The organism is Micromonospora rosaria (assembly GCF_001567585.1).
GTDB lineage: Bacteria > Actinomycetota > Actinomycetes > Mycobacteriales > Micromonosporaceae > Micromonospora > Micromonospora rosaria.
The window spans coordinates 1-52,705 of the sequence record NZ_LRQV01000037.1; the positions used below are offsets into that span (position 1 = coordinate 1).

Consider the following 52,705-nt stretch of genomic DNA (forward strand, 5'->3'; position numbering starts at 1 on the left):
CCGCCGTGGTCGGCCCGGCGGTCGCCGCCCTGGTCGACCGCCGGCCGGTCGACCCCCGCCGGTACGTGGAACCACCCCAGGTCGACTCGCTCGACGAGAACCCGCTGATCCGGATCTCCGGCTGGGCGCTCAACCCCGACCAACGACTGCTGGAGGTCGACACCACCCGCCCCGGCGGCCCCGCCGGCGGCAGCACACCACCTCGCATCCGGCTCGCCGTGCTCAGCGACTACGACGGGGTCACCTGGCGGGTCGGGGCGACCTACCGCAACGCCGGACGGATCCTGCCCGCCACCGAACCCGCGCCGCACAGCACCGTCGACGAGATCCGGCAGGAGATCACCGTCGCCGACCTCAGCGGGCGGCTGCTGCCCGCCGTCCCCACCCCCCGCGAGGTCACCGGCGCGCGGGTGGCGTACGACCCGCAGACCGGCACGCTGATCCGGCCCGAGGGGCTGACCCCGGGGCTGCGGTACACGGTGACCTCGGCCCGGGAAAATCCGGACGTGAACCTGCTCGCCACCGCCGACGTACCGGCCGGCGACGCGGTGGCCCGGGTGCTGCGGGTCGCCGACGGGGTACCCGACCCGCTGGGCCGCCTCGCCACCCAACTCGCCGAGGAGAACAGCGCCCCGTACGCGCGGGCCAGCGCGATCGAGCAGTTCCTCGCCGAGCACTACCGGGTGGTGGCGGACGCCCCCAGCGGGCACGCGTACCCGAACCTGGAGTTCTTCCTCGTCGGGCCGCGCAACGGCGGCGGGCAGCAGGGCACCTCCGAGCAGTTCGCGGCGGCGTTCGCCGTGCTGGGCCGGCTCTGCGGGCTGCCCACCCGCGTGGTCGTGGGCTTCCGGCCCCGCCAGGACGGCCCGGTCCGGGCGGCCGACGCGATGGCCTGGCCGGAGGTGCTCTTCGACGGGCTGGGCTGGGTGCCGTTCGACCCGATGCCCCGGCCGGACGAGGAACCGCGCCCGGTGGAGGAGGACTTCCGGCCCCGCCCGGAGCAGACCCCGCCCCCGGACGTCCCGGAGCCGACCCTGGAGCCCTCCCCCACCCCGCCGCCGGCCGCCGGCCCCGACCGGGGTGCCGACCCTCGGGGGCTACCGGCTGGGGTGGTGGTCGCCGGGCTCACCGGAGGGCTGCTGCTGGTGGCGGTGGGCGTGCTGCTGGTCCTGGCCGGGCTCCGCCGGTCGACCAGCCGGACCCGGCTGGCGGGGGGTGACCCCGGGCAGCGGATCGCCGGCGCCTGGCGGGAGGTGACCGACGCCCTACGCCTGGCCGGTCACCCGGTCGGCGGGGACCTGGCCGCCACCGAGGTCGCGGAACACGCCGCCCGGGTCCTGGCCGAGGCCCGGGACGGTGTCCGGCCGGACCCGGCGGGACAGACGTCCACGGCCGGGGCGGGGGTGGTGGAGCTGGCCGGGTTGCTGAACCAGGTGGGGTTCGCCCCCGGCACGGCCACCCCGGAGCAGGCAGACCGGGCGGTGCGCACGGCCCGGGAGTACGCGGCCTCCCTGCGGGCCGCCCGGCCCCGGTGGCGTCGGCTGCTCTGGTCGGTGCACCCCGGCCCGCTGCGCTGGCCCAGGTAGCCATCGCGGCCCGGTCGTCGGGCTCCGCGGACGGGGTGGGCGCAGGCGGGTACCGGAGCCCTGGCCTGTCTCACCCCCGCCGCCCTGCGGCCCTCGGGGTCCCGACCACCCCACCGGTTCCCGGGTCGGGTGACGGGCGCTTCTCGTCCTTCCCGGCGGGCTACCGGTCCTCGGCGAACCGGGTGGCGGTCTCGGCGAACCAGTGGGTGACCTGGTCCAGGGGGAGGTCCTGGTAGGCGAGGGTCACCACGGTCCGCTCGAAGGTGTCGAGGAAGGCCCGGATGTCCCCGGGGGGCAGCAGGGCGGTGTCGGCGAAGAGGGAGAGGTGGACCCGGTCGGCGGTGCCCCGGATCCCCATGAAGAGGTCCTTGTTCTTCTCGGGGACCTGCTCCACCCAGGAGAAGGTGCTGGTGGCGGTGACCCCCTCCAGCTCCCGAAGGGTCGCGGGGGGCCGGGGCCGGCCGGGCAGGTGGGACCAGATGTCGTTGAACTGGCAGCCCCGCCGGGCCCCGGCCGTGCTGAGCAGCTCCAGGGTGCTGCGCTGCCGGTGCCGGCCGTGGCCCCGGGCCTCGGCCAGGACGGCCGTGCAGTGCCGGACCAGGTCGGCGACGGTGTCGGCGGTCAGGTCGACCACGGTCAGGATGCCCTGGCTGAGACTGCACACCATGCCCGCCAGCTCCGGGGTCATCCGGTTGCTCTGGAGGATGTCGACGGGGTAGGCCGGTCCCGGGCAGATGCCCCGCATCAGCGCCGAGGTGACGGCCAGCAGCAGGGTGGAGGGGGTGGCGCGGTAGCGGCGGGCCGCCGGCCCCACCGCCATCGCCACCGCCTCGGACTCCAGCACCCCCCGGTGGAACCGGGGGGTGGCCGGGGCGGCCCGGGCGGGAAGCATCCCGGGGTGGGTGCGGTCGAGCTGCCGCCGGAGGTACCGGGCCGCCTCGACGTCCTGGAGCTGCCCCTCGGGTCGGTGCTCCCAGGCGGCCAGCTCCGCCGGTTGCAGGCCGGGACGGGCCGGGGGCAGGGGGTGGCCCGCCACCCTAGCCTGGAGCATGGCGGTGAAATCGGCGACGATCAGGTCGGCGCCGATGAAGTCGGCGGAGAGGTGGGAGACGGCGAGGGTGAGCAGGATCGGGATGCCCTCCTCGAGGATCACCGTCACCCGGATCGGCAGGTCCCGCTCGTGGTCGAAGCCCGCCTCGACGGCCCCGACCAGGCAGTCGGTGACGATGCTGGTCCAGTCCGTCGGGTCCTGGGCGGGGCGGTCGACCAGCTCGACCGGGAGGACCCCGGAGCCCAGCACCTGCTGGGTGGCGTCGCCGCTGCTGGTGGGGTGGTACCGGGTCCGCAGGGACTCGTGGCGGCGCAGCAACTCCCCGAGGACCTCCAGCACCTCCCCGACGCTGAGCAGCAGGGGGATCGGCATCCACCGGGTGAGCACGGCGAAGCTCCGGGCGTCCGGCCAGTCCCGCAGCAGGTCCCAGATGACCTCCTGCCCCCAGGTCAGGGGGGCGGTCCGGGTCCGGCCGCCGTGGAACTCCACCTCGGTCGCAGAAACAGTGATCATGGTGAGCTGGGTACCTCCAGGGCGGGGGTGCGGGGGGCGCGGGCCGGGGCCCGGGGTGGCCGCAGCACGTGCCGCAGGCAGAACAGGGAGTACGCCAGGCCGGTGGTCCAGCTCGCGACCACCGCCCACATCACCGCCCGGACCCCGAAGACCCCGCTGAGCAGGTACGCGAAGGGAAGCTGCACCATGCCGAAGGCTAGGACGGTGCAGAGCAGGGGGGCCGTGGTCCGGCGGGCCCCGTTGAGGTACCCGTGCAGCACCACCATCACGGTGTAGAGGGCCAGGAACGGAAAGATGATCATCAGGTACTGCGCGGTGATCCGGCGGGTGGTCTCGTCTGAGGTGAAGAGGGCGGCGATGGGCCGGTGGGCCAGCAGCACCACCACCGAGGCCAGCGCCGTCAGCCCCACCGTCAGGCCGAGGGTGTGCAGCAGGGCCGCCCGGGCCCGGGCGGTCTGCCCGGCCCCCAGGTTCTGGGCGGCGAAGGTGACCATCGCCCCGGAGAGGGAGAGGAAGGGGATGGCGGTGAGGGCCTCGACCCGGCTGACGATGGTGAAGGCCGCCATCACCGCCTCGCCGTACCCCTCGATGATCCAGACCAGCACCATGATCCCGGCGGCGAGGATGATGTGCTGGGTGGCCAGGGGGAAGCCGAGCCGGGTGGCGTCCACCAGCTCCCCCTGGACGGCCCGGGGGTCGGGACGTCCGCGCGGCAGGGGGTAGATCCGGCCCGAGGCGAGGACCCCCACCACCATCGCCACCGTACTGGCCAGGGCGGTGGCCGCGGCGGCCCCGGCGATGCCGAACCCCAGCCCCCCGACGAGGAGCAGAGCCAGCCCGATGTTGAGCAGGTTCCCGGCGGCCTGCACCCACATCGCCGCCCGGGAGTTGCCCAGCCCCCGCAGGTAGGCGCTGACGGCGGCGGACCCGAAGATGCCGGGGAAGCCGAGGGAGAGCACCCCGATGAAGTGGGCGCACTGCTCGGCCAGGGCCCCGGTGATCCCCATCAGGGCCAGCACCGGTTCGGCCAGCACGGTGACCAGCAGCATGCAGCCCACCGTCCAGCAGACCGTGACGGCGGCCAGGGCCACCACCACGTCCCGGCGCTGCCCGTCGGCCCCGGCCCCACGCAGGTGGGCCAAGCGGATGGTGAAGGCGGTACCCAGCCCGATGAACATCGCGTTCAGCAGGTAGAACAGGGGTCCGGCGGCCCCGACCGCGGCCAGCCCCGCCACCCCGACGTACCGGCCGACGACGATACCGTCGACGAGCAGGTACACCTGCTGGAAGAGGCTGGCCACGGTCAGCGGCACGGCGAAGCCGAGGATCTGCCGCAGGGCGGGCCCGCTGGTCATGTCGGTCACGAGGTCCCCGATCCCGTCTCAGCCACTGCTGACGTCGTACTCGGCCAGTTCCTCGACGTGGTAGGCGATCTCGGCGACGGTCCGGTCGGCGAGCAGGTCCGCCACGTCGTAGGGCACCCCGTGGCAGACGGCGATGTTGTTGGCCACGGTCGCCGCCATCAGGGAGTCGCCCCCCAGGTCGAAGAAGTCGGCCTCCACGTCGAGCCGGTCGTAGCCGAAGGCCAGGGCCAGGCACCGGGCGACCGAGGCTTCGGTGTCGGTGTACTCCCCCTCACCCCGGCCCTCGAGCCGCACCACCACCGCCGCCACGGTGGACCGGATCTTCTCGGTGGCCCGGGCCAGCCGGGCCTGGTGGGCCTCCAGGTGCTCCGCCACGGTGGCCTCGATCTCGGGTGAGAGCCCCACGTCGTAGGAGCGGAGCAGGTGCAGCAGGTCCCCCCCGTAGTTCAGCTCCCCACCGAAGAGCCGGGACCGGCCGGACCGCAGGCCGGCGTCGAGGACGGCCAGCCCCACGGCGGTCGGGAGGGCCTTGAACATGGTGTCGCCGTTGGTGCCGAAGTCGACGGCCATGCCGATCTCCTTCCAGGCCACCCAGTCCAGGGCGATCACGTGGCAGTCCCCGCCGGCCCGGGCCCGGGCCAGGTTGTCCAGGTAGTAGTTGGCGGCGGCGTAGTCGGCCTGCCCGGGGGCGGGGAAGACCGAGGCGACCGAGGAGAAGTGGGCGACGAAGTCCGGTGGGTCCTCCCGGGTCGCGGCCTCCAGGACGAAGGCGGCGTGCAGCTTGGCCCGGACCACCGCGTCGAAGTCGTCGAGTTGCCGGAACATGAGGGTGCTGCCCCCGGGCAGCCCGGCGGCGTGCACCACCCCGTCGATCCGGCCGTGCTCCTGGCGGATCCGGGTGACCGCCTCGCCGAAGGCCTTGGGGTCCCCGGCGTCCACCGCCAGGGCCCGGACGGTGACCCCCGCCTCCGTCAACTCCCGTACCGCCCGGAGCCGGCCCGCCAGGGGGCCCTCCGGGGCGGCGGCCAGCAGCTCCGCCCACTCCTCGGCCGGGGGCAGCCCGGAGCGGCTGAGCAGCACCAGGGTGATGTCGGGTCGGGCGGTGGCGAAGTCCCGGGCCACGGCGAGGCCGAGGGCCCCGGTCCCGCCGGTGATCAGGTAGGTGCCGCCGGACCGGAGGTAGGGGCGGGGGCCCTCCGCTACGACCGTCGGCTCGATCTCGGGTACCTCGACGAAGACCTCCCGCAGCCGCTGGTCGCCCCGCAGGACGGTCAGGCCGTACTCGGCGGCGAGCAGGTCGGCCCGCAGCGCCGGGACGGGTACGGCCGGGTCCACGTCGAGGTGCTTCACCCGCAGGTAGGGGTACTCCCGGACGAGGACCTTGCCGAGGCCGACCAGGGCGGCGTTCTCGGTGACCACCCCCGGCTCCCCCTCCCGGGCGGCGACCGCGGTCCGGGTCAGCACCACCAGGTCGAGCTTCGCCCCGGCCGCCATCAACGCCTTGGCCAGGTGGAAGAGGCCGTGCAGGTTCTTCGCCGTGCGGCGTTCCAGCTCCTCGACGTCGGGGGCGGGGGTGTCCTCGAAGGCCAGGGCGTACACCAGGTGGGTGACGCCCTGCTCCTCCACGAGCTGGGCCAGGGGGTCGAGGGCGGCGACCCCGTCGGTGTCGAACACCTCCCCGCCTGGGGTGACCGGCTCGCCGAGGCGCACCAGCAGGCTCCCCGGCGGCAGGGCGGGGGCCAGCAGGGCCTCCGCCCCGGTGGCCGGGTCGACCAGGGCGAGGACCCGGGCCTGCGTCGTCGGGTCGACCAGGGGGGCCGGGGCGGGCCGCAGCTCCACGTCGTGGGTCACCGGGTGCCGCTCGGCGGCCCGCTCCAGGGACATGGTCTGCCGCCAGGTCTGCGGGAAGTCCAGCCAGGCGGTGCTCTCGTCGAAGACGTACCGGGGCAGCCGGACGATCCGGTGGTCCCGGCCGGCGGCCAGGGCCCGCCAGTCCACCGGCTCCCCGCGCAGGTAGCGGGCCGCCTCGGCGGCGAGGGGGCCCTCGACGGGGGGTTGCCGGCCGTCGGCGAGCAGCCCCTCGATCCCCCGGCGCAGGTCCTCGGTACCGGTGACGGCCAGGGCGATCCGGTACCGGTGGGCGGAGCGGGAGACCCGAGTGGTGTGGCAGACGTCGGCGATGTCGACCCCCGCCAGCCCGTCCTCGTCGAGGAAACGCAGGTAGCTGCGGAGCAGCCCGGTCAGGGAGCGGGGGGTGGCCGCGCTCAGGGTGAACAGGTGCTCCCCGGGTGCCGAGGGCGGGGGCGGGGTCGCCTGGTACTCCTCCACCACCAGGTGGGCGTTGGTGCCGCCGAGGCCGAAGGCGCTGACCCCGGCGCGGCGCGGCCCCTGCGGGGAGTCCCAGGGGCGCAGGGCGGTCGGGACGAAGAGGGGGCCGGAGGCGAAGTCGAGCTTCGGGTTGGGGGTGACGTAGTTGGCCTGGGGTGGCAGCATCCGGTGCCGCAGCACCGTCACGGCCTTGAGCAGCCCGATCACCCCGGAGCCCTCGAAGAGGTGCCCCACGTTGGCCTTCACGGTGCCGACGGCGCAGAAGCTGCGGTCCGAGGTGTGCCGGGCGAAGGCCTGCTTCATGCCCTCGTGCTCGATGGGGTCCCCGACCCGGGTGGCGGTGCCGTGGGCCTCGAAGTAGCCGAGGGTACGGGGGTCGATCCCGGCGTTGCGCCAGGCCGCGAGCAGCAGCTCCGCCTGGGACTCGGAGCTGGGGCTGGTGATCCCGTCGGTGTGGCCGTCGTGGTTGACGGCGCTGCCCCGGATCACCGCGTAGATCTGGTCCCCGTCGGCCAGGGCCTGCTCGGTCCGTTTCAGCACCACCGCCCCGGAGCCCTCTCCGAAGCCGGTACCGTCGGCGGCCTCGTCGAAGGTCCGGGTCACCCCGTCGGAGGACTCGATGCCGATCGCCGTGTGGGGGTGCTTGACGGGGGCGAAGACGATCCGGGCCCCGCCGACGACCGCCATGTCGCAGTCCCCGGCCAGCAGGGCGTTGCGGGCCTGGTGGACGGCGACGAGGGTGGCGGAGCAGGCGGTGTCCACCACCAGGCTGGGGCCCCGCAGGTCGAGCAGGTGGGAGAGCCGGTTGGCCAGCATCGCCGGGATGTTGCCGGTGATCGCCTGCTGGCTGGCCGAGGGCTCCACCCGGGACAGGTAGTCCATGTAGGTCGACCCGGGGTTGGTGGCGAAGCCGACGAAGACCCCGGTCCGGCTGCCCCGCAGCCGGTCGGCGGAGTACCCGGCGTCCTCCAGGGCGAGGAACATCGCGCGCAGGACCATCCGGTGGTGGGGGTCGGTGAGGACGGCCTGGCGGGGGGTCATCCCGAAGACCGCGTAGTCGAAGCTGTCCACCGTGTCGAGGTAGCACCCGTGGTGGAAGTCCAGTCCGGTGTCCTCGATTGGCTCGACGGTGGTGGCCCGCAGGTAGTGCACGTACTCGCTGAGGGCCTCCCGGCGGCGCTGGGGGAAGGGCCGGGTGAGGCTGGTGCCGGTGCTGACGACCCGCCAGAGGTCGTCGAGCCCGTCCACCCCCGGCAGCTCCACGGAGGTACCGACGATCGCGACGCTCATTGCTGCGTCCATCCCTTCACTGGATCCTGGCCACGAGGGCGCTCAGGGTGCTGCCGTTGACCTCGTCGAAGTCGGTGACCCCGGCGGCCCGCAGGGTGGCGACGGCCCGCACCCACTGCACCGGGGCGCAGACCTGCCGGGCCAGCAGCTCCGGCCCCTCGGCGGGTTCGAGGGCCTCCCCGGTCACGCTGGACACGACGGTGCCGGCCCCGGCGGCGAAGGCGCAGGTGTCCAGCACCGCCCGCAGCTCCGGCACGACCGGGGCCATCAGGGGGGTGTGGAAGGGGCCGCTGACGTTGATCGGGACCACTCGGGCCCCGGGCAGGGCGTTGATCGCCTTCGCCGCCACGGCGACCTCGACCCGGTCCCCGGCGATGGTGGTCTGGGTGTCGGCGTTGACGTTGGCGAGGTGGACCCGGGCCAGGCCGGTCTCCCGCAGGGCCCGCTGGACGAAGGCCGCCGGCACCCCCTGCACGGCGGACATGCCCCCGCCGGTGATGCTGGCCATCAGCTCCCCGCGCCGCCGCACCACCCGCAGGGCGGTACCGAAGTCGAGCACCCCGGCGGCGACCAGGGCGTTGTACTCCCCCAGGCTGTGCCCGGCGAAGAAGGGGTACTCCTCGGGCTGCTCCTCGATCCGCTGCCGGCCCAGCAGCGCGTTGACCACGAAGACGGCCGGTTGGGCGTACCGGGTGTCCCGCAGCTTCCGGTCCGGGTCCCGGGTACACAGTTCCTCGATGGAGTAGCCGAGGATCTCATCCGCCAGGGCGGTGGTTTCCGGGAACCGCCCGAACAGGCCCGCTCCCATTCCCCTGCGTTGTACGCCCTGGCCCGGAAAGAGCAGACATCGCACGCTGGCCTCCTCGTACCCCTGCTGCCGAAAATTGTGGTACCGACTCGAATCGGATGCGCCGGGAATGGTCCCGCAGGCATTCCTTGGCGTACCGGCGCGCCGCCGCGCCGGGGCCGTGGTCCAGGATCCGGTCGGCCGCCGAGTCGGTGACGGCGTACCGGATGACGGCCTCCCAGCCGATCGGACGGACCAGGACCTGGTCGAGGAACTCCGTCACCAGGTCCGGTGCCTCCCGCAGGTCGCGGGGGGCGTCGGTGGCGTAGACCGGCAGGCGCAGCCGGTCCCCGCCCGGCAGCTCACCGATGAGGGCCCGGTCCCGGGTGACCCGCCGCGCCGCCGGGGCGAGCGCGGGGCTGTGGAAGGGGATGGTGTTGTGCAGGAAGACCCAGGTCACCCCGGTCCGCGCGAACCCGTCGGCGTGGGCGCGGTGGAAGTCGAGTAGCGCCGCCGTCGGCCCGCTGAGCACGTGGGCCCGCGCCGCGTTGGCCAGGCCCACCACCAGGGGCCCGCCCGCCCCCTGGTGTCCCGTCAGGAGTGCACGCAACTCCGGGTCCGTCAGCCCGGTCAGGGCGGCCATCGGCCCGGGTGGGGCACCCCGCTGGCTCTGGTACCCGGCCAGCGCCTCGGCGGTGGGGGGCGGCCCGTCGGCGGCCTGCTGGCCCCGGATCAGGGTCACCGCCACCAGGCGCAGGCAGGCCGCCGCCGTGGCGAGGAACTCGTCCGGCCGACGCAGGCGGAAGCCGGCGAGCAGGGCGGCGAGCAGCCCGACGCTGTGCCCCAGCGCCGCCACGGTGCCGGGGTCGGCCGGTCGGGTGGGTTGCAGCAGACACGCCTGGTGGACGTGGAGGCAGATCCCCTCGGCGACCGAGTTGGGCGGCAGCCCCGCCGGGGTCGGGGAGCCGGGGTCCAGCCACCGCCGCAGGGCCAGCCCCGCCGGGCCGAAGCGGTCCCGTTCCGCCGGATCGAGGTGGTCGGCCACCTCGTCGAGGGCCCGGAACACGGTGTCGAAGAATGCGGCGTTCTCCGGTCCCGCGCGGAGCCCGCGTAACGCCGGAAGGAGATTTCCGGTGGCTCCGCCGAGACCGTCGAAGAGCAGCATCGTACGCACAATGAGCCTCTACCCTCGGTCCACGACGGCACCGGAAGATGGCGCGAAAGAATGGAGGGGTGATTGACGATCACCTATTGGCTTGGTGGCGCCATCAGGTTATCAGCGCATCGCGACTCCAGCAATACTGAAAGTTATCGGTCAATGTAACAAGCTGTCGATAAGCTGGTAACAACCACACACCCCGCCGGGGGCGATTCCGGCCCGCCGGCATATGCCGGTCGAATAGGACGTGAGTGCCTTTTCCAGGGCCCTTGTTTCTTTCGGCCGACGCACCCAGCCGGGACCAGGCGGTGCCGACGACGCCCACACCTTAAAGTCCGGACGTGGGCCGAGAAGCGCCGCGCCCCGACCCTCCTGAGCACCGCCGACCCGGCGATCGGTCTCACCCCGCGAGTCGATCGATCACGTCCCCGCCTGGAGGCGAACCCACCGCTGAACCCCAACGACCGCCACCGGACCCTCGCGGACGCGGTCAGGTCCGGCCAGTCCGCGGCGCCTCGCCGGGCCTCGCCCCCGCCTGCAGGAAGCCCGGCACGTACCTCTGGTCGTCGGTGACGGGCGTGACTCAGCCGCGCAGCCGCCGGACCAGCTTGCGCAGCCCGCTCTGCCAGCCGTCCGGGTCCTCGGCCCGCCGCCGGGCGTACGCCGCCACCTCGGGGTGCGGCAGGATCAGGAACCGCTCCTCGGCCAGCCCGGCGATCACCGCGTCGGCCACCACGTCCGGGTCGAGCACCGCACCGGACGCGGCGATCACCCGGGCGCCGAGGTGCCCGGCGGCCAGCCCGTCGGTGAGCATCGGCGTCTCCACCCCCTGCGGGCAGAGCGCGCTGACCCGCACCCCCTGGTCCCGGTAGGTGATGGAAAGCCACTCGGCGAACCCCACCGCCGCGTGTTTGGTCGCGGTGTACGGCGCGTCGCCGACCGCGGTCAGCAGGCCCGCCGCCGAGCAGGTGTGCAGCAGGTACCCGCCGCCCCGGCGCACCATCCCCGGCAGCACCGCCCGCGCGGCGTACACGTGGGACAGCACGTTGACCCGCCAGGAACGCTCCCAGTCGGCGGCGTCGGCGTCCAGCCCCGCGCCCGTGGCCACGCCCGCGTTGGCGCAGAACAGGTCGATCCGCCCGTACCGCTGCTCGACCTCGGCGACCAGGGCCCGCACCTGTTCCTCGTCGGCGGCGTCGAGCGCCTGCGCGGACGCGGGCCGGCCGATCCCGGCCGCGACCGCCCGCGCGGCGTCGGCGTCGAGGTCGGCCACCACGACCGCCGTCGCCCCCTCGGCGACGCAGCGGCGGGCCAGGGCCGCGCCGATGCCACCCGCGCCCCCGGTGACCACCACGACCCGTTCGGTGAGGTTCACGCCGGCTGCCCCGCCGGCGCTGAGCCCGCGCCGTCCGGCGGGCCGAGCCGGGTGACCAGGTCGGCGAGGGCCGCCGCGCCCCCGGCGACCAGCTCCGGGGTGGGCAGCACCGCCAGCACCGGCACCCGCACCCCGGCCGCCACGTACCGGGCGACCTGCTCCCGGCAGCGCTGCGGCGAGCCGTGCAGCACCAGCTCGTCGACCAGCTCGTCCGGGACCGCCGCGGCGGCGCCCCGCCGGTCCCCGGCCGCCCAGGCCCGCCACATCGGCCCGAGCTGCTCGGCCCGCCCCAGCCAGCGGTGGAACTCGGCGTACGCGCCGATGGTGAGGTACCCGGCGATCAGCCGCCGACCCAGCGCGCGGGCGTGCGCGACGTCCTCGGTGGGGCAGACGAAGATCCGGGCGACCACCTCGAACCCGGGCCGGCTCGGCTGCACCTGCGCCAGCGCCTGCGGCACGTCCCCGGCGGCCAGCCAGTTGAGGATCACCCCGTCGGCCTCCGCCCCGGCCAACCGCAGCATCCCGGGGCGCAGCGCGGCCAGCAGCAGCGGCGGCGGCACCGCCGGAGGACGGTCCAGGGTGAACCGACCGACGGTGAACGTCGGGTACGCCTCGTCGACGGTCTCCCCGGCCAACGCCGCCCGCAGGAACCGCAGCACGTCCCGGGTCCGCCGGAACGGCTCCACGTACGGGGTGGCGTTCCAGCCCTGCACGACCACCGGTGAGGAGGCGCCGAGCCCGAGGGCGAACCGGCCCGGGGCGGCCTCGGCCAGCGCCGCCGCGCTCATCGCCAGCAGCGCCGGGCCCCGGGTGAACACCGGCGCGACCGCTGTACCGAGGCGCAGTCCGGGCTGCCAGGCGGCGGCCAGGGCCAGCGGGGTGAACGCGTCGGCCCCGTTGACCTCGGAGGACCACAGGTCGGTGAAGCCGGCCCCGGCCAGGCTCGCGTAGACGTCGGCGTGCTCGGCCAGCGGGATGCGGTCCAGCGGCACCGTCATGCCCCATCGCGTCGTCACCGCTCGATCCTGCCCGCGCCGCGCCGCCCCGGCAAGACGAGGACGTCGCCGGCCGCACCGACGTTCCGACCACCCGGCCGGGGCGGGCGGTACGCCGGAAATGAACCTTCGGTCCGGAAAAAGTGTTAAGACTGCCAGGTGGACTCCGAGCCGCGCCAGGAGCGGCGGACGTGACGGCCGGACCGGGCGGCCACACTGGGCTGTCCGGGCTGCCGACCCGGGCCACGTTCCTGGAACTCTTCTTCGACCTGGTCTTCGTCTTCGCGCTCACCCGGGTCTCCGCCCGTGCCTTCGCCGACCTCGCGCTGGAGCCCGGCGGCACCGTCGGCTGGGCCCCGGTCACCGGGGGCGGCAAGACCGTCCTGCTCCTGCTCGCGCTCTGGTCGGTCTGGCAGGGCACCGCCTGGACCACCAGCCGGTACGACCCGTACCACATCTGGGTGCAGACCCTGGTGGTCGTCGCGCTGCTGTCGAGCATGGTGATGGGGGTGGCGGTCCCGCACGCCTACAGCACCACCGGGTTGGCGTTCGCGGTCGCGTACGTGGTCGCGCAGGTGTCCCGGCCGCTGATCCTGCTGCTGACCGTGAACGTGCAGCAGTACCGGGGCCTGAAGCTGCGGATGCTGATCGTCTACTGCGTCAGCGCCGTGCCCTGGATCGGCGGGGCGCTGACACCCCTGCCGTGGCGGGTGTTCCTCTGGGCCTTCGCCCTGTCCATCGAGTACGTCTGGTCACGGCTCGGCTGGCCGGTACCCGGGCTGGGCCGCTCCAGCGTGAACCGGTGGCAGGTCGTCGGGGAACACCTGGCCGAGCGGTACCAGCAGTTCTTCCTGATCGCGCTCGGCGAGACCGTCCTGGTGGCCGGCCTCGCGTACAGCGCGGGAGATTTCGGCCCGCCCCGGACCGCCGCCTTCGTCGCCGCGCTGGCGGCCTCGGTACTGCTGTGGCGGATCTACTTCCAGCGCGCCGGGCAGATCCTGGCCGAGGCGGTGGCGAAGGCCGCCCACCCGGCGACCATCGGCCGCTCGGCCGCCGACACCCATCTGGTGATGGTGGCCGGCGTGGTGGCCACCGCGATCGGTTACGAGCTGACCATCGAGCATCCGCTGGAGCACCCGGAGAACGCCTGGGTGGTGTTGATCGTCGGTGGCCCGGTGCTGTTCCTGCTCGGCCGGGCCCGCTTCGAGTACGAGGTGTTCGGGCGGGTGTCCCGGTCCCGGTGGATCGCCGCGCTCACCCTGCTGGCCACGGCGCCGGTGCTGATCCACACCACACCGCTGATCGCCAGTGCCCTGGTCGTCGCCGTGCTCCTCGTGGTGGCGGTGGCGGACGCCCGGCGGGCCTGGGGCCGGCCCCCGGAACAGGCCACCCCACCCTTCTGAGCGGCGCGGCGCCGACGGTGGCGCCGCACACCGACCGTGACGCCGGGCCGGTCAGTCCGCCGCGAAGGACGGCGGTCGCAGACCCGCGCCGGCCAGGGTGGACCGTTCCGCGTCGGTCAGCGGGGCCCGGCCGGTGAGCTTGCGGATCAGGGTGAGCCGGTCCCAGTCCAGCCCGGCGGGCAGGTCCCGGCCCTCGGTCAGCAGCCCGGCGACGACCACCGCCGCCTCCTGCGTCAGCCACGGCGTCCGGTCCAGGGCGTGTGCCAGGTCCAGGCCGTGCACCCCGACCTCGGTGACCCGGGTGGCGAGGAAGTCGTCCAGCCGCATCGGATCGCCGTGGCGGGTCCGGACCAGCCGGTCGGCCGGGTGCCGGGCGACCGCCGCGTCGGTGGCCCGCCAGGCGTCCAGGATCTGCCCGGCCAGTTCCGGCCCGGTGGCCGGCTGTCGCGCGGCCCGCTGGGCGCTGTCGATCCGCTCGGCGTCCACCTCGGGGGCGAACTTGTCGGCCCCGTAGTACCCGGTCGCGTCCACCCGCGCCCGCTCGGGTGGCGGGGCGGCCAGCATGTCGACCAGCCGGCCGACCCCGGTGTGCACGTGCGCGACGAGGTCCCGCACGGTCCACGGCGGGCAGTCGGTCGCCCGCCCCAGGTCCGGCCCGTCGAGGCCACGCAACTCGGTGGCCAGCCGCTCGCACTCGACCCGCAACGCCATCCGTACCGTCTCCACGGCCGTCCCCTCCCCCGTGCCCGTCCCGCGTCGGCCGGGCTGCCACCGATCATGCGCGCGGCCACGGCGGCCCGGCGCACCACCCCCCGGCGCGCCGCCCGCGACCGGCGGGCGGGCGGTTTCGCCGGGCCCGGCACGGGTACCCGCCGCCGGACGGGCAGAGGAGGGGGCGACACATGGCCGGCATCATGCTGCGCAGCACCGCGTTCACCGACCACGACCTGTTGCCGGGGCGGTTCGCCCAGGAGGGCGGGAACGTCTCGCCGCCGTTGGAGTGGTCCGGGGTGCCCGACGGCACCGCCGAACTGGTGCTGCTCGTCGAGGATCCGGACGCCGGACGCCACCCGTTCCTGCACTGGCTGGTCACCGGGATCGCGCCGGCCTCCGACGGGGTCGCCGAGGGCACCGTCCCGCCGGGTGGCCGGGAGTGGCCCAACGGGTTCGGCGGGACCGGGTGGGGCGGCCCGAACCCGCCGCAGGGCGACGAGGCGCACCGGTACTTCTTCCGGCTGTTCGCCCTCGGTGCCCCGCTGGACCTGTCCGGCGCGCCGCAGGCCGACGACGTGCACCGGGCGGTCGCCGGGCGGGAGATCGCCAGCGGCACCACCGTGGGGACGTACTACCGCTGAGCCGCCCCGAGCACCACCGGGGACGGGCGGTCAGCCCTTGTACCGGGGGACCAGCCGGTGCACGACGGCGAGCACCAGCGCCGCCACCACGGCCATGGCGCCGACGATCCCGGCGGCGCTGCCGGCGTACCCGGCCAACAGCGGACGCCGGGTGAGCGCCTCCGGGGCGACCCGGGGCAGGTCGACCAGCCAGGCCAGGGCCAGGGCGGAGACGCACAGCGCCAGGACGCCGGCCACGCCGAGCACCGCGGCGGCCTTGCGGTGCGCGTCCTCGGGGGCGACCTCGGCCTGCTCCCGCTGGGTGATCAGCAGCAGCAGACCGGCCAGCGCCGTCCAGACCCCGACCACCAGGTACGCCGCGACCGCGTCGCTGGGGCGGTGCCACCCGGCGGAGAGGGTGGCCACCCCGGCGATGGCCGCGTAGCCGGCGGCGAGGTACGCCCCGAGGACCCGGACCTTCGGCGGCAGGACCAGCATCAGCGCCATCGCCACCGAGGCGGCCACGGTGGTGTGCCCGCTGGGCAGGCTGTTGCCGACGAACGCCCGTTGCGGGTCGACGCCGAAGTCGGGCCGGGCCAGCCCGTACTTGAGCAGTTGGGTGGTGACGTTGGCGCCGGCGATGAGCAGGGTCGCCGTGATGGCCAGCGCCACCCGCCCCCGGATCAGCGCGATGAACCCGATCACGGCGGTGGCCGCCAGCAGGGAGACCACCGACATCGCGTTGAGAACGTGGTCCATCGGCCCCTCGATGCGGCTCTGGCCGATCTTGTTGCCGGTCAACGCCACCGTGTCGAGCCACTGGCCGAGGAAGGTGTGCACGGCGAGCTTCCACACGGCGAGGAAGGCGGCCACCTGCGCGAGGGCCAGCACCACCAACCAGACCGCGGTCCAACCCCTTGCCGTCGCTCGCACCCGCACACCGTAGCGGCCCGACACCACCGGAGGTCCGGTGGCCCGCCGGTGGTGTCGGGTGCTTAGGTGGAGTGGACGGCGAGGGGGGTGACGTGACCGGCACCACAGGTCGGGAGCAGGGTCGGGACCAGGAACCGGCGCAGGAGCAGGCGCAGGGTCGGGACCAGGAGCCGGGACAGGAACCGGCGCAGGAGCACGAGCGGCCGGAGTCGCTGGCGGACCTGCTCGGCGGGCGGCGGGGCGCGGTCGACGCGACGCTGCCGCCGGTGGCGTTCGCCGTCGGGTGGCTCGCCGGCGGCCACTCGCTCTGGGGCGGGGTGGGCGCCGCCGTGGCGACCGGCGTGCTGCTGGCCGGGTGGCGGCTGCGCCGGGGCGACCGGCCCCGGTCGGTGCTGATCGGGCTGCTCGCCGTCTGCGTGGCCGCGCTGATCGCGCTGCGCACCGGCCGGGCCACCGACTTCTTCCTGCTCCAGTTGCTGTCCAACGCCGCCAGTGCGCTCGCCTGGGCGGTCAGCATCGTGGTGCGCTGGCCCCTGCTCGGGGTGATCGTCGGGGCGGTGCTCGGCCAGCGTGGGCGGTGGCGGCGCGATCCGGCGCTGGTGCGCGCGTACGCCCGGGGCAGTTGGGTGTGGGCGGCGACCTACGTGCTGCGCCTGGCGGTCTTCGTCCCGCTGTGGCTGGGCGGGCAGGTGGTCGCGCTGGTCGTCGCCCGGGTCGCGTTGACCTGGCCGCTGGTGGCCACGGCGTTGGCGGTGAGCTGGGTGGTGATCCAGCGGTCGCTGCCGGCCGGGCATCCGGGGCTGCGGCACCCGGCCGGGTCGCCGCCCCCGCCGCAGGGACCTCAGCCCTCGCCGCAGGCAGAGCAGAGGTAGGGGCCGAGGCCACGCCCGGCAGACCGCAGCCCCAGGAACCGGAGACGCAGCCGCAGGAACCGCAGGCGCGGCCGGACGGGCCGTAGACGCAGCCGGGCCCCGCAGCGAATGCTGCGGGGCCCGGTGAGTTGAGGGAGAGGCCGCCACGGGGGGAGCGGCCTCTCCGGTGACGTACGTTACTCCGTTTTGAGCCGGAGCGTTATCCCACGGGCCCGCCTTTTTTCATCCGGATCCATGGGATGTCCTCGCGTTTCACCGCCGAACACCGGACGGTGTGGGTGTGGTGGGCCGGCCGTGCCGCTGCGTTGGCCGGACGACCGGCCCACCACGGCCTGATCGTGGGAATCAGGCCCGCTGCCGACCGGGAGTCGTCCATCCCCGGATCCGGTCGGCACCTCCGGGTGGACGGACGCCGCCGTCCACCCGGAGAAACTGCATCACCCGTTCGGGAACGCCTTGCCGTAGTCGGCGTAGGCCATCGCCACGTCCGCCTGCGCCCAGAACCGGTGGTAGGTGAAGACCGGCTCCGGCCCACCGTCGAGGTACGCCTGCACCTTCGGCCAGGCCGGGTCGTTCTTGTAGAAGGAACGGATGTCGACGAAGCTCTTGCCCGGGGCGATCACGTCGCCGTTGGGCATCCGCCCGGTCCAGCCCTGGGGGATGTACAGACCCTGGCCGGTCGAGGCGTTGTAGGTGTCGTCGAAGCGGCGGTAGTCGCCGCGCGTCTCCGGGGTGGAGACACCCTGTGCGTCACTGGCCGCGTGCAGCGCGTCCAGCAGCCCCTTGGCGGTGTTCTTCGCCGCGGTGTTGCCCGACTTGGCCGCGTACGCGATCAGGGTCCGGGCGTAGGCGGCGGCGATGCCGACGTCCTGGCCGGTCGAGAGGACCTCGACCCGCAGGTTGGGGTTGGTGTGCGGGTAGCCGGCCCAGGTGGTGGGCTGGCCGGTCCACTTCAGGTCCGCCGGGATCGACCAGTTGGCGCCCAGGGTGGTGTTGGCGATGGCCCACGGCACCCACTTGTCCAGCAGCGCCTTGGCGCGCTCGTTGCCGGTCTGCTGGTACAGCTCGGCGATCCGGTGCATCGACCACGCCTGCATGCCGAACCACTGGTTCGACGGCGGGTCGTTGTAGACCGGGTCCACGGCGTAGTACATGCCGTGGAAGGTGGCGGTGCCGGCCGGCGGCTGGCCGTAGTGGCCGCCCCAGCTGTTGGTGGCGCCACCGGCGATGCCGCCGTCGGCGGACTGCAGCCAGGTGTACAGCTCGAGCTGGCGCTCCAGGCTCTTGGTCCAGTCCGCCGCCGCGGTCGGCGACTTCGGCGCCAGCTCCGGGGTGTTGGTCAGGGCCCAGGCCGCGAACGGGTTCTGGTAGCCGAAGTGGCTGTGGCTGGAGCCGATCCGCCACGACCAGTTCTGGTTGGCCTCGTACGCCCCGCCCCAGGAGTAGTACCAGGAGAGCAGGTAGTGCGCCGAGTCGCGGCCGGAGGCGGCCGGGCAGGTGCTGGCCCCGACGCAGTTGCCGACCTTCTTGAAGTACTTGTCGAACAGCGCGTACCGCAGGTAGTCACCCATCTTGGCGGCCTTGGCGACCGTCGCGGCGACGTCGGCCTGCTTGTTCTGCTCCTTGGCCCAGACCAGCGCCCAGTAGGCGGCCTGCACCGCGCGGGCGTCGGCGTCCGGGGCGTTGGTGTACTTCCACTGCTTGGCCGGGGCGCTGGACTCCTTGATGAACAGGTCCAGGTAGCCGTACTGGCCGCCGTGCTTGAAGGTGTCGCAGGAGGGCTGCGGCACGGTCTCCCACACCGACTCCTGGGTGCCCCGCTGGAAGGTGTTGATGTACGCCGGGCGGGTGGTGCCGTCGCCGCAGCGGCCGTAGCCGTAGACGTTGTCCACGTCCAGCAGCCAGTGCATGCCGTAGATGCTGCCGGTGCCGTAGGCGGCCTGCAGCTCGTTGCGCAGCGGGTCCTGGCCGACCGGCACGTTCGGCTCCAGGGCCGACGGGTACTGGCTGGGCAGGTCGTGCTCGGCGGCGTACTGCGGGGTGCCGGGCGAGCCGGCGGTGGGCTGGTCGGCGTTGGACGGGATGATGTACTTCTCCATCACCGTCCAGGCGTTGTTGAACGGCGCCCAGTTCTGGGTCACCCGGCCGTAGTTGGCCTCCAGCCAGAGCCAGAAGCTGAACGCCTCCGAGGTGGTCTGGTGGCCGTGGTCGGGCGCCTCGACGATCAGCGTCTCGATCGAGTGGTACGGCACGCCCTCGGGGCTGAAGTACCCGGAGTTCTTGATCTTGCCGTACTGCTGGAGGAACCGCTCGACGTAGACGTTGTCGCCGCCACCGGGCACGTCGTTGTCGATCTCGGTCGCGGTGATCGCCAGCGGCGCGTACCCGGTGGCCGAGGCGGTGATCGTCGCGGTGCCGCCGACGGTGTCGGCGTCCTCGGCCGCGGCGACGGTGACCGTGGCCCCGGTGCTCCAGTTGGCCGTGGTCAGGGTCAGCGACGTCGGCGAGACGGTGATGTCCGAGTCGCCGGTGCGGGTCAGGGTGACCGGGACGGTGCCCGACGGGGCGCCGCTGAGCTTGAGGTTGAACGTCGTGCTGCCACCCTCGTTGACGCTGACCGCCGAGGGGGTCGCCACCAGCGTCGGCCCGGTGGCCGGGCTGACGGTGAAGGTCTTCTCGGAGACCGCGCTGAGGTTGGCGTTGTCGTACGCCTTGGCCTGGACGGTGTAGTTGCCGGCCGGCAGGTCTTCGAGGGTGTACGCGTACGGGGCGGTGGTGTCGGTGTTGACCAGCAGCCCGTTGCGGTAGAACTCGACCTTGCTGATCGTGCCGTCCTCGTCGGCCGCGGTGGCGGTCAGCGGCACGTCCGCCGGGGCCACGAACGGGCCGGCGGGCACGGAGAGGGTCACCGTCGGCGGCTTCTGCACGGTGCCACCGCAGGTGACGCCGTTGACCGAGAACGAGGTGGGCTTCGGGTTGCTGCCGGTGTAGGTGCCGTTGAACCCGATGCTGGTCGACGCGCCGGTGGCGAGGCTGGCGTTCCACGCCTCGTTGGTCGCGGTCACCTCGTTGCCGGTCTGGGTGAACCGGGCCGACCAGCCCTGGGTGACCCGCTGGTTGCCGGGGAAGGCGAACTTCAGGGTCCAGCCGTTGATCGCGTCACCGAGGTTCTTGATGGTGACGTTGGCGGTGAAGCCGCTGCCCCAGTCGTTGGTCGCGTAGACCACGTCGCAGGCGGGGGCGGCCTGCGCGGGACCAGCGGGCAGGGTCACCCCGCCGACGGCCAGCGCGGTGGCGGCGAGCATCGCCAGCCGGCGACGTCTTGCCATGAGTTTCATGTGCGCGGTGTCTCCTCGGGCCAGGCCGGGCGCGAGTCCCGGCAGAGCGCCTCCACGTGTGCGTGGCACACGTAGGGGACGGAGGCGCCCGGAATGGGGTGGTAACCCGGCGGTGTCGGCCGGGCTCGGCGGACCCTGGGGGGACCCACCGTCGTCGGGTGCCGTACCCGGTCAGGGACCGGATTGCCCTCGGCGACCCACACTCGCGCGCACTGGCTCCGCGTCGCAGTAGTTCGACAGTCTCGCATGGAAGCGCTCCCACAACAAGGCCGGATCCACCGGATGTTTCAATCTCGTTTAGGGGCTTTCACAAAGCGGTGACGGGCGTTACAGTCGCTGCATCGCCGATGGGAGCGCTTCCATCGACGGAGATGTAGGTTACGTTCTGCCCGGGCCGTCCTCGGACGACCCCGGACCAGCCCCAATGGCTGACGGCGGGCCAAGCCCGGACGCCGCCGCCAGCCGATGACCCACCGACATGGAGGGAGGTGGAACCAGAGCCACTCGCGTGGCCCGGCTCCCGCGCACCACGCACGCGGATCCCACAATCACAGTGCGTGTGCTGTACCAATGCTGGGGACGGGGGTTGCCCTCCCCCGTCCCCACACTAACCCCTCCGTCTCCGACGGGAAAAGAGGCCGACGGGACAGGCGTATGCCACCCGGCCGGCCTCGCTCGCTGTACCGGCGCACCCCGCCGACCTCGTTCGCCTCCGGCAGCACCCCCGCCGGGCGCGTCGACCTCGGCAGACGCCGTCGACCGCCCCACCTTTCCCCGCCCGGCCGCCGACTGCCGGTGATCATGCCGCCACGAATGCGGCTCACCGCACGCAGTGCCGCGGACCGGCCGCGCCTACCCTAGTATGGGAGCGCTCCCGGTCGTCGGTGGCAGGCAAAAGCTGTGAGGAGAACACCCGATGTCAATACTCACCCGGCGGCGCCTGCTCCACCGCGCCGCGCCCTTCCCCGCGCCCACCGGTGCCACCGGCACCCCCCTGGGTGCCGCCGCCGCCCTCGCGGCCGGCGCCACCGGGCCCGGCGCGGTCACCGCCTCCGGCGACGAGCACGACCCGGCCCCCGCGCCGCGCGACGTGCTCCGCTTCCCGGAGAACTTCGGCTGGGGCGCGGCCACCTCCGCGTACCAGATCGAGGGGGCGGCGAAGGAGGACGGCCGGGGCGAGTCGGTCTGGGACACCTTCAGCCGGACCCCCGGGCGCACCCTCAACGGCGACACCGGCGACGTGGCCGCCGACCACTACCACCGGTGGCCCGAGGACCTGGACCTGATGCGCGACCTCGGGCTGCACAGCTACCGGTTCTCCATCTCCTGGCCCCGCGTCCAGGCCGACGGCACCGGCAAGCCCAACCAGCGCGGCCTCGACTTCTACCGGCGCATGGTGGACGGCCTCAACGAACGCGGCATCGCCCCGATGGCCACCCTGTTCCACTGGGACCTGCCCCAGGCCCTGCAGGACGCCGGCGGCTGGGAGAACCGGGACACCGCCCTCCGCTTCGCCGACTACGCCGACACCGTCTTCCGCGCCCTCGGCGACCGGATCCCGGTCTGGCTCACCGTCAACGAACCCAAGACCGTGGTGCAGAACGGCTACCTCACCGGCCACCACGCCCCCGGCAAGCAGGACCCGGACGCCGCCTACCTGGTCGCCCACCACCTCCAGCTCGCCCACGGGCTGGCCGTGCAGGCCTTCCGCGCCACCGGCGAGCCGGGACGCATCGGCCCCGCCATCAACCTGCACCCCTGCTACCCCGCCGACGACTCACCGGCCGCTGCCGCCGCCACCCGCCTCTACGACGGGTACGAGAACCGCCTCTACCTCGACCCGATCCTGCGCGGCAGCTACCCCAGCGACGTCCTGGCCGACCTCGGGCCGGACAGCCGGCTCGTCCGGGGGATCGCCGACGGCGATCTGGCCGTCATCTCCGCCCCCGTCGACCTGCTCGCGGTGCAGTACTACACCCCGATCTACGTCACCGCCGACGGCGGCACCGAGCGCCGCTGGCCCACCTCGGTCGCGGCCTGGCAGCAGATCTACCCGGACGGCTTCTACGACATCCTCACCCGGGTCACCCGCGACTACGGGCCGATCCCGCTCACCGTCACCGAGAACGGGCTGCCCACCATCGACGTCCTCGCCGCCGACGGCACCGTCGACGACGCCGCCCGGGTCGACTTCCTGCGCGACCACCTCAGCGCCGCGCACCGGGCCATCACCGCCGGCGTGCCGCTGGAGAGCTACCACGTCTGGTCGCTGCTGGACAACTTCGAGTGGGAAGCCGGCTACGATCAGCGCTTCGGCATCGTCTACGTCGACTACCCCACCCAGCGCCGCATCCTCAAGCGCAGCGCCCACTGGTACCGACAGGTGATCCGCGACAACGGCGTCTGACCGCCACGCGACACGGGGGCGGCCCCGACCCTCGGGTCGGGACCGCCCCCGCACCGGTGGCTCAGCGCGGCAGCGCCTGCTGCAGCTCGGCGCGCAACGCCGGGGTGAGGATCTCCCCCGCCTGCTTCACCAGCCGGGCCATCTCGTACCCGACCACGCCGATGTCGGCGTCCCCGGCGGCCAGCGTGGCCAGGATCGACCCGTCCCGGATCTGCATGACCAGGAAGTAGCCCCGCCCCATCTCCACCACCGTCTGCTTGACGATGTCACCGTCGAACATCTGCGCCGCCCCGGCGGTGATGCTCATCAACCCGGAGGTCACCGCCGCCAGCTTGTCGGCGTGGTCACGGGGCAGGTTGTCGGAGATCGCCACGAGCAACCCGTCGGAGGAGACCACGATCGCGTGCGCCACACCCGGCACCCGCTCGGCGAACGCGCTGACCAGCCAGCTCAGGTCGCGCGCCTCCTGGCTCAGTGTCGTCGTCACTGGTGTCCCCCTTCACTGCGTACGCCGGCCGGCGGCATCATCATCTCGGTGGTCTCCTCGTTCTCGGCCCGGCGCACCCCGCTGTAGAAGCGCGACAGCATCCCGCCGACGGCCTCGGGGTCGGGCTCGTACCTCGGTGCCGGCTGCTCCGGCCGCGCCGACCGGGTCACCGAGGCCAGCTGCGCCATCGGTACCCGCACCGGCAGTCCCTGCGCGTTGATGCCCCCGGTCACCGGCCGCTCCGGCGGCGCCCCCGACGGCGTCATCGACGGGGTGGGCCCCTGCGGGGACCACCACCCGCTCTTCTCCGGCCGCCCGGCGGCCGGGGCGAGCACGTCCTCGGCGCGCACCGGCACCGTGCGGGCGGGCCGGGGCACCGTCGTCGGCCGGGGCCGACGCCCCGCCACCGGCAGCTCCGCCACCTCGGGGGCGATCGCCTCGTCGATCGCGCCGACCGGCCCGGACACCGGCGACCCCACCGGCGGACCGGCGGCCGGCACGCCCGGCGTGTTGGTGGCGACGGTCGGCGCGTCCACCAGGGAGACCGGCGGCGCACCCACCACCACCCCCGGCAGATCCAGCTCGATCGACCCGGCCGGCGCCAGCAGGCCACCCGGCAGCCGGATCCGGGCCACCAGGCCCGCCGACTCCCCCGGATGCAGCCGCACCTGCACACCGTGGCGCACCGCCAGGTGGCTGACCACGAACAGACCCATCCGCTCGGAGGCGGCCACGTCCGCGGCCGGCGGACTGGCCAGCAACGCGTTCGCCTCGGCCAGCGCGGCGGCGCTCATCCCCAGGCCCTGGTCGGTGATCTGCACGCTCACCCCGTCCTCCTCCGCCCAGGCGCTGACCACCACCGTGGTCTCCGGACGGGAGAACGAGGTGGCGTTCTCCAGCAACTCGGCCACCAGGTGCACCAGGTCACCCACCGCGTGCCCGACGAGCTGCAACTCCACCACCGAGTCGTGCCGCACCCGCTGGTACTGCTCGATCTCCGCGCTGGCGGCCAGCAGCACGTTGCCCAGCCCGACCGGCCGGTTCCACCGCCGGGTCGAATCGGTCCCGGCCAGCACCAGCAGGCTCTCGTCGTTACGGCGCATCCGCGCCGCGAGGTGGTCCAGCTTGAACAGGTTCTCCAGCTGGTCCGGGTCGCTCTCCTCCCGCTCCAGGTCGTCCAGGAGCTTCAGTTGCCGCTCGACCAGGACCTGGCTGCGGCGGGCGAGGTTGACGAACATCGCGTTGACGTTGCGCCGCATGGTCGCCTGCTCCACCGCGACGCTGACCGCGCTGCGGTGCACCGCCACGAACGCCTCGGCCAGCTCACCGATCTCGTCGAGGGACCGGACCACCGCCGGGGCCACCTCGATCTCCGGCACCCCACCACTGACCGTCCGCAGCCGGTCCAGCGTGTCGGGCAGCTCCACCTGCGCGATCCGCAGGGCCTGACCACGCAGCTGACGCATGGACCGGGCGATCGAGCGACCGATCAGCACCGAGGTCAACACGGCCGCCCCCAGCACGGTCGCGATCGCCCCGGCCACCAGCAGGGTCTCCCGCAACTGGCTGCCGCTGGCGTCCTCGGCCTGGGCCACCGCGTCGTCGAGCACACCGGACAACACCTGCCCGAGCAGCGCCTGCCGCTGCTCGCTGGCCGACCACCACTCCCCGGCGGGCAGCACCGTCGGCTCGCTGCCGTCGCCGGGCAGGCTCTTCTCCTCCAACGTGGTGGCCGCGACGAAGGCCGGGTCGACCGACGCCCGGTCGTAGCGGGCGATCTGCCCGCTGGTCGCCGCCACCCGGAAGGCCCCCAGCGCGGTGAGCTGCTGCGCCCGCAGGTCGGTCAGGGTGACCTGGTCCTCCAGGCCGTACTCGCCGGCGCGGGCGGCCTCGTGCAGCTGGGCGCTGACCCGGGAGGACAGCTCCTTGACCCGGGCCAACTGCACGTAGCGCAGCACCGCGTCGGTGAGCACCGGCTGCCCCTCACCGGGGGACGGCTCGGCGAGCAGGTCGAGCAGGCTGTTGATCGCCCGGTGGTAGTTGCTCAGGATGGTGTCGCTGCTCAGCACCGCCGCCGGCACCGCACCCCGGATGAAGACCACCTGCTCGGCGGCCTCCAGCACCTCCGCGTACGCGATCTGCCAGGAAGGGTCCGAGTCGGCCAGCGGCGCGGCGGCCCGGCGCAGGTCCGCCATCGCCCGGTCGGTCGCCTCCTGCAACGGTCGCAACGAGCTGGCCGCCGCGTCGCCGCTGAGCCGCCGGCCGGAGGCGCGCAGCTCGGCCAGCTCCCCGGCGGTGCGGTCCCGCTCCTGCTGCAACGCGTGCACCGCGGCGTTGATCTCCACACCGACGGCCACCTGCCCGGCGAAGTCGCTCAACGTGGTCGTCCGCCCGACCAGGCTGGCGCTCTGCACGCCGGCCAGCACCAGGAACGCCAACGACGGGATGATCAACACGGCGGTGAGCTTGGTGCCCATCCGCCAGTCCCGCAGCCGGAACGCGGAGCGCCGCCGGTGGGGCACGACCCGGACGTCGAATCTGCGCCGGCGGTGGCTGGACACCCCACCGGGATTCGCGTCGGGACGTGTGCCCACCGTGCCTCCTTGCCTCGCCGCCGCTCAAACCGCGAGCCGGCGAGCGGGCTTTATCCAACCAGGCCTGTGAGCTGTGTCAACGCCTTGGGGGGAGATGCGGCTCAGGAAGGATACGCAGGGCGCACGGAAGCTGGCGTGGTCGGTGGCTGCGGCTCATCCGTCCGGCCGATGTCGACCGGCTCCGCGGCGTCGGTCAACCGGCCCACTGCGGCCAACGCGGCACCCGCCGCGCCGATCTCCGGATCCGGCTGCCAGCACACCGTGCGCGGCGCGAGCGCCGCCCCGAAAGCCCGCCGCCACCAGGGCGACGCCGCCAACGCGCCACCGCCCAGCACCGCCGTCACCGTGCGGTCCACCGTGGACTCCAGTACCGTCAGGTCCTCGGCGACCTGGTCGCAGAGCCCCCGCATCAGCCCGGCCAGGATCTCCACCGCGCTGGTGCCGAAGCTGAGCCCACCGACCCGCCCGGACCCCGCCGGGGCCAGACCCGGCGGCCGGTCCCCACCGAAGCGGGGATCGGTCGGCGTCCCCCCGTCGGCCGGTACCCGGGCCAGCGCCGCGTCCAACTCCGCACCGGAGGGCAGCCGCAACTCCCGGTCGGCCCAGGCGAACAGGTTCCCCCCGGAGGAGTACGCCGCCCCGGTGACCACGTGGCCGTGGTCCACCCGGTACCGCCAGAGCCGCTCCGGCAGCGGCGGCAGCGGCACCCCGGCGGGCACCGCCTGCATCAACCGCACCGCCGCCGAGGTCCCCACGGTCACCGCCGCCCGGGTCCCGTCGACACAGGCCGACCCGATGTTGGACGCCGCACCGTCGCCGATCGGCGGCTGCCAGCGCGCCCCCGCCAGGTCCGGCCAGCGCCGGGCGTACTCCGGGCGCAACCGGCCCGACCACGACGTCGGCGCCAGCTCCGGCAGCTCCCCGGGGCCCGCCCCGGCCAGCTCGCACGCCTCCGCGTCCCAGTCCAGGGTGCGCAGGTCGAGCAGGCCGGTGCCGGAGGCCAACGAGATCGACATCGGCGCCTCGGTCAGCAGCGCCGCCAGCACGAACTCGGCGAGCCCGGCGAACCGGGCCACCGGCACCGAGGACCGCTCCCGCAGCCAGGGCAGCCGCACCGACCAGTAGGTCCGGTGCCACCAGGCGCCGGTGCGCTGGTGGAAGGCGTCCGCGTCGACCGGCCCCACCGCGCCCGGCGGTGGCACCGCCCGGGTGTCCAGCCAGGTCAACACCGGCCCCAGCGGCGCGCCCCGGCGGTCCAGCGGCACCACCGAGTGCCACTGCGCGCAGACCGCGACCCGCGCCACCCCGCGCAGATGCCCGCCCGCCCCCAACTCGTCGAGGCACTCCACCAGACCGGCCAGGTAGCCCGGCCCGTCCAGGGTCCCCGCCCCGTGGTCGGTGGTGTTCACCCCCGTCCGCCGCCGGGCCAGGGCGCCCGGCAGCACCTCGGCGTCCGCGTCGAGCACCAGCCCCCGCACCGAGGACGTCCCCAGGTCCAGCGCGAGAATCCTCATCGCGGGTCACCGTACCCAGCCGGGCGGGTGCGGGAACCCGGTCCGCCGCGAAACGACCCCGCAGACCGTCTCCGATCGCCCCGACCGCTCCCGCCGGTCGCCCCGCGCCCGCGTGGTGTCGCCCGGAGCGCTTCCGGTCGCCGCGCCCGCCGCGTAGGGTGGGCACATGCCCGCGCTGACGTCCTGCTGGTGGCCCGCCGACCCGGCGGCCACCTCCCGCGCGTAGCTACCCCGACGCGGCCGCCGACCAGGCGGTCGCCGGTCCCTCCCGGCTCCCGGGCCGCCCCCGACGGTGGCACCCGAGCCCCGAGGAGAACCCCATGTCCCGCCTGCCCGACCTGCTCGCCGCCGTCACCGACGGCCGCGGCCCCGGGCCGTTCGCCCTCGTCCGCCGCGAGGGCGCCGACCACCTGGACCTGTTCACCGGTACGCTGCGGGTGGCCGACCGGCTCGCCGACATCCCGCTGCCCGCCTCCGGAGCCGGGCCGCACACCCTGGCCCTGGTGCCCTACCGGCAGGTCACCGAACGCGGGTTCGCCTGCGTCGACGACGGCACCCCCCTGGAGTGCCTGGTCGTCGACGCCGCCGAACGGATCGGCACGGCCGAGGCCCTCGCCGCGCTGCCGGCCGACCCGCTGGTCGCCACCGACGCCGCCTTCGACAGCACCGACGGGGAGTACGCGGCCACCGTCGCCCGGGTGCTCGCCGAGGAGATCGGGCGCGGCGAGGGGGCCAACTTCGTCATCCACCGCACCCTGACCGCGCGGGCGCAGGGGACGCCGCTGCGCGCCGCGTTGACCGCGCTGCGCCGGCTGCTGACCCGCGAACGCGGCGCGTACTGGACCTTCCTGGTGCACACCGGCACCCGCACCCTGGTCGGGGCGAGCCCGGAACGGCACGTCAGCGTCGACGACGGGCTGGTCATGATGAACCCGATCAGCGGCACCTTCCGGCACACCGGCGCCACCGCCGACCGGGCCGCCCTGCTGCGGTTCCTGCACGACCCCAAGGAGGTCGAGGAGCTGTACATGGTGCTCGACGAGGAGCTGAAGATGATGGCCCGGGTCGCCGAGCACGGCGGGCAGGTCGTCGGCCCGTACCTGAAGGAGATGGCGCACCTGACCCACACCGAGTACCTGCTCGCCGGCCGCAGCTCCCGGGACGTGCGCGAGGTGCTGCGGGAGACGATGTTCGCCCCGACGGTCACCGGCAGCCCGATGGAGAACGCCTGCCGGGTGATCGCCCGGCACGAACGCACCGGCCGGGGCCACTACGCCGGCGTGCTGGCCCTGCTCGGCCGCGACGACGCCGGCCGGCAGACCCTCGACGCGCCGATCCTGATCCGCACCGCCGAGTTCGCCCCCACCGGGGAGGTACGGGTGAAGGTCGGCGCGACCCTGGTCCGCCACTCCACCCCCGCCGGGGAGGTGGCCGAGACCCACGCCAAGGCCGCCGGCGTGCTGGCCGCGCTGGGACTCGGCCCGGACGCCCCCGCCGCCGGCCCCGACCCGGCGGTACGCCTCGCCGACGACCCCGAGGTCCGCGCCACGCTGGCCGCCCGCAACGAGCCGCTGGCCCGGTTCTGGCTCGACCAGCGCCCACCCGGCAGCACCGTGCTGCCCGGCCTGGCCGGACGCCGGGCGCTGATCGTGGACGCCGAGGACACCTTCACCGCGATGCTGGCCCACCAGCTCACCGCCCTCGGCCTCACCGTCGAGGTCCGCCCCTGGCAGCAGCCCGGCCCCCTCGACCTTCACGACCTGGTGGTGGTCGGCCCCGGCCCGGGTGACCCGGGCGGCGACGAACCGAAGACCGAGGCGCTGCGCACGCTGCTGACCGGACTGCTCACCGCCGGCCGGCCCACCCTGGCGGTCTGCCTGGGCCACCAGGTCCTCGCCGGGCTGCTCGGCCTGCCCCTGCACCGGCGGGCCAGCCCCTACCAGGGGGTGCAGCGGCGGATCCGGCTCTTCGGCACGACCCGCCGGGTCGGCTTCTACTCGACGTTCACCGCGCTGGCCGGCACCGACCGGCTGCCCAGCCGGTACGGGCCGGTGGAGGTGGCCCGCGACGACACCGACACCGACGGCGCGGTGCACGCGCTGCGCGGCCCCGGCTTCGCGGGGGTGCAGTTCCACCCGGAGTCGGTGCTCAGCCCGGACGGCCTGGCCGTCCTGGCCGACCTGCTCGGCCACCTGCTGGCCCGCCCGGAGCGCACGCTGGCCACGCACCACCCCACGGAGCGGGGCGTGACGGACCGGGGCTAGCCGGTGGGGGCCGGGCGGGAGCGGACCCGTCCGGCCCCGGCCGCTGCCCCACCCCCGGTCAGCCGGCCGCCAGGCCCCGGCGCAGCGCGGTACCGATCTCCACGGCCCGCTTCGCGGTCAGCGCGGTCGCCGCCAGCGCCACGTGGTCCGGCGGGATCTCCCCGTTGTTGCTGGTGTGCGAGGCGCCGTACGGGTTGCCCGCGACGAACTGGCTGGGGTCGGTGTACCCGGGCGCCACCACGATCCCGCCCCAGTGGTAGAAGACGTTGAACAGGGCCAGCAGCGTCGACTCCTGCCCCCCGTTGGAGGTGGCCGTCGAGGTGAAACCGGAGTAGACCTTGTTGGCCAGCGCCCCCTGCGCCCACAGCGGGCCGGTGGTGTCGATGAACTGCTTGAGCTGGGCGGCGATCATGCCGTACCGGGTCGGCGAGCCGAAGATCACCACATCGGCCCACGACAGGTCGTCCGGCTCGGCCTCCATCACGTCCTGGGTCTCCAGCCGGTGCGCCTGCCAGCCCGAGTTGGACCGGATCGCCTCGTCCGGGGCGAGCTCCCGCACCTTGCGCAGGCGGACCTCGGCACCGGCCTCCCCGGCGGCCTCGGACGCCGACTGCGCCATCTGGTACGTGATGCCGGTGGCGCTGTAGTAGATCACCGCAACCTTGGTCTGGCCGTCCATCAGGTGGTTCCTCCTCGTCCGGGATCAACTCCGGCGACTACCCGATACTTGCCCCGTCAAACACCGCAGGGGGCGTCCCCCGGTCGACGGACACCACGGTTCCTGCCACCGGTCGTCGCGCACGGCCCGCCCCCGGCCCGACGATCGGAGCATGACCGACACCCCCGCGGTCCGGGTCCGCGGACTCCGCCGCACCTACGGCGACCGGGTCGCCCTGGCCGGAATCGACCTCGACGTCACCTGCGGCGAGGTGCTCGCCCTGCTCGGCCCCAACGGCGCCGGCAAGACGACCACCGTGGAGATCCTCGCCGGCCTGCGGGCCCGCGACGACGGCGAGGTCCGGGTGCTCGGCGAGGACCCCGCCCGCGCCGGCCTCACCTGGCGCTCCCGCGTCGGCGTCGTCACCCAGGGCGCCGCCGACCTCGCCGAACTGACCGTCGGCGAGGCCGTCCGGCACTTCGCCCACTACCACCCCGACCCCCGCGACCCCGGAGAGGTCCTCGACCTGGTCGGCCTCGCCGACCGGGCCCGCGCCCGCATCCGTACCCTCTCCGGCGGCCAACGCCGCCGCCTCGACGTGGCCCTCGGCGTGCTCGGCCGCCCCCGCCTGCTCTTCCTCGACGAACCGACCACCGGCTTCGACCCGCAGGCCCGCCGGCAGTTCTGGGCACTGATCCGGGCCCTCGCCGCCGAGCGGCACACCACGATCCTGCTCACCACCCACTACCTCGACGAGGTGGAGGCCCTCGCCGACCGGGTCGTGGTCGTCGCCGCCGGCCGGGTGGTCGCCGAGGGCGACCCGGCCACCCTCGGCGGACGGGCCACCGCCCGCAGCACCGTGCGCTGGACCGGCGGGCAGCGCGACACCGACAACCCGGCCGCCCTCGTCGCCGACCTGACCCGCCGCTACGGCGGGACCGTCCCCGGGCTCAGCGTCACCCGGCCCAGCCTGGAGGACGCCTACCTGGAGCTGATCGGAGCACCCTCGTGACCACCACCGCCCGACCCACCCCCCTCCGCGCCGTCCTGCGCCTCGGGCTGCACCGGGGCGTGCTCGAACTGACCGCGTTCCGCCGCGAACGCGACGCGGTGGTCTTCACCGTCGCCATGCCGGCGGTGATCCTCATCCTGCTCGGCGCGCTCTTCGACGGCGTGTACCCGGGCAGCGACGTCACCTCCGCCCAGTACCTGGCACCCAGCATGATCGCCGCCGGGGTCGCCTCCACCACCTTCATCAACCTCGGCACCGGCATCGCCGCCGACCGCGACGACGGCACCCTGCGCCGGCTGCGCGGCCTGCCCATGCCACCGGCGGCGTACGTCGTCGGCAAGACCCTGATGGCGCTGGTGGTCAGCGTCGGCGAGGCGGTCCTGCTGATCGCCGTCGGGGTACTCGCCTTCGACCTGTCCCTCCCGGCCGACCCCGCCCGGTGGCTCACCCTCGGCTGGGTGTTCCTGCTCGGCGGCACCGCCTGCGCCCTGCTCGGCATCGCGGTCAGCGCCCTGGCCCGCTCGGCCCGCAGCGCCGCCGCCGTGCTGAACCTGCCCTACCTGGTCCTGGCCTTCGTCTCCGGGGTCTTCTTCACCCCCGTCGCCGCGCTGCCGGAACCGTTGCGCACCCTCGGCGCGCTCTTCCCCCTCAAGTGGATGGCCCAGGGCTTCCGCTCGGCGTTCCTGCCGGACACCATCCTGCCCCAGGAGGTCGTACCCTCCTGGGAGCACGGCCGGACCGCGCTCGTGCTGGTCGCCTGGTGCATCGGAGGACTGCTGCTGTGTCTGACCACCTTCCGCTGGCAGGGCCGGCGGAACCGGTGAGCAGCGCGACGGCGGTGGCCCTCGACGGCCTGCGCCACCCGGCCGGCGCCCGAGCCGCCACCGGCTGGGCGGCCCGGTTCTGGATCTGGGACACCTACTTCGCCGCCGTCACCGTCGGCGTGGGCGCCCTGGTGGCCCTCGACCCCCGCCACCCCACCCCCGCCCGCCTCGGCGTCCTCGCCCTCTTCACCGCGCTCGCCGGCTGGTACGCCACCATCGGCCGGCCCCTGATGCGCGACTCGGTCGAGGACCGGCGCGGATACCTCTACCTCGCCGGCGTCCTCGCCCTCTACGCGCCGGCGGTGCTGCTGGCCGGCTCCACCTCGTTCGTGCTCTTCGCGCTCTGCCCGCAGGTCTTCATGCTCCTCCCGGCGCTGCCCTCGATCGCGGCCCTGCTGCTGCTCAACAGCGTGCACGTGGTGGTGCTCGTGGCCCGCACCGCCGACCCGGCCGAGTACGGCGGCCCGGCGCTGGTGGCCGCGATGGTGGTGCTCGTGGGATCGGTGCTCGGCGTCTGGTCACAGCGCACCGTCACCGAGAGCGAACGCCGCGCCGACCTGATCGCCGAACTCGACCGCTCCCGAACGGAGGTGGCGACCCTGTCCCACCAGGCCGGCATCACCGCCGAACGGCAACGTCTGGCAGCCGACATCCACGACACCATCGCCCAGGGCCTGTCCAGCGTCGTGATGCTGGTCCAGGCCGCCGACGCCGACCTCGACCGCGACACCGCCGGTGCCCGCCGACACCTGGACCTGGCCCTGCGCACCGCCCGGGAGAACCTCGCCGAGGTCCGCGGACTCGTCGCCGCGCTCACCCCCGGCGAGCTGACCGGCTCCCCGCTGGCCCAGGCCCTGCACCGGCTCGTCGACCGGTTCGGCCGGGACACCGCCGTCACCGCCACCTGCGCCGCCACCGGTGCCCCCCGGCCGCTGGCCACCTCCGTCGAGGTGGTGCTGCTGCGGGCCGCCCAGGAGGCGCTGGCCAACGTCCGCCGGCACGCCGGGGCCACCACCGTGCGGCTCCGGCTCGACCAGGGCACCGACACCGTGCTGCTGGAGGTCACCGACGACGGCGCCGGCTTCACCCCCGACACCACCACCGGCGGGTACGGCCTGGACGCCATGCGCGCCCGCGTCGAGCAGGTCCACGGCACCCTGACCGTCCGCTCCGCCCCCGGCGCGGGCACCACCGTACGGGTGGAGGTGCCGTACCCGTGATCTCGGTCCTGCTGGTGGACGACCACGCGCTGGTCCGCGCCGGGGTCGCCGGGCTGCTCGCCGGCGAGCCGGACATCACCGTCGTCGGCGAGGCGGCCTCCGGCCACGAGGCGGTCACCGCGGCGCGGGCGCTGCGCCCCGACGTGGTCCTGATGGACCTGCGCCTGCCCGGCCTGGACGGCGCGACCGCGACCGAACGGGTCCTCGCCGGGTCCCCGGCCACCCGGGTGGTGGTGCTCACCACCTACGAGACCGACGCGGACATCCTCCGCGCGGTCGAGGCGGGCGCGGCCGGGTACCTGCTCAAGGACGTCTCCCGGGCCGACCTGGTCGCCGCCGTGCGCACCGCCGCCCGCGGCGACACCGTGCTGGCCCCCTCCGTGGCGACCCGGCTGCTGCGCCAGGTCCGCCAGCCCACCCCGACCCGCGAGACGCTGTCCCCCCGCGAGGTCGAGGTGCTGCGGCTGGTCGCCGAGGGCCGCTCCAACCCGGAGATCGGCCGGGAACTGCACATCGGCGAGGCGACGGTGAAGACGCACCTGATGCGGACCTTCGCCAAGCTCGGCGTCTCCGACCGCACCGCCGCGGTCACCACGGCGATGGCCGCCGGGCTGCTGTGAGCCACCCGCCCACCGCCCGGCCGCGCCCCGCTGGCATGCTCGACACCGTGCAGATCCGGGATGCCACCGCCGCCGACTGGCCCGCCATCTGGCCCTTCCTGCGGGAGATCGTCGCGGCCGGTGAGACGTACACCTATCCGCGCGACGTCACCGAGGACCAGGCCCGCAGCATCTGGCTGGTCCCCACGCCGGGACGCACCGTGGTCGCCGTCGACCCCGCCGGCACGGTGCTCGGCTCGGCGAAGCTGACCCCCAACCAGCTCGGCCCCGGCGCGCACGTCGCCAACGCCAGCTTCATGGTGGCCCCGGCCGCCGCCGGGCAGGGCGTCGGCCGGCGGCTCGGCCAGCACGTGCTCGACCTGGCCCGCGCCGAGGGGTACCGGGCGATGCAGTTCAACGCGGTGGTGGCGACCAACACCCGGGCGGTACGGCTGTGGCGGTCGCTCGGCTTCGAGGTGGTCGGCCGGGTGCCGGAGGCCTTCCACCACCCCACCCAGGGGTACGTCGACCTGCTCGTCATGCACCAACGGCTCTGAGCCCGCCCCGGCGGGTGTCGCGCGCCTCAGGGCGCGGGGCGGCCGGCGGCGGGCCGACCGCCGGGCGATAGCCTGGGCCGGTGACGCTGCCCCTGCCCACCGGTGACTTCCAGGCGTACCTGTTCGACTGCGACGGCACCATCGTCGACTCGATGCCCCTGCACTACACGGCCTGGCTGCGCACCCTCGACGAGTGGGGCTGCGCCTTCCCCGAGGACCTCTTCTACGCCTGGGCCGGTCTGCCCACCGCCGACATCGTCGCCACCCTCAACGACCGGCACGGCCTGGCCATGCCGGTGGAGGCCGTGGTCGCCCGCCGGGAAGCCCTCTACCAGCAGTTGCTGCCCACCGCGACCGGCATCCCCGATGTGCTGCGGCACATCGACGACGCGCACGGCCGCATCCCGTTCGCCGTGGTCTCCGGCAGCACCCGCGACTCCGTCACCGCCAGCCTCGACGCGCTCGGCCTCCTCGACCGCTTCGACGTCCTGGTCTGCGCCGGCGACTACACCCGCCCCAAGCCCGACCCGGAGCCGTTCCTGCTCGCCGCCCGCCTGCTCGGCGTACCACCGCAGGCCTGCCTCGTCTTCGAGGACGCGGACCTGGGCATCGAGTCCGCCACGGCGGCCGGCATGGCCGCCGTCCGGGTCCCGCAACCCCGCCGGGGCTGAGCCCTCGTCGGCGTTGCTCAAGATATCCGCAAGCTCCCCCGAAAACGCTTTCCGCAGGGCCGGCACCGGCGCATCCTGAGACGACCGGCGCCGGCAGGTCAGCCCGCCGCCCCGCGCCGGCGTACCTGAACGGGGGATCGCGCTCCGTCGGCAACGGCGCTGGCGCAGCGCGATCAGGGGCCGCCCGCCCCGTCCTGGCTCCGCCGGCTGGCCCGTGGCCTTCTCCTCCCGCGCTGCCGCCCGGCGCGCCGTCCCGCTCTGCTGCTCGCCCCTCCCGTTCGGCGGCCCCTCCCGTTCGGCGGCCTGGCCCGGCCGGTGCCGTCACCCGGCCCGGTGCCGGCGGCTACGCTGACCGGCGGACCGGACGAAGGAGCCCGCCGATGGCCGTGGACCTCACCGCAGCCGAGGCCCGCGCGCTGCGGATGACCAGCCTGCTGCTGCGCCCGCACCCGGCCACCCGACCCGACACGGTCGCCGACGTCGTCGAGTGGTTCGGCGCGATGCAGGCCCAGGACGCGGCCAGCGGCCTCTGGTCGCTCGGCGTCCGCCTGCCCGGCCGGACCCGCGCCGACGTGCAGGAGGCCCTGGAACGGCGGGAGGCGCTGCGCACCTGGCCGATGCGGGGCACCGTGCACCTGGTGCCGTCCCGGGACGCGCACTGGATGCTCGCGGTGACCGGGGTCCGCGCCCTGGCCGGGGCGCAGCGTCGGCGGGACGTGCTCGGGCTCACCGAGGCCGAGGCCGACCGGGCCGCCGACGTGCTCGGCACGGCCCTGGCCGGCGGGGTCCGGCTCACCCGGGCCGAGTGCCTGGCCGCGCTCACCGCGGCCGGCGTCGAGACCACCGGTCAGCGCGGCTACCACCTGCTCTGGTACGCCGCCCAGCGCGGCGTCACCTGCATCGCCCCGCACGTCGGCACCGAGCAGACCTTCGCCCTGCTCGACGAGTGGGTACCCGACCCGCACCGGCCCGAGCGGGACGAGGCCCTGGGCATCCTGGCCCGGCGTTACTTCCGCAGCCACGGCCCCACCACCCGGCAGGACTTCGCCGGCTGGACGGGGCTGACCGCCGCCGACGCCAAGCGCGGCATCGCCGAAGCCGGGGACGCGCTGACCACCGTCACCGTCGACGGAGCGCCGGCGCTGGTCGACCCGGCCCTGCTCGACGCGCCCCCGACCCCGGTCGACGACGTGCACACCCTGCCCGGCTTCGACGAGTACCTGCTCGGCTACAAGGACCGCTCACTGCTGCTGGACCCGGCGCACCAGCAGGCGGTCATCCCGGGCGGCAACGGCGTCTTCCAGCCCACCGTCGTGCACGACGGCCGGGTGGTCGGCACCTGGAAACGCACCGTCGCCAAGACCAGGGTCAGCGTGACCGTCCACCCCCTGGTCGCCCTCGCCCCCGCCACCCGGGCCCAGGTGGAGACGGCCCTGACCGGGTACGCCACCTTCCTCGGCCTACCCCTGACCCTCACCTGGACCCCCCACCCCTGACCACCCCCGCGCCTGCGCCCCACCCCGTACCGCGATCTTGCAGTTGCGGCCCCCGTTCTGCGGGGAATGCGGCTTCTGTCCGGACCGCAACTGCAAGATCGCGGAGGCTCGGGCGGGGTGAGGGCGGGGGTGGGGGGTCAGGCGGCGAGGGCGCCGGCGGCGCGGCCCTCGTGGAGGGTCAGGTTGCGGCCGGTGGACGGGTCGAACAGGTGGATCTTCTCCAGGTTGAACCAGACCCGCCGGTCCTGGCCCTCGGTCACGGTCGACTCCGCCGACAGGCGGGTGACCAGGTTCGAGCCGCCCCCGGCGAAGTCGGCGGCACCGGCGTCGGCGGCCAACTCCTCCAGCTCGGCGGCGCTGGCCCGCTCCCCCTCGACGGTGAAGTAGACGTACTTGTCCGAGCCCATCGACTCGACGATGTCGACCGGGGCGGTGAACTCCATCCCCCGCTGCCGGGTGTCGTCGTCGATCAGGTCGGCGTCCTCGAAGTGCTCGGGACGGATGCCCAGGATCAGCTCACGGGGGGCGTCGGCCCCCTCCAGCTCGCGGCGGAGCCGGTCGCCGACCGGCACGTCCCCCAACGCCGTCCGCAGCCGGCCCTCCTCCACGGCGGCGTGCAGGAAGTTCATCGACGGCGAGCCGATGAAGCCGGCGACGAAGAGGTTGCGCGGGTTGTCGTACAGCTCCTGCGGCGGGCCGACCTGCTGCACCGCCCCACCCCGCATGATCACCACGCGGTCGCCGAGGGTCATCGCCTCGGTCTGGTCGTGGGTGACGTAGACGGTGGTGGTGCCGAGCTGCTTCTGCAGCCGGGACACCACGGTCCGCATCTGCACCCGCAGCTTGGCGTCCAGGTTGGACAGCGGCTCGTCCATCAGGAACGCCTTCGGCTGGCGGACGATGGCCCGCCCCATCGCCACCCGCTGCCGCTGGCCACCGGAGAGGTTGGCCGGCTTGCGGTCCAGCAGCGGCGTCAGCTCCAGCACCTTCGCCGCCTCGTCGACCTTGGCGTTGATGGTCTCCTTGTCGAGCTTGGCCAGGCGCAGCGGGAACGCCATGTTCTCCCGCACCGTCATGTTCGGGTACAGCGCGTACGACTGGAACACCATCGCGATGTCCCGGTCCCGGGGGGCCTTGTCGTTGACCCGCTGCCCGCCGATGCGCAGCTCACCGGAGCTGATGTCCTCCAGCCCGGCGATCATGTTCAGGGTGGTGGACTTGCCGCACCCGGACGGACCGACCAGGATCACGAACTCGCCGTCGGCGATCTCCAGGTCGACGTCGGCCACCGCGACGGTCCCGTCCGGGAACTTCTTGCTCACCTTGTCGAGCACGATGTCAGCCACGTCTACCCACCTATCCCTTGACGGCGCCGGAGGTCAGCCCGGACACGATCCGGCGCTGGAAGAAGAGCACGAACAGGATGATCGGAACGGTGATCACCACGGCGGCGGCGCAGATCGCCCCGGTGGGGTCCTCGAACTGCGACTCGCCGGTGAAGAACGACAACGCGACCGGCACCGTACGGGCCCGCTCGGTGGAGGTCAGCGTGATCGCGAACAGGAAGTCGTTCCAGCAGAAGATGAAGACCAGGATCGCCGTGGTGAACAGCCCCGGCGCGGCCAGCGGGGCGATGACCCGCCGGAACGCCTGGCCCTGGGTGGCGCCGTCCATCTTCGCCGCCTTCTCCAGGTCCCACGGGATCTGCTTGAAGAACGCCGACAGCGTGTAGATCGCCAGCGGCAGGGCGAAGGTGATGTACGGCAGGATCAACCCCGGCCAGGTGTCGAAGAGGCCGAGCTGCCGTTCGATCTCGAACAGCGGCGACACCAGCGAGACCTGCGGGAACATCGCGATCAGCAGGGAGACGCCGACCAGCAGCTTCTTGCCGGGGAAGTCCAGGCGGGAGATCGCGTACGCGGCCATCGCGCCGAGCACCACCGCGATGAGGGTGGCGATCAGGGCGATGCCGATCGAGTTGACCAGGGCCCGGACGAACTGGTCGGTGCTGAAGATCGACCGGTAGTTCTCCAGCGTCCACTCGCGCGGGATGAACTTGCCGTCGGTCAGCGTGGCCGGGGTCTTGAACGACAGCGACGCGATCCAGAGCACCGGGATCAGCGCGAAGACGACCACGAAGACGTCCAGCAGACCCCAGCGGAACTTGGCCCGGGTGGTGGTGTCCGCCATGTCAACGCCTCTCCCCGTCGTCGCTGCCGGGGGCAGCGGTACCGAACAGCTTCACGAAGATGAACGCGATGATCGCCACGGTGATGAAGATCAGCACCGACATGGTCGAGCCGATGCCGAGGTTCAGGCCCCGGATCAGGTTGTTGTAGGCGAGCATCGACACCGACGAGGTCTCGTTGGCCCCGGCGGTCAGCACGAAGATGTTGTCGAAGACCCGGAACGCGTCGAGCGTGCGGAACAGCAGGGCGACCAGGATCGCCGGCTTCATCACCGGCAGCATCACCTTGGTGAACCGCTGCCACGCGGTGGCCCCGTCCGTGGAGGCCGCCTTGAGCAGGTCCTCCGGCACCAGGGCCAGGCCGGCCATCAGCAGCAGCGCCATGAACGGCGTGGTCTTCCAGATCTCCGCCAGCATGATGATCCCCAGCGCGCTGGCCCGCTCGGTCAACGGGTCGGTCCCGTCGAACAGGCCCGCCAGGTAGCCGGTGCCGGGGGTGAAGGCGTACCGCCAGGAGAAGGCGGCCACCACCGTCACGATGCCGTACGGGATCAGCGCCGCGGTCCGGACGATCCCCCGCCCGACCAGCGTCCGGTGCATGATCAGCGCCAGGCCCATGCCGAGCACCAGCTCGACGGCGACGGTGACCACCGTGATCAGCATGGTCACCCCGAACGCCGTCCACCAGAACTCGTTGGACAGCACCGTGGCGTAGTTCTCCAGCCCGACGAACTGCCGCTCGTCGGGGAAGCGCAGGTCGAAGCGTTGCAGGGAGAGCCAGACCGAGTACAGGATCGGGTACCCGGTCACCGCCAGCATCACCAGCGCGGCGGGCGCGCAGAGCAGCCAGCCGAGCCGACGCTCGGCGCGCTTGTTCTCGCTCAGCGGGGCCCGGCGGCGACGCCCCCGCGGCGGCGGCGCGTAGGGGTGCCGCTCGGTGGCCTGCTCGCCCCCGGTCCCGGTGGCCTCGGCCCCGGCCGGCGGCGCGGCGACGGTCCGCTCGCTCACGGCAGCACTCCCTTCGACTCCAGCGCGTCGGCGATCGCGCCGCGCAGTTCCTCGGCGGTCTGCTGCGGCCGGATCGCCGACGGCGGGGAGAGGTACGCCGACATCACCGTGGAGATGTTCTGGTACGCCGGAGTCAGCGGCCGGGTCGCCGCGTCCTGGAGCTCCGCCAGGATGGTCTCCTTCATCGGGTACGCCTCGTCCATCTCCGGGTCGTCGTAGACCGCCTCGATGGTCGGCGGGACACCGTCGTTGATCGCGGAGAACTTCTGGTTCTTCTCGTTGCGCAGGCAGGCGGCGGCCTCGAAGGACTCCTCCGGGTGCTGCGAGTGCGCGCTGACGGCCAGGTTGTACCCGCCGACGGTGACCTTGCCGGGGGTGCCCGGGTCGACGCCGGGGTACCGGGCCCAGCCGACCTGCTGCGCCAGCTCCGGGTTCGCCTCCTGCATCGCCGGGTAGACGAACGGCCAGTTGAGCTGGAAGGCGCCGTTGCCGGACTGGAACTCCAACCGGACCGGGTCCTCGGCGGAGTTGCTGAACGACGGCGAGGTGACCCCGGAGGTGGCGAACCGCTGGAGGGTCTCCAGCGCCCGCACCGCCCCCTCGTCCATCTCCGCCCGCTTGCCGTCCGGGCTGACGATGTTCCCGCCGGCGCTGGCGACCAGGGTGTTGTAGAAGACGACCAGACCCTCGTACTGGGCGCCCATGGTGAGCACCCGGTACGGCTTGCCCTGGCTCTTGAGGTCCTGGGCCTGCTGGATCATTTCGTCGAACGTCGTCGGCGGCTGCTCCACCAGGTCCTTGCGGTACCAGAGCAGCTGCACGTTGGTGTTCTTCGGGGCGGCGTAGAGCCGGTCCTCGTAGGTCGCGGTCTGAAGGGGGCCGGCCAGGGTGCCCTGTTCCACGTCGGCCTTGTGCTGCCCGGTCCACTCCCGGATCCAGTTCGCGCTGGCGAACTCCTGGGTCCAGGTGACGTCGAGACCGAGCACGTCCATCCCGCTGTCCTCGGCGGCGAGCCGGCGGACCATCTGCACCCGCTGGTCGTCTGCCTCGCGCGGCAGCGTCCGGTAGACGATCCGGTAGCGGCCCTGCGCCTCGGCGTTGCAGTCGTCGACGACCTGCTGCAGGTTCTGCTCGGGCCCGTAGTACAGGTTGATCGTCGGCGGGCCGCCGGCCTCGTCCGAGCCGCACGCGGCCAGCGGCGCCAGCAGGGCCACCGCAGTGGCCGCCGCGGCCACCCGTACCCGTGGCCGACGCCGATGTCGCGCTTGGTCGACGTGGTTCGTCATCGCCTCCCCCTCATGTGCATCGGCGAGAACCGGGGAAGGGGTCCGTGGCCCCGGCGTACGGCGAGACTCCTCTGACCGTTACCGGTCCGACCCGCCCCCAGGCGTTTCGTGGCGTCAACACTGCCCGACCTGCGAAGCGGCGAAACCTGGCCGCAGCGCGACTGGAAAGTATCGGACACAGAGGCGGGGACCGCCCCGTCGTGGCGTCACCCGCGCCCTCGTTCGTCCCGTTCCCGGCACCGGGTCCCGGTCGTCCCGCCGGACCGACGCGGCGGCCGGGCCCCGGGCCGGGCGGGCAGGGCGGCTGGCCGGCTGGGCGGCCGGGCGGCCCGGCTCAGGGCGGTGGTGCGGCCGGCGCGGCGGGCGGGCGAGTGCGGAAGGCGTGGCGGGTGCGGGGTCCGGCGGGCACCCGTACGCTCTGGCGGATGGATGCCACCTTCTTCTTCGACCCCGTCTGCCCGTGGACCTGGCGGGCGTCCCGCTGGCTGGTCCGGGTCGCCGAGGCCCGGAACCTGGCCGTCGAGTGGCGGGCGTTCAGCCTGTCGATCCTCAACGCCGGGAAGGTCCCACCGCAGTTCGCCGAGCCGATGGCCGCCTCCGCCCGGACGCTGCGGCTGGTCGAGGCGCTGCGCGCGCAGGGTCGGCACGACGACGCGGGCCGCTTCTACACCGCGCTCGGCGAGCACAGCCACGACGCCGGCAATCCGCTCTCCGACAAGATCGTGGCCACCGCCGTCGAGGCGGCCGGGCTGGACGCGGTGGCGTCGGCGCTGGAGGACGAGAGCTGGGACCGGGCGGTGCACGAGTCGCACGCCCTCGCGTACTCCTCGGCCGGCCCGGACATCGGCTCCCCGGTCCTGATGGTCCCCAGCGCCGAGCGGGGCGTCCACGGGCCGATCCTCACCGAGGTCCCCGACACCGACGACGCGCTGGTGCTCTGGGACTCCCTGCTCCCGCTGATCCGGATGCCGGCCTTCCACGAGATCAAGCGCGCCCGCCACTGACCACCCGCCCCTTCCCCACCCGGCCGGCCCCCTCGGTGTCCACGATGGATACCGGCCGGGCGGGGGCCGGCCGGGCCGGGTGGACGGGGTTGGGGATGATGGGGCGATGATCGCCCGGTTCAAGGATCTCTGTCTGGACGCGGCCGACCCCCGTCTGCTGGGGGCGTTCTGGGCGGAGGTGCTCGGCGGCCGGCTGGTGGACACCGGCGACGGGGACACCCGGGTCGACGCGGCCCCACCCGCCTCCCCCGCCGAGTCGATCTGGGTGAACCGGGTGCCCGAGCCCCGCACCGGCAGGACCCGCGTCCGCCTCGACCTGCGGCTCGCCGAGCCCGGCCCCGAGGGGCTACGGGCCGCCGGCGCCCGGCTCGTCCGCGAGCCGGACTCGGAGATCGACTGGTGGGTGCTGGCCGACCCGGAGGGCAACCTCTTCGCCGCCCTGCCCGCCCGCGCGGACACCCGGCCCGGCCCGTGCCACCTGGTGGTCGACGCGGCCGACCCGGCCGCCCAGGCCCACTGGTGGGCGCGGGCCCTCGGTGGCCGGGCCGACCTGCACCCGGCCGATTCCGCAGACCCGGCGGGCTCCGGCACCCCGGGCGCGGTGCCCGCGACGGGCGTGGCGTCGGTGGTGGACGCGGCGGGCTTCCCCTGGCACCGCTGGATCTTCGAGCCGGCGCCCGAGCGCCGGACGGTCAAGAACCGGATGCACTGGGACGTCACCCTCACCGACCCGACGCCCGCGCCGCTGATCCGGCACGGGGCGACGCTGCTGCGCGAGCGCACCTCGGATCTGCCGTGGTGGATCATGGCCGACCCGGAGGGCAACGAGTTCTGTGCCTTCCCGCCCGACTCCACTGCGTGACGACTGATAGGAATCAGTGACCAACCGGGTGTTCCGGTGTCACGCCGAGTGCACTAGCGTCTGGTGCCAAGCTCACCGCACGCCTCACCGCCTGAGCCGCTCCGCAAGCCTCACCCGAGCTTCTCGCAAGCCTCACGGGCCGGCGCGTCGCCGTCGACGTCGATACGCCTCCGGCCGACCCCAGCACCGTCCGATCGGTTGGTAATCGCGGGAACACCCCTGTTACCGGGACCGGTTGGGCAGGATCGTTCTCCGAGGAGGTGCCGTCGTGCAGGACACCCGCGCTCTCGCCCTGACATTCGAGGTGAGCGGCCTGCCACCGGTCAAGACCGAGGCCCTGTCCATCTTCGCCGCCGGCCACCGCCAGGCGACGAGGGTCCGGGCCCTGCTCCAGGCAGCCCTGGCGGCGGCCCAGCGTACCGGCTGGACGCCGTTGACCGGGCCGATCGAGGTCGACCTGACCCTGCGCTGCCCGCCTGGACACCGCACCTCCGACGCCAGCACCCTGCTGGGCGGGGTCTGCGCGGTGTTGCAGGACAAGAAGCGGGTGGCCACCATCGGGCTGGCCCACCTCGGCGTCCTCGTCGACGTCGCCCTCTACACCGACGACCGGCAGATCCGCCGGCTGTCGTACGCCGAGGAACCCGCCGAGGACTTCTCGTACCAGGTCCGGGTCGCCGCCGCGCCGGCGGCGGTTTGACCGGCGCTCGCGGTGGGGTACCGCGGACGCCGACGAAGGGAGCACCGATGTCGGAGCCACATGTCACGCTCGACCCGAGCGGGCTCGACCCCGTGCAGCAGAAGCTGCGCGGCCCGCTCGAGGAACAGCTGACCTCGGCTTTGCAGGCGGCCACCGACCGGGTCCGCGCCAGCTACGCCGGCGAGCCGGTGGAGCAGGTGTGCCAGCGTCTGCTCGACGAGACCCGGGCCGGTCTGCACCCCGACATCGCGGCCGGGTTCAGCCCGGACATGGACGAGTTCTGCCGGATCGCGATCGCGATCGTCCGGGGCGAACTGGGCTGACCCGGCCGTCCGACGTCGGGGTGCCGGGTCAGAAGTGCGCCAGCAGGTCGGTGAAGGCCGCCAGGTGCAGCACCCCGGCGTCGGACGGGTCGAGTTCGTCGTGCTCCAGGACCCAGGTGTTGTCGTTGGGGATGAACACCGCGTTGAGCCCGGCGGCGCGGGCCGGCAGGATGTCCGACTTCGGGGAGTTGCCGATCATCCAGGCCCGGGCCGGGTCGAGGCCGTGCTCCCGGGTCAGCCAGCGGTAGGTCGTGACGTCCTTCTCGGCGACCACGTGGGCGGCCCGGAAGTGCCGGTCCAGCCCGGAGGCCTCGATCTTGCGGCGCTGCTCGTCGTCGTCGCCCTTGGTCAGCAGCAACAGGTCGTGCCGGTCGGCGAGGGCGGTCAGCGTCTCGGCCACCCCGGGAATCAGCTCGACCTGACGCTGCGCCAGGGCCGCCGCGAGCGCCTCGATCTCCTGCCGCTCCCGGTCGGTCGCGGGCCGCTCGCGCAGCTTCTCCATGCAGTCGTGCAGGCTGGTCAGGAAGACCTTGCTGCCGTACCCGTGGGCGACCACGTTGGCCCGCTCGATGTCGTCGAGGATGTGCCGGATCTCGCGCCGGTCCAGGGTGGGGTGGTCCAGCCAGTCGAGGAAGTCGTCGATCACCCGCTCGAAGAGGATGTTGTTCTCCCAGAGCGTGTCGTCGGCGTCGAAGACCAGCACCTGCCCGCTCCGTCGCCCCCCGGCCGTCCCGCCGCCGCTGTCGTTCATCGGTCCTCCCGGTCCGTCGTCGCCCCGGCCGGTGAGGGTACGCCCGTCACCGCACGGGCTCATCAGCATTACCCGACCGATCCGGCCGCCGGCTCCCGGGCCGTGGTCGACACGGCCGGCACAGGGGGGACGATCCACTCGGGGTCAGCCGGACCACCGTCCCCAACCGGGAGGCGACGCCGCTGGTGGGGCCACCGGGGCCGGGGGCTCGCGGTCCGGGTGGTTCCGTCGACGGGTCCGGGCACGCGATGGATGGTAACGCCGACACCACCGAGGGTCACGATGTCAATCGGGCATCCGGCAGTTCGGCCCGCCCGGCCCCCACGGGTCAGGACCGGGTCCGCAACTCCCCGGTCCTGACCCAACAGCCCGGGTCGCGGCGGGACCCACCGCGGCAGCACCGGCGGGCAGGGCACGCCGCTCCACACCGGGCTCCCACGGCGAGCCGACCCGCCGGCACTCAGTTCCGCGGTGCCCGCGCCCGGACTTCGGTACGCCCCGACCCACCCCGTGAGGATCGTGACGTGGGCCTCACGGTAGGGCCCGCCCGTCCGGCCGGACAAGACGTCACGAGCCTGTCACCTGCCGATTACCAGCAAGCCGAAAATGGGGCGTACCGACGTAACAGCACCGCCACCACCGGCGCTGTTCGTCACCGCCCTTGCGGCGGAACCGCTGGTGACCGGCCCTCGACCGCGGCGAGCAGCGACGACAGCCGCCGCCAGGGGCCCGCCTGGTGCGGGCCCCTGGCCGGGCCGGTCAGCGGCGCAGGGTGAGGATCAGGTCGGCCACCAGCGCCGTCCAGCCGGTCTGGTGCCAGGCGCCCAGGCCGGCCCCGTTGTCACCGTGGAAGTACTCCGGGAAGGCGATCAGGTCCCGCCAGTCGGGGTGGGTCTGGAAGAGCTGACAGGCACCGTAGATCGGCCGCCGGCCCCACCCGTCCCGGGTGAACAGGGCGATCAGCCGGGCCGACAGGTCGTCGGCGATCTCGTCGAGCGTCCGCTTCACCCCCGACCGGGTCGGGTACTCCACCTGGAGGTCGTCACCGAAGAACGCCGCGTAGTCCCGCAGCGCGCTGACCAGCAGGAAGTTGGTCGGCATCCAGATCGGACCCCGCCAGTTGGAGTTGCCGCCGAACAGGCCGCTGGTCGACTCGGCCGGCTCGTACCCGACGCTGAACTCCTGCCCGCCGAGGGTCACCGAGAACGGCTTGTCCAGGTGCGCGCGGGACAGCGTGCGCAGCCCGTACTCGGAGAGGAACTCGTCGGGGTCCAGCATCCGGGCCAGCAGCCGGACCACCTGGTCCGGGCCGACCATGGACAGCAGCCGCTGCTGGCGGCCGTCCGGGCCGAGCCGGCGGGCGTCGATGACGTGGGCGTACTCGGGGCGGTTGGTGAGGAACCAGCGGATCCGGGCGCTCAGCTCGGGCAGCCGGTCCAGGGTCCGCGCGGTCAGCCGGGTGGTCGCGGCCAGCGGCAGCAGCCCCACCACCGACCGTACCCGCAGCGGGACCTGGCTGCCGTCGGCCAGCCGCAGCACGTCGTAGAAGAACGCGTCCTCGTCGTCCCACAGCCCCTGCGAGTACGCGGCGGCGGCGATGTAGACGAAGTGCTCGAAGAACTTGCAGGCGGTGTCCACCCAGGTGCGGTCCTGCTCGGCCAGCACGATCGCGATGTCCAGCAGGTTGAGCGCGTACATCGCCATCCAGCCGGTGCCGTCGGACTGCTCCAGCACCCCGGCCACCGGCAGCGCCGCCGACCGGTCGAACGGGCCCACGTTGTCCAGCCCCAGGAAGCCGCCCTCGAAGACGTTGTTCCCCCCGGTGTCCTTGCGGTTGACCCACCAGGTGAAGTTCAGCATCAGCTTGTGCATCACCCGGGCCAGGAACTCCCGGTCCCGCGACCCGTCGATCTCGAAGACCTTCAGCGCCGCCCAGGCGTGCACCGGCGGGTTCACGTCCCCGAACGCCCACTCGTACGCCGGGATCTGGCCGTTGGGGTGCAGGTACCACTCGCGCAGCAGGAGCAGGATCTGCTCCTTGGCGAAACCGGGGTCCACGCGGGCGATGCTGACGCAGTGGAAGGCCAGGTCCCAGGCGGCGTACCAGGGGTACTCCCAGGGGTCCGGCATGGAGATGACGTCGAAGCTGGTCATGTGCCACCAGGCGCTGTTGCGCCCGTGCCGGCGACCGGCCGGCGGGGGCGTGGAGCCCGGGTCGCCCTCCAGCCACCGTTTGACGTCGAAGTGGTAGAACTGCTTGCCCCACATCAGCCCGGCGATGGCCTGCCGGGCCACCAGCGCCTCGTCCGGGGTGGCCGCCTCGGGGATCACCCCGGCGAAGTACCGGTTCGCCTCGGCCCGCCGGGCCCAGACCACCGCGTCGAAGCCGGCGCCCAGGTCGGCCGGGGGCGGCGGGGTGCTCGCCGGGGGCGGCGCGGTGCGGGTCAGCCGCAGCCGGATCTGCCGCTGCCCACCCGCCGGCACCGCCAGCACGTAGTGCAGCGCGCCCTTGGTGCCCTCCCGGGCCGGGTTGACCGTGGCGGCGCCGCCGACCACGTGGTCGTTGATCCCGTCCTTCGGGTACGGCGACCGGCCGGGCAGCCCCCACAGCCGGTCGGCGTTGGTGTCGTTGTCGCAGAGCAGCGGCGTCGGGTCGCCGTCGCCGGTCAGCACGAGCTGGCCCAGGACGTGGTGCTCCCCCACCAGCCGGGCCGCCGTGGCCGGGCCGGCGGGTCCCCGGGAACTGGCCCGCCTGCGCCCCCGGCGGGCCGGCTCGCCGGTCAGCCGGGGGATCCGGTCGCTGCCGGGCAACCCCCACGCCCAGGTGTTGCGGTACCAGAGGGTGGGCAGCACGTGCAGGACGGCGTCGGCGTCACCCCGGTTGGCGACGGTCACCACCATGCACAGGTCGGTCGGGGAGGCCTTGGCGTAGTCGACGCTCACCGCCCAGTACCGGTCGTCGTCGAAGATCCCCGTGTCGACCAGCTCGTACTCGGTGTCGTCCCGACCGCGCTGGGTGTTGACCGCGACCAGGTCGTCGTACGGGAACGCGGCCTGCGGGTAGTGGTACCGCCAGCGCATCCAGGAGTGGGTCGGCGTGGAGTCCTCGTACCACCAGTACTCCTTGGCGTCCTCGCCGTGGTTGCCGCCGTCGCCGCCGAGCCCGAACATCCGTTCCTTGAGGATTGGGTCCTTGCCGTTCCACAGCGCGAGCGCGAAGGCGAACGTCTGCCGGTCGTCGCAGACGCCCGCCATGCCGTCCTCGTTCCACCGGTAGGCTCGGGAGCGCGCGTGGTCGTGGGGGAAGTAGTCCCAGGCTGTGCCGTGCTCGCTGTAGTCCTCCCGTACCGTCCCCCACGCCCGTTCGGACAGATAGGGACCCCATGCGCGCCACGCCTGTTCACCCGAGTCGGCCTGGGCCAACCGGGTGCGCTCGGCATCGGGGGACAGTTCGTGGGAAGCGGACACGTCTGTGAGCACCTGCCAATCTTCGACGTCGCGGGAGTCCTTGACCACTGCGGCCATTGTTGTCGTGGCGTGTTACACCTTGCCGCCGCTGGAGGAAAGTTGATCGATATCAGTTTCGGTCCGCAGCTCTGTGCCGAGCTGACCGGCGGGGCGTCCCGCGAGTGGCTGGTCACCGACGGCCTCGGCGGGTACGCCATGGGCACCGTCAGTGGCCTGCGCACCCGTCGCTACCACGGCCTGCTCGTGGTGGCCGGGGAGACCCCGGCGGCCCGTACCGTGGGGCTGGTCAGCCTGGACCCGGCGGTGGTGCTGCCGTCCGGGGCGCAGGTCCGGCTCGGGGCGCACGAGTGGTCCCCGGACACGGTCGACCCGCGCGGCTTCGAGCTGCTGGAGCACTTCGCCATCATCGACGGTGTGCCCCGGTGGCGGTGGCGGATCGGCGACGTGGTGATCGAACGGGAGATCGCCATGCTGCCCGGCCGGCCCTGCGTGGCGGTGGTGCACCGGCTGGTCGCCGGCGGGCCGGTGCAGCTCGACCTGGCCGCCGTCTGCACCTGGCGGGACGCGCACGGCGAGCGCCGCGCCGACGGCCCGGCCCCGCGCGTGGAGCCGGTGGCCGGCGGGGCGGTGGTCGAGGGGGCGTACCGGCTGGCCGGCCCGGGGTGGGTGCCGGAGGGGCAGTGGTGGCTCGGGGTCCGCCACCGCGAGGAGGCCGCCCGGGGCCTGCCGGCGGAGGAGGACCTCTGGTACGCGGGCCGGTTCTCCGGCACCCTGGAGCGCCCCGGCGACACGGTGTCGGTGCTGGCCTGGGCCGGGCAGCTCGACCAGGAGCCGGTGCCGGCCGTCGAGGTGGTGGCCGCGGCCCGGCAGCGCAACCGGCGGGTGGTGGCGGCGGCGAAGCCGGTCGACGACGTCGAGGCGACCCTCGCCCTGGCCGCCGACGCGTTCGTGGTCCGCACCGCCGCCGCGCCGGTCGACGTGGTCGCCGGGTACCCGTGGTTCGGGGCCTGGTCGCGGGACACGATGATCTCGTACGAGGGGCTGTTCCTCTGCACCGGACGGGCGCAGGAGGGGGCGGCGCTGCTGCGCGGGTACGCGGCGACCCTGTCGGAGGGGATGCTCGCCAACACCGCCGACACCGGCCGGGTGGAGTACAACACCGTCGACGGCACCCTCTGGTTCCTGCACGCCGTCGCCCGGCACGTCACCGTCACCGGGGACACCGACCTCGGCGACGAGCTGCTGCCCGCGCTGCACGGCGTGGTCGACGCCCACCTCAAGGGCACCCGGTACGGCATCGTCGTCGACCCGGTCGACGCCCTGCTCACCTGCGGCGCCCCCGGCGCGGCGCTGACCTGGATGGACGCCCGGGTGTACGGGGTGCCGGTGACCGCCCGCACCGGCAAGCCGGTCGAGGTCAACGCACTGTGGATCAACGGCCTGGCCGGGTTGGCGGAGCTGACCGAGCTGGCCGGGCAGGACGCGGCCGAGCTGTGGCGGCTGCACCACCGGGCGCACGCCTCGTTCCGGCAGCGGTTCCCGGCGCCGGTGGGCTGGCTGCACGACGTGGTGGACGCCCCCGCGCCCGCGTACCCGCTGGGCGGGGCGGCGCACCACGACGACGACCTGCTCCGGCCCAACCAGTTGCTGGCCTGGTCGCTGCCGTACGCCCCGTTGGAGCCGGACGCGGAGGCGCTGCGCCGCATCGCCGCCGGCCTGCTCACCCCGCTCGGGCTGCGCAGCCTCTCGCCGGACTCCCCCGGCTTCGCCGGCCGGCACTCCGGCGGCCCGGCCGAGCGGGACGGCGCGTACCACCAGGGCACGGTCTGGCCGTGGCTGCTCGGCCCCTACACCGACGCCGCCCGGCGGGCCGGCCTGGACGTCGACGACCTGTTCCCCGGCATCGAGGCGCACCTGCGCGAGTACGGGCTCGGGTCGGTGAGCGAGACCACCGACGGGTCCGCCCCGTACCGGGCCACGGGGTGCCCGTTCCAGGCCTGGTCGGTGGCCGAACTACTGCGTGTCCGACGGATCCGATAGGCGCGCTTTACACGACCGCAACGGCCGCGTCTCCGCTGGTTAGCCCGGCCGCGCGAGGATTGGCCCCATCCCGGGCAGCCATGGCCGGCACCCCCCGCCGGGTGCCGGCCGGGCCGTGCAGTAGACAACTCAAAGGGGGCCGCATGTCACTGGACGCCCACGTGATCGACATCCACTCCGGCCGACGTCAGCGTGTCCTGATGCTGTCCTGGGAGTACCCGCCGGTGCTCGTCGGCGGACTCGGCCGCCACGTCCACGCCCTCTCCGTCGCCCTCGCCGCCGCCGGCCACGACGTCACCGTCGTCACCCGCCACACCGACGGCGCACCCCACGAGGAGTACGCCGACGGCGTCCGCATCCTCCGCGCCGCCGAGGACCCCGTCACCTTCCCCCTGGCCACCAGCAGCCTCCTCGCCTGGACCATGGCCTTCAACCACACCCTCACCCGCGCCGCCCTACGCGCCGCCGACACCGGCACCTACGACGTCATCCACGCCCACGACTGGCTCGTCGCCCACACCGCGATCACCCTCGCCGAACACCTGGACCTGCCCCTGGTCACCACGATCCACGCCACCGAGGCCGGGCGGCACCAGGGCTGGCTGCCCGAGGAGATGAACCGCACCATCCACGGCGTCGAGCACTGGCTCAGTGGCGCGTCGGGTCGGGTGATCGCCTGCTCCGGGTACATGCGGGAGCAGGTGAGCACCCTCTTCGAGGTGCCCACCGGCCGGATCGACGTGGTGCCCAACGGGGTGGACGGCCGGGCCTGGCACGCCCGGCCCCGGGCGGTCGCCTCGGCCCGCGCCCGGTTCGCCGGGGACGGGCCGCTGATCGGGTACGCCGGGCGGCTGGTCTACGAGAAGGGCGTGCAGCACCTGGTCCGCGCGGTGCCGGACCTGCGCCGGCGGCACCCGGGGCTGCGGGTGCTCATCGCCGGGGACGGCCCGTACCGGGCGGAGTTGCAGGCCGAGGCGGAGCGGCTGGCCCTCGGCGACACCATCCGCTTCGCCGGTTTCCTCGACGCCAAGCAGCTCCCGGCGGTGCTGGGGGCCACCGACGCCACGGTGATACCCAGCCTGTACGAGCCCTTCGGCATGATCGCGCTGGAGGCGGCGGCGGCCGGCGCGCCCCTGGCGGTGGCGGCGACCGGCGGGCTGGCCGAGATCGTCGAGCCGGGCGTGACCGGGGTGACCTTCCCGCACAGCGACCCGCACGCCCTCGCCGGTGCGGTGGACCAGCTCCTCGGCGACGAGGTGTTCGCCCGCCGGGTGGCCCGCAGCGCCCGCGCGATGGTCGGCAAGCGGTACGGCTGGGCGACGATCGCCGAGCGGACCGCCGCGACGTACGCGGCGGCCGGCCGGGAGCACAGCGGGTTCCAGGTCCGCCGCGCCACCGACCGGCTGCGCGGCAGCCGGTCGCCGATTCACATCCCGGAGGGGAACCTGCTGGTGGCCGGAGGTGTCGCCGGGTGAGCCGGCGCACCGCCCGCAACGGTGCGCACGGAGGATGAGAAGGCCCGCCCCGCTGGCTATCGTGTACGTCACGTAGTCGAGGGGGTACGTGGTGCAGCAGCCGCTGATCGCCGGCCGGTACCGGCTGCTGGCCCTGGTCGGCACCGGCGGGATGGGCCGGGTGTGGCGGGCCCGCGACGAGATGCTGCACCGGGACGTGGCGGTGAAGGAGATCGTCGCGCCCGGCTGGCTCACCGAGTCCGAACGGGACGAGGTGCACCGCCGCACGTTGCGGGAGGCGCGCACCGCCGCCCGGCTGGACCATCCCCACGTGGTCCGCGTCTACGATGTCCTCGCCGATTGGGACGGCCACTGGCTGGTGATGGAGTACGTGCCGTCGCGGTCGTTGCAGCAGATCGTCACCGCCGACGGGCCGCTGGAGCCGGCCCGCGCCGCCCGGGTCGGGCTGGCCGTGCTGGCCGCGCTGCGCGCCGCGCACGCCGCGGGGGTGCTGCACCGCGACGTCAAGCCGCACAACGTGCTGGTCACCGCCGACGACCGGGTGGTGCTGACCGACTTCGGCCTGGCCACCTTCGCCAGCGGGGACGGGGCGATGACCGGCCCCGGGATGGTGCTCGGTTCCCCGCAGTTCGTCGCCCCGGAACGCGCCCGCAGCGGCGTCTCCGACCCACGCACCGACCTGTGGTCGCTCGGCGCGACCCTGTACGCGGCGGTCGAGGGCCGCTCGCCGTACGCGCGGGCCGACGCCATGGCGACGCTCAGCGCCCTGGCCACCGAGCCGCCGGACCCGCCGCGCCGGGCCGGCCCGCTGACCCCGGTGCTGACCGGCCTGCTGCACCGCGACCCCGCGCGGCGCCTCGCCGCCGCCGAGGTGGAACCGCTGCTGCGCGCGGTGGCGGCCGGCGGGTCACCGGCCCCTCGCCCGACCGGCCGGGGGACACCCGACCTGCTGCCCACCGGCCGGGGCGC

40 protein-coding genes are annotated in these 52,705 nt (G+C 73.9%); 20 read left to right on the plus strand and 20 right to left on the minus strand.

Going from position 1 to position 52,705, the window contains the following annotated elements:
• Window positions 1-1,586, plus strand: a 1,586-nt coding sequence (locus tag AWW66_RS12635) for a transglutaminaseTgpA domain-containing protein (protein ID WP_067364672.1), incomplete at its 5' end; no start/stop codon positions are given.
• Window positions 1,587-1,746: 160 nt separating this feature from the next.
• Here AWW66_RS12635 and AWW66_RS12640 read toward each other — a convergent pair.
• The 7 genes from AWW66_RS12640 to AWW66_RS12670 form a co-directional block, all read right to left on the minus strand.
• Entirely contained in the window at window positions 1,747-3,150 is a 1,404-nt protein-coding gene (locus AWW66_RS12640) for a condensation domain-containing protein (protein WP_157527426.1), read from the minus strand.
• Window positions 3,147-4,505: an MATE family efflux transporter gene (locus AWW66_RS12645; protein WP_157527428.1), complete on the minus strand. Its 1,359-nt coding sequence runs from the start codon at window positions 4,503-4,505 to the stop codon at window positions 3,147-3,149. Before AWW66_RS12645 ends, AWW66_RS12640 begins: the two co-directional genes overlap by 4 nt.
• 27 nt (window positions 4,506-4,532) lie before the next feature.
• Complete coding sequence (locus AWW66_RS12650; protein WP_067364678.1) at window positions 4,533-8,132, minus strand: type I polyketide synthase; 3,600 nt, start codon at window positions 8,130-8,132, stop codon at window positions 4,533-4,535.
• Between the two features lie 16 nt (window positions 8,133-8,148).
• Window positions 8,149-8,940: an ACP S-malonyltransferase gene (locus tag AWW66_RS12655; RefSeq protein ID WP_083978445.1), complete on the minus strand. Its 792-nt coding sequence runs from the start codon at window positions 8,938-8,940 to the stop codon at window positions 8,149-8,151.
• A complete protein-coding gene (locus AWW66_RS12660; protein ID WP_067364684.1) occupies window positions 8,888-10,084 on the minus strand; it encodes an ACP S-malonyltransferase in 1,197 nt (398 codons plus the stop codon). The genes AWW66_RS12655 and AWW66_RS12660 overlap by 53 nt, the downstream gene beginning before the upstream one ends.
• Before the next feature lie 577 nt (window positions 10,085-10,661).
• Window positions 10,662-11,453, minus strand: a complete 792-nt coding sequence (locus tag AWW66_RS12665; RefSeq protein ID WP_067364687.1) for an SDR family oxidoreductase — start codon at window positions 11,451-11,453, stop codon at window positions 10,662-10,664.
• Entirely contained in the window at window positions 11,450-12,451 is a 1,002-nt protein-coding gene (locus AWW66_RS12670; protein ID WP_067364688.1) for an LLM class F420-dependent oxidoreductase, read from the minus strand. Before AWW66_RS12670 ends, AWW66_RS12665 begins: the two co-directional genes overlap by 4 nt.
• Window positions 12,452-12,639: 188 nt before the next feature.
• On the opposite strand from AWW66_RS12670, the gene AWW66_RS12675 reads away from it, so the two are divergent.
• Window positions 12,640-13,851: a low temperature requirement protein A gene (locus tag AWW66_RS12675; RefSeq protein ID WP_067364690.1), complete on the plus strand. Its 1,212-nt coding sequence runs from the start codon at window positions 12,640-12,642 to the stop codon at window positions 13,849-13,851.
• A 51-nt stretch (window positions 13,852-13,902) separates the two neighbouring features.
• On the opposite strand, the gene AWW66_RS12680 is transcribed toward AWW66_RS12675, so the two are convergent.
• On the minus strand, window positions 13,903-14,562 hold the full coding sequence (locus AWW66_RS12680) for a maleylpyruvate isomerase N-terminal domain-containing protein (RefSeq protein ID WP_067364757.1): 660 nt from the start codon (window positions 14,560-14,562) through the stop codon (window positions 13,903-13,905).
• 191 nt (window positions 14,563-14,753) lie between these two features.
• Here AWW66_RS12680 and AWW66_RS12685 point away from each other — a divergent pair, with 191 nt between their 5' ends.
• Complete coding sequence (locus AWW66_RS12685) at window positions 14,754-15,206, plus strand: YbhB/YbcL family Raf kinase inhibitor-like protein (protein WP_067364692.1); 453 nt, start codon at window positions 14,754-14,756, stop codon at window positions 15,204-15,206.
• Window positions 15,207-15,236: 30 nt separating this feature from the next.
• Here AWW66_RS12685 and AWW66_RS12690 read toward each other — a convergent pair whose 3' ends face one another.
• Entirely contained in the window at window positions 15,237-16,124 is an 888-nt protein-coding gene (locus tag AWW66_RS12690) for a phosphatase PAP2 family protein (protein WP_067364759.1), read from the minus strand.
• A gap of 215 nt (window positions 16,125-16,339) precedes the next feature.
• Between AWW66_RS12690 and AWW66_RS12695 the strand changes: the two genes are divergently transcribed.
• A complete protein-coding gene (locus tag AWW66_RS12695; protein ID WP_211271928.1) occupies window positions 16,340-16,990 on the plus strand; it encodes a DUF3159 domain-containing protein in 651 nt (216 codons plus the stop codon).
• Window positions 16,991-17,427: 437 nt separating this feature from the next.
• Here the strand turns inward: AWW66_RS12695 and AWW66_RS12700 are convergent, their stop codons facing one another.
• A complete protein-coding gene (locus tag AWW66_RS12700; protein ID WP_067364763.1) occupies window positions 17,428-20,319 on the minus strand; it encodes a glycoside hydrolase family 48 protein in 2,892 nt (963 codons plus the stop codon).
• Window positions 20,320-21,244: 925 nt separating this feature from the next.
• Between AWW66_RS12700 and AWW66_RS12705 the strand changes: the two genes are divergently transcribed.
• Entirely contained in the window at window positions 21,245-22,735 is a 1,491-nt protein-coding gene (locus AWW66_RS12705) for a GH1 family beta-glucosidase (RefSeq protein ID WP_067364694.1), read from the plus strand.
• Window positions 22,736-22,796: 61 nt separating this feature from the next.
• Here AWW66_RS12705 and AWW66_RS12710 read toward each other — a convergent pair whose 3' ends face one another.
• The 3 genes from AWW66_RS12710 to AWW66_RS12720 form a co-directional block, all read right to left on the minus strand.
• Window positions 22,797-23,222 carry a roadblock/LC7 domain-containing protein gene (locus AWW66_RS12710; protein WP_067364697.1) on the minus strand — a complete coding sequence of 142 codons (426 nt, stop codon included), beginning with the start codon at window positions 23,220-23,222 and terminating at the stop codon, window positions 22,797-22,799.
• The gene (locus AWW66_RS12715) at window positions 23,219-25,816 is read right to left on the minus strand and encodes a sensor histidine kinase (protein WP_067364699.1); all 2,598 of its coding nucleotides are present in this window, start codon (window positions 25,814-25,816) and stop codon (window positions 23,219-23,221) included. Before AWW66_RS12715 ends, AWW66_RS12710 begins: the two co-directional genes overlap by 4 nt.
• Window positions 25,817-25,917: 101 nt before the next feature.
• Window positions 25,918-27,330, minus strand: coding sequence for an FGGY family carbohydrate kinase (locus AWW66_RS12720; RefSeq protein ID WP_067364701.1), 1,413 nt, complete (start codon window positions 27,328-27,330; stop codon window positions 25,918-25,920).
• Window positions 27,331-27,650: 320 nt separating this feature from the next.
• Here AWW66_RS12720 and AWW66_RS12725 point away from each other — a divergent pair, with 320 nt between their 5' ends.
• A complete protein-coding gene (locus tag AWW66_RS12725; protein ID WP_067364704.1) occupies window positions 27,651-29,594 on the plus strand; it encodes an anthranilate synthase family protein in 1,944 nt (647 codons plus the stop codon).
• 58 nt (window positions 29,595-29,652) lie between these two features.
• Here AWW66_RS12725 and wrbA read toward each other — a convergent pair whose 3' ends face one another.
• Window positions 29,653-30,273 (minus strand): NAD(P)H:quinone oxidoreductase, encoded by a 621-nt coding sequence (gene wrbA / locus AWW66_RS12730; protein WP_067364707.1) that lies wholly within the window; start codon window positions 30,271-30,273, stop codon window positions 29,653-29,655.
• 151 nt (window positions 30,274-30,424) lie between these two features.
• Here wrbA and AWW66_RS12735 point away from each other — a divergent pair, with 151 nt between their 5' ends.
• The 7 genes from AWW66_RS12735 to AWW66_RS12765 all read left to right on the plus strand — a co-directional run bounded on the left by AWW66_RS12735 (window position 30,425) and on the right by AWW66_RS12765 (window position 36,631).
• Window positions 30,425-31,264 carry an ABC transporter ATP-binding protein gene (locus AWW66_RS12735; RefSeq protein WP_067364710.1) on the plus strand — a complete coding sequence of 280 codons (840 nt, stop codon included), beginning with the start codon at window positions 30,425-30,427 and terminating at the stop codon, window positions 31,262-31,264.
• Window positions 31,261-32,088 (plus strand): ABC transporter permease, encoded by an 828-nt coding sequence (locus tag AWW66_RS12740; RefSeq protein WP_067364713.1) that lies wholly within the window; start codon window positions 31,261-31,263, stop codon window positions 32,086-32,088. Before AWW66_RS12735 ends, AWW66_RS12740 begins: the two co-directional genes overlap by 4 nt.
• Window positions 32,085-33,308, plus strand: coding sequence for a sensor histidine kinase (locus AWW66_RS12745; protein WP_245648208.1), 1,224 nt, complete (start codon window positions 32,085-32,087; stop codon window positions 33,306-33,308). The genes AWW66_RS12740 and AWW66_RS12745 overlap by 4 nt, the downstream gene beginning before the upstream one ends.
• The gene (locus AWW66_RS12750; protein WP_067364716.1) at window positions 33,305-33,928 is read left to right on the plus strand and encodes a response regulator; all 624 of its coding nucleotides are present in this window, start codon (window positions 33,305-33,307) and stop codon (window positions 33,926-33,928) included. Before AWW66_RS12745 ends, AWW66_RS12750 begins: the two co-directional genes overlap by 4 nt.
• Before the next feature lie 47 nt (window positions 33,929-33,975).
• Entirely contained in the window at window positions 33,976-34,464 is a 489-nt protein-coding gene (locus AWW66_RS12755; protein ID WP_211271927.1) for a GNAT family N-acetyltransferase, read from the plus strand.
• A gap of 80 nt (window positions 34,465-34,544) precedes the next feature.
• Window positions 34,545-35,135 (plus strand): HAD family hydrolase, encoded by a 591-nt coding sequence (locus tag AWW66_RS12760; RefSeq protein ID WP_067364719.1) that lies wholly within the window; start codon window positions 34,545-34,547, stop codon window positions 35,133-35,135.
• 380 nt (window positions 35,136-35,515) lie between these two features.
• Window positions 35,516-36,631: a winged helix DNA-binding domain-containing protein gene (locus tag AWW66_RS12765; RefSeq protein ID WP_067364722.1), complete on the plus strand. Its 1,116-nt coding sequence runs from the start codon at window positions 35,516-35,518 to the stop codon at window positions 36,629-36,631.
• A gap of 137 nt (window positions 36,632-36,768) precedes the next feature.
• Here AWW66_RS12765 and AWW66_RS12770 read toward each other — a convergent pair whose 3' ends face one another.
• The 4 genes from AWW66_RS12770 to AWW66_RS12785 are packed head-to-tail and all read right to left on the minus strand — an operon-like array spanning window position 36,769 to window position 41,113.
• Window positions 36,769-37,977 (minus strand): ABC transporter ATP-binding protein, encoded by a 1,209-nt coding sequence (locus AWW66_RS12770; protein WP_067364725.1) that lies wholly within the window; start codon window positions 37,975-37,977, stop codon window positions 36,769-36,771.
• Window positions 37,978-37,987: 10 nt separating this feature from the next.
• Window positions 37,988-38,821: a carbohydrate ABC transporter permease gene (locus AWW66_RS12775; protein ID WP_067364727.1), complete on the minus strand. Its 834-nt coding sequence runs from the start codon at window positions 38,819-38,821 to the stop codon at window positions 37,988-37,990.
• 1 nt (window position 38,822) lies between these two features.
• Complete coding sequence (locus tag AWW66_RS12780; protein ID WP_067364730.1) at window positions 38,823-39,827, minus strand: carbohydrate ABC transporter permease; 1,005 nt, start codon at window positions 39,825-39,827, stop codon at window positions 38,823-38,825.
• The gene (locus AWW66_RS12785; RefSeq protein ID WP_067364733.1) at window positions 39,824-41,113 is read right to left on the minus strand and encodes an ABC transporter substrate-binding protein; all 1,290 of its coding nucleotides are present in this window, start codon (window positions 41,111-41,113) and stop codon (window positions 39,824-39,826) included. Before AWW66_RS12785 ends, AWW66_RS12780 begins: the two co-directional genes overlap by 4 nt.
• Window positions 41,114-41,538: 425 nt before the next feature.
• Here AWW66_RS12785 and AWW66_RS12790 point away from each other — a divergent pair, with 425 nt between their 5' ends.
• From AWW66_RS12790 to AWW66_RS12805, 4 genes are all read left to right on the plus strand, one after another.
• A complete protein-coding gene (locus tag AWW66_RS12790; RefSeq protein WP_067364773.1) occupies window positions 41,539-42,117 on the plus strand; it encodes a mycothiol-dependent nitroreductase Rv2466c family protein in 579 nt (192 codons plus the stop codon).
• Window positions 42,118-42,223: 106 nt separating this feature from the next.
• Entirely contained in the window at window positions 42,224-42,979 is a 756-nt protein-coding gene (locus AWW66_RS12795) for a VOC family protein (protein ID WP_067364736.1), read from the plus strand.
• Between the two features lie 268 nt (window positions 42,980-43,247).
• Complete coding sequence (locus tag AWW66_RS12800; RefSeq protein WP_067364743.1) at window positions 43,248-43,679, plus strand: RusA family crossover junction endodeoxyribonuclease; 432 nt, start codon at window positions 43,248-43,250, stop codon at window positions 43,677-43,679.
• A gap of 47 nt (window positions 43,680-43,726) precedes the next feature.
• Window positions 43,727-44,002: a hypothetical protein gene (locus tag AWW66_RS12805; RefSeq protein ID WP_067364746.1), complete on the plus strand. Its 276-nt coding sequence runs from the start codon at window positions 43,727-43,729 to the stop codon at window positions 44,000-44,002.
• Between the two features lie 28 nt (window positions 44,003-44,030).
• Here the strand turns inward: AWW66_RS12805 and AWW66_RS12810 are convergent, their stop codons facing one another.
• Complete coding sequence (locus AWW66_RS12810; protein WP_067364775.1) at window positions 44,031-44,753, minus strand: HAD family hydrolase; 723 nt, start codon at window positions 44,751-44,753, stop codon at window positions 44,031-44,033.
• 759 nt (window positions 44,754-45,512) lie between these two features.
• Window positions 45,513-48,278, minus strand: a complete 2,766-nt coding sequence (locus tag AWW66_RS12815; protein ID WP_067364749.1) for an MGH1-like glycoside hydrolase domain-containing protein — start codon at window positions 48,276-48,278, stop codon at window positions 45,513-45,515.
• 42 nt (window positions 48,279-48,320) lie between these two features.
• On the opposite strand from AWW66_RS12815, the gene AWW66_RS12820 reads away from it, so the two are divergent.
• From AWW66_RS12820 to AWW66_RS12830, 3 genes are all read left to right on the plus strand, one after another.
• The gene (locus tag AWW66_RS12820; RefSeq protein ID WP_067364752.1) at window positions 48,321-50,261 is read left to right on the plus strand and encodes an amylo-alpha-1,6-glucosidase; all 1,941 of its coding nucleotides are present in this window, start codon (window positions 48,321-48,323) and stop codon (window positions 50,259-50,261) included.
• A gap of 143 nt (window positions 50,262-50,404) precedes the next feature.
• Complete coding sequence (locus AWW66_RS12825; RefSeq protein WP_157527430.1) at window positions 50,405-51,736, plus strand: glycosyltransferase family 4 protein; 1,332 nt, start codon at window positions 50,405-50,407, stop codon at window positions 51,734-51,736.
• Between the two features lie 151 nt (window positions 51,737-51,887).
• The coding region (locus AWW66_RS12830) for a serine/threonine-protein kinase (protein ID WP_245648210.1) at window positions 51,888-52,705 on the plus strand (818 nt) is incomplete at its 3' end.

Bases quoted from the DNA above. Each gene is read 5' to 3' on its own strand.
- AWW66_RS12805 (WP_067364746.1), top strand. From the start codon at position 43,727: ATGTCGGAGCCACATGTCACGCTCGACCCGAGCGGGCTCGACCCCGTG.
- AWW66_RS12795 (WP_067364736.1), top strand. From the start codon at position 42,224: ATGATCGCCCGGTTCAAGGATCTCTGTCTGGACGCGGCCGACCCCCGT.
- AWW66_RS12725 (WP_067364704.1), top strand. From the start codon at position 27,651: ATGTCCCGCCTGCCCGACCTGCTCGCCGCCGTCACCGACGGCCGCGGC.
- AWW66_RS12810 (WP_067364775.1), bottom strand. From the start codon at position 44,753: ATGAACGACAGCGGCGGCGGGACGGCCGGGGGGCGACGGAGCGGGCAG.
- AWW66_RS12815 (WP_067364749.1), bottom strand. From the start codon at position 48,278: ATGGCCGCAGTGGTCAAGGACTCCCGCGACGTCGAAGATTGGCAGGTG.
- AWW66_RS12670 (WP_067364688.1), bottom strand. From the start codon at position 12,451: ATGACGGTGCCGCTGGACCGCATCCCGCTGGCCGAGCACGCCGACGTC.
- AWW66_RS12650 (WP_067364678.1), bottom strand. From the start codon at position 8,132: ATGAGCGTCGCGATCGTCGGTACCTCCGTGGAGCTGCCGGGGGTGGAC.
- AWW66_RS12765 (WP_067364722.1), top strand. From the start codon at position 35,516: ATGGCCGTGGACCTCACCGCAGCCGAGGCCCGCGCGCTGCGGATGACC.
- AWW66_RS12660 (WP_067364684.1), bottom strand. From the start codon at position 10,084: ATGCTGCTCTTCGACGGTCTCGGCGGAGCCACCGGAAATCTCCTTCCG.
- AWW66_RS12775 (WP_067364727.1), bottom strand. From the start codon at position 38,821: ATGGCGGACACCACCACCCGGGCCAAGTTCCGCTGGGGTCTGCTGGAC.
- AWW66_RS12785 (WP_067364733.1), bottom strand. From the start codon at position 41,113: ATGACGAACCACGTCGACCAAGCGCGACATCGGCGTCGGCCACGGGTA.
- AWW66_RS12735 (WP_067364710.1), top strand. From the start codon at position 30,425: ATGACCGACACCCCCGCGGTCCGGGTCCGCGGACTCCGCCGCACCTAC.
- AWW66_RS12685 (WP_067364692.1), top strand. From the start codon at position 14,754: ATGGCCGGCATCATGCTGCGCAGCACCGCGTTCACCGACCACGACCTG.
- AWW66_RS12645 (WP_157527428.1), bottom strand. From the start codon at position 4,505: ATGACCAGCGGGCCCGCCCTGCGGCAGATCCTCGGCTTCGCCGTGCCG.
- AWW66_RS12640 (WP_157527426.1), bottom strand. From the start codon at position 3,150: ATGATCACTGTTTCTGCGACCGAGGTGGAGTTCCACGGCGGCCGGACC.
- AWW66_RS12680 (WP_067364757.1), bottom strand. From the start codon at position 14,562: ATGGCGTTGCGGGTCGAGTGCGAGCGGCTGGCCACCGAGTTGCGTGGC.
- AWW66_RS12790 (WP_067364773.1), top strand. From the start codon at position 41,539: ATGGATGCCACCTTCTTCTTCGACCCCGTCTGCCCGTGGACCTGGCGG.
- AWW66_RS12655 (WP_083978445.1), bottom strand. From the start codon at position 8,940: ATGGGAGCGGGCCTGTTCGGGCGGTTCCCGGAAACCACCGCCCTGGCG.
- wrbA (WP_067364707.1), bottom strand. From the start codon at position 30,273: ATGGACGGCCAGACCAAGGTTGCGGTGATCTACTACAGCGCCACCGGC.
- AWW66_RS12705 (WP_067364694.1), top strand. From the start codon at position 21,245: ATGTCAATACTCACCCGGCGGCGCCTGCTCCACCGCGCCGCGCCCTTC.
- AWW66_RS12720 (WP_067364701.1), bottom strand. From the start codon at position 27,330: ATGAGGATTCTCGCGCTGGACCTGGGGACGTCCTCGGTGCGGGGGCTG.
- AWW66_RS12825 (WP_157527430.1), top strand. From the start codon at position 50,405: ATGTCACTGGACGCCCACGTGATCGACATCCACTCCGGCCGACGTCAG.
- AWW66_RS12700 (WP_067364763.1), bottom strand. From the start codon at position 20,319: ATGGCAAGACGTCGCCGGCTGGCGATGCTCGCCGCCACCGCGCTGGCC.